The organism is bacterium, from assembly GCA_013360195.1.
Lineage (GTDB): Bacteria > Electryoneota > RPQS01 > RPQS01 > RPQS01 > JABWCQ01.
The window spans coordinates 230,686-288,356 of sequence record JABWCQ010000001.1 but is presented as its reverse complement, the minus strand read 5'-3'; the positions used below and the strand labels follow the sequence as shown (position 1 = coordinate 288,356).

35 protein-coding genes and 1 pseudogene (2 of these 36 only partly in view) are annotated in these 57,671 nt (G+C 54.8%); 1 reads left to right on the top strand and 35 read right to left on the bottom strand.

Annotated elements, in window-relative coordinates:
* Both HUU59_01210 and HUU59_01205 read right to left on the bottom strand, forming a co-directional pair.
* Positions 1–364, bottom strand: partial view of a DGQHR domain-containing protein gene (locus HUU59_01210; GenBank protein ID NUO18055.1) — the beginning only. 710 nt of this gene lie to the left of the window's left edge; the window shows 364 of its 1,074 coding nt (coding positions 1–364); the start codon lies at positions 362–364; its stop codon lies beyond the left edge, outside the window.
* Between the two features lie 94 nt (positions 365–458).
* Positions 459–1,407: pseudogene (locus tag HUU59_01205) on the bottom strand (AAA family ATPase).
* A gap of 77 nt (positions 1,408–1,484) precedes the next feature.
* Between HUU59_01205 and rlmN the strand changes: the two are divergent.
* Complete coding sequence (rlmN, locus tag HUU59_01200) at positions 1,485–2,552, top strand: 23S rRNA (adenine(2503)-C(2))-methyltransferase RlmN (GenBank protein ID NUO18054.1); 1,068 nt, start codon at positions 1,485–1,487, stop codon at positions 2,550–2,552.
* A gap of 53 nt (positions 2,553–2,605) precedes the next feature.
* Here the strand turns inward: rlmN and meaB are convergent, their stop codons facing one another.
* The 33 genes from meaB to HUU59_01035 all read right to left on the bottom strand — a co-directional run.
* Positions 2,606–3,526, bottom strand: a complete 921-nt coding sequence (gene meaB / locus HUU59_01195; GenBank protein NUO18053.1) for a methylmalonyl Co-A mutase-associated GTPase MeaB — start codon at positions 3,524–3,526, stop codon at positions 2,606–2,608.
* On the bottom strand, positions 3,523–3,828 hold the full coding sequence (locus tag HUU59_01190) for a hypothetical protein (GenBank protein ID NUO18052.1): 306 nt from the start codon (positions 3,826–3,828) through the stop codon (positions 3,523–3,525). The genes meaB and HUU59_01190 overlap by 4 nt, the downstream gene beginning before the upstream one ends.
* Positions 3,828–4,898, bottom strand: a complete 1,071-nt coding sequence (locus tag HUU59_01185) for an NTP transferase domain-containing protein (GenBank protein ID NUO18051.1) — start codon at positions 4,896–4,898, stop codon at positions 3,828–3,830. Before HUU59_01185 ends, HUU59_01190 begins: the two co-directional genes overlap by 1 nt.
* 1 nt (position 4,899) lies before the next feature.
* The gene (locus HUU59_01180) at positions 4,900–6,576 is read right to left on the bottom strand and encodes an Ig-like domain-containing protein (GenBank protein ID NUO18050.1); all 1,677 of its coding nucleotides are present in this window, start codon (positions 6,574–6,576) and stop codon (positions 4,900–4,902) included.
* Entirely contained in the window at positions 6,518–7,819 is a 1,302-nt protein-coding gene (locus tag HUU59_01175; GenBank protein ID NUO18049.1) for a UDP-glucose/GDP-mannose dehydrogenase family protein, read from the bottom strand. The genes HUU59_01180 and HUU59_01175 overlap by 59 nt, the downstream gene beginning before the upstream one ends.
* Positions 7,820–7,859: 40 nt before the next feature.
* On the bottom strand, positions 7,860–8,435 hold the full coding sequence (locus tag HUU59_01170) for an SIS domain-containing protein (protein NUO18048.1): 576 nt from the start codon (positions 8,433–8,435) through the stop codon (positions 7,860–7,862).
* Complete coding sequence (locus tag HUU59_01165; protein ID NUO18047.1) at positions 8,432–9,421, bottom strand: GHMP kinase; 990 nt, start codon at positions 9,419–9,421, stop codon at positions 8,432–8,434. Before HUU59_01165 ends, HUU59_01170 begins: the two co-directional genes overlap by 4 nt.
* A gap of 2 nt (positions 9,422–9,423) precedes the next feature.
* Complete coding sequence (locus HUU59_01160; GenBank protein ID NUO18046.1) at positions 9,424–10,122, bottom strand: nucleotidyltransferase family protein; 699 nt, start codon at positions 10,120–10,122, stop codon at positions 9,424–9,426.
* Positions 10,119–11,063: an NAD-dependent epimerase/dehydratase family protein gene (locus tag HUU59_01155; GenBank protein ID NUO18045.1), complete on the bottom strand. Its 945-nt coding sequence runs from the start codon at positions 11,061–11,063 to the stop codon at positions 10,119–10,121. The genes HUU59_01160 and HUU59_01155 overlap by 4 nt, the downstream gene beginning before the upstream one ends.
* The gene (locus HUU59_01150; protein NUO18044.1) at positions 11,063–12,187 is read right to left on the bottom strand and encodes an SDR family NAD(P)-dependent oxidoreductase; all 1,125 of its coding nucleotides are present in this window, start codon (positions 12,185–12,187) and stop codon (positions 11,063–11,065) included. Before HUU59_01150 ends, HUU59_01155 begins: the two co-directional genes overlap by 1 nt.
* A 15-nt stretch (positions 12,188–12,202) precedes the next feature.
* Positions 12,203–13,633: a sugar transferase gene (locus HUU59_01145; protein ID NUO18043.1), complete on the bottom strand. Its 1,431-nt coding sequence runs from the start codon at positions 13,631–13,633 to the stop codon at positions 12,203–12,205.
* A gap of 23 nt (positions 13,634–13,656) precedes the next feature.
* Positions 13,657–14,769, bottom strand: a complete 1,113-nt coding sequence (locus HUU59_01140) for a DegT/DnrJ/EryC1/StrS family aminotransferase (GenBank protein ID NUO18042.1) — start codon at positions 14,767–14,769, stop codon at positions 13,657–13,659.
* The gene (locus HUU59_01135) at positions 14,766–15,713 is read right to left on the bottom strand and encodes an SDR family oxidoreductase (GenBank protein ID NUO18041.1); all 948 of its coding nucleotides are present in this window, start codon (positions 15,711–15,713) and stop codon (positions 14,766–14,768) included. The genes HUU59_01140 and HUU59_01135 overlap by 4 nt, the downstream gene beginning before the upstream one ends.
* Positions 15,714–17,120, bottom strand: coding sequence for a hypothetical protein (locus HUU59_01130; GenBank protein ID NUO18040.1), 1,407 nt, complete (start codon positions 17,118–17,120; stop codon positions 15,714–15,716). It lies immediately after the preceding gene.
* Between the two features lie 3 nt (positions 17,121–17,123).
* On the bottom strand, positions 17,124–18,629 hold the full coding sequence (locus tag HUU59_01125) for a hypothetical protein (protein ID NUO18039.1): 1,506 nt from the start codon (positions 18,627–18,629) through the stop codon (positions 17,124–17,126).
* Positions 18,626–19,528, bottom strand: a complete 903-nt coding sequence (locus HUU59_01120) for a decaprenyl-phosphate phosphoribosyltransferase (protein ID NUO18038.1) — start codon at positions 19,526–19,528, stop codon at positions 18,626–18,628. The genes HUU59_01125 and HUU59_01120 overlap by 4 nt, the downstream gene beginning before the upstream one ends.
* Positions 19,529–19,532: 4 nt before the next feature.
* On the bottom strand, positions 19,533–20,840 hold the full coding sequence (locus HUU59_01115) for a nucleotide sugar dehydrogenase (GenBank protein NUO18037.1): 1,308 nt from the start codon (positions 20,838–20,840) through the stop codon (positions 19,533–19,535).
* Between the two features lie 224 nt (positions 20,841–21,064).
* A complete protein-coding gene (locus HUU59_01110) occupies positions 21,065–22,414 on the bottom strand; it encodes an FG-GAP repeat protein (GenBank protein ID NUO18036.1) in 1,350 nt (449 codons plus the stop codon).
* A gap of 125 nt (positions 22,415–22,539) precedes the next feature.
* The gene (locus HUU59_01105) at positions 22,540–22,920 is read right to left on the bottom strand and encodes a hypothetical protein (protein NUO18035.1); all 381 of its coding nucleotides are present in this window, start codon (positions 22,918–22,920) and stop codon (positions 22,540–22,542) included.
* Positions 22,921–22,948: 28 nt separating this feature from the next.
* A complete protein-coding gene (locus tag HUU59_01100) occupies positions 22,949–23,251 on the bottom strand; it encodes a hypothetical protein (protein NUO18034.1) in 303 nt (100 codons plus the stop codon).
* 198 nt (positions 23,252–23,449) lie between these two features.
* Positions 23,450–24,895, bottom strand: coding sequence for an OmpA family protein (locus tag HUU59_01095; GenBank protein ID NUO18033.1), 1,446 nt, complete (start codon positions 24,893–24,895; stop codon positions 23,450–23,452).
* A gap of 104 nt (positions 24,896–24,999) precedes the next feature.
* Positions 25,000–48,228, bottom strand: coding sequence for a proprotein convertase P-domain-containing protein (locus HUU59_01090; protein NUO18032.1), 23,229 nt, complete (start codon positions 48,226–48,228; stop codon positions 25,000–25,002).
* Positions 48,229–48,795: 567 nt separating this feature from the next.
* A complete protein-coding gene (gene speB / locus HUU59_01085) occupies positions 48,796–49,626 on the bottom strand; it encodes an agmatinase (protein ID NUO18031.1) in 831 nt (276 codons plus the stop codon).
* Positions 49,627–49,695: 69 nt separating this feature from the next.
* The gene (gene speE / locus HUU59_01080) at positions 49,696–50,535 is read right to left on the bottom strand and encodes a polyamine aminopropyltransferase (GenBank protein NUO18030.1); all 840 of its coding nucleotides are present in this window, start codon (positions 50,533–50,535) and stop codon (positions 49,696–49,698) included.
* A 153-nt stretch (positions 50,536–50,688) separates the two neighbouring features.
* Positions 50,689–51,156: an arginine decarboxylase, pyruvoyl-dependent gene (locus HUU59_01075; protein ID NUO18029.1), complete on the bottom strand. Its 468-nt coding sequence runs from the start codon at positions 51,154–51,156 to the stop codon at positions 50,689–50,691.
* A complete protein-coding gene (speD, locus tag HUU59_01070; GenBank protein NUO18028.1) occupies positions 51,157–51,567 on the bottom strand; it encodes an adenosylmethionine decarboxylase in 411 nt (136 codons plus the stop codon).
* A 52-nt stretch (positions 51,568–51,619) separates the two neighbouring features.
* Entirely contained in the window at positions 51,620–52,171 is a 552-nt protein-coding gene (locus HUU59_01065) for a helix-turn-helix domain-containing protein (GenBank protein NUO18027.1), read from the bottom strand.
* Between the two features lie 245 nt (positions 52,172–52,416).
* Positions 52,417–53,841 carry a GTPase HflX gene (gene hflX, locus HUU59_01060; protein NUO18026.1) on the bottom strand — a complete coding sequence of 475 codons (1,425 nt, stop codon included), beginning with the start codon at positions 53,839–53,841 and terminating at the stop codon, positions 52,417–52,419.
* Entirely contained in the window at positions 53,838–54,629 is a 792-nt protein-coding gene (gene mazG, locus HUU59_01055; GenBank protein ID NUO18025.1) for a nucleoside triphosphate pyrophosphohydrolase, read from the bottom strand. Before mazG ends, hflX begins: the two co-directional genes overlap by 4 nt.
* Positions 54,630–54,661: 32 nt before the next feature.
* On the bottom strand, positions 54,662–55,183 hold the full coding sequence (locus tag HUU59_01050; protein ID NUO18024.1) for a hypothetical protein: 522 nt from the start codon (positions 55,181–55,183) through the stop codon (positions 54,662–54,664).
* Positions 55,180–56,478 carry an HlyC/CorC family transporter gene (locus HUU59_01045; protein NUO18023.1) on the bottom strand — a complete coding sequence of 433 codons (1,299 nt, stop codon included), beginning with the start codon at positions 56,476–56,478 and terminating at the stop codon, positions 55,180–55,182. Before HUU59_01045 ends, HUU59_01050 begins: the two co-directional genes overlap by 4 nt.
* Entirely contained in the window at positions 56,475–56,933 is a 459-nt protein-coding gene (ybeY, locus tag HUU59_01040) for an rRNA maturation RNase YbeY (GenBank protein NUO18022.1), read from the bottom strand. The genes HUU59_01045 and ybeY overlap by 4 nt, the downstream gene beginning before the upstream one ends.
* On the bottom strand, positions 56,926–57,671 hold the 3' portion of the coding sequence (locus HUU59_01035; GenBank protein NUO18021.1) for a PhoH family protein. 127 nt of this gene lie beyond the right edge of the window; the window shows 746 of its 873 coding nt (coding positions 128–873); its start codon lies off the right edge, out of view; the stop codon is at positions 56,926–56,928. The genes ybeY and HUU59_01035 overlap by 8 nt, the downstream gene beginning before the upstream one ends.

Genomic DNA, 57,671 nt, shown 5'->3' with positions numbered 1-57,671 from the left:
CGGCAATATTAACCGGAAGCTCAAAATCAAGCACTCTAGGGTCTTCGGCTGCGGCCAATTTTAGTCCCTCAACTCTGTGTTGGCCGTCGACTACACTAAATGGGCCAACATCGTCGATATCAAATTCGATTGTGTTGTTCTCGGTGTTGAATGATATTGACTTGTCTGTAGCAAGAAAAACACTCGTGGGCAAGAATGCGTCGCGAGTGTCTTGGCCAGTAACAATATACTTCGCGAGTTTCTTCGCGCGCCCTTGATTCAGTACTCTTTGGTACCCATCATTGGCATCGTCAGGATCAAGACGCTCGACACTGTAGAAATTAGGGATTAACAAATCCCTCACTTTGAATGAAGTCGTGTACAAAGTCAAGTCGCCTTGCTTTACAAGTGCAGCTGGTCTTTTGATTGTCCTCGACATCGCCAAATCTCCTATTACTGATCGAAAGTCGTTCCTTCTCTTATTTCTCCGCTAACAGCTTATCAACCAAATGTTCGGCCTTCATGCCGTCGGCTTCGGCGGTGAAGTTGGGGACCAGGCGGTGACTCAATGTCAGGAGTCGGACGGCCGTTCAGGGCGGCGCGGGTTTTGGCGCCGAGAATTAGGTACTGTGATGCACGCGGGCCGCAACCCCAACTGACATAGTCCTTGATGAACTTCGGAGCTTCGTCAGAATTTGGGCGCGTCCGACGGACAAGCTTCACCGCATATTCGACCACATTATCTGAAACTGGAACGCGGCGCACCAGGTCCTGCAAAGTTGTAATCTGCTGAGCGTTCAGCACCTTGGATACCGTCGCGGTCGCCGCCGAGGTCGTGCTCTTCACTATCTGCTCTTCTTCCTTGAAGCTCGGATAGTCCACCCACAGATTGAACATGAAACGGTCAAGCTGTGCTTCCGGGAGCGGATAGGTGCCCTCTTGCTCAATCGGGTTTTGCGTGGCCAGCACAAAGAAGGGCTCTTCTAACTTATAAGTCTCTCCTGCCGCCGTGACTTCGTGCTCCTGCATGGCTTGCAAGAGTGCCGCTTGAGTTTTAGGCGGTGTGCGGTTGATTTCGTCAGCCAGGACGATGTTCGCGAACACGGGGCCTTTGATAAACTTGAAACTGCGGCGGCCAGTAGAGCGGTCTTCTTCAGCAATTTCGGTACCCGTGATGTCAGACGGCATCAGATCGGGAGTGAATTGAATACGGCTGAATTTCAGGTCGAGCATGCGCGCCATCGTCGAAATGAGCAATGTCTTTGCGAGGCCGGGCACACCGACCAACAGACAGTGACCGCGGGCGAGCAGGGTCATCATCAGTTGGTCAATAATCTGCTCTTGGCCGACAATCACCTTGCCGACCTCTTTCAGCATAATGTCGCGGGAGTCTTTGAGTTGTTTCAGCGCGTCAAGATCGGACGCCATAGTCGGTGAAATCCTTCGGGTTGGGCTTGCGAACGGGGTTTCCCTTTCGTAGATTGGGAGACCACGAACGAAGGTTCATGTTATTGAAAAAGAAAATACTTATAGGGTTAACGCGCGAAGACCTTGAAAGTTTCGCGCAAGAGCTTGGTGAGCCAGCATTTCGCGGGCGTCAGCTCTATTCGTGGCTCTATCAAAAACGGGCAACGAGTTTTGATGAGATGAGCGATCTTCCCGCAGGATGGCGGGTTAAGCTTGCCGAACTGACCGAGATTGGCACACTAAGTTTGGCTCGCCCAGCCAAAGACACTCGCGACGGCTCGCGAAAATTTCTTTTTGAGCTGTCTGATGGATTGCGTGTTGAGTCCGTTTATCTGCCCGACTCTCCGGGAGAAACGGTCTGTATTTCGAGTCAGGTCGGATGTGCCTTAGGCTGTCAATTCTGTGCCACGGCTAAGATGGGACTATTTCGCAATCTATCCGCCGGGGAAATTGTTCTGCAGGTTCTCGAAGTTGAAGGCCATTGCCAATCCCGGTTGACCAATGTGGTATTCATGGGAATGGGCGAACCGCTGCACAATTATGAGAACGTTGTCCAGGCAGTAAGGTTGCTCGCCGATGAGAACGGAATCGGCATAAGCGCTCGCCGTATCACGGTTTCCACGGTGGGGCTTGTGCCCGGAATTGAACGGTGGATGAAAGACGATCCACCCGCGAAGCTTGCCATCTCACTGCACGCCACGACCGATGAACGGCGCGGGGAACTGATGCCAATCAACAAGGCTTATCCGCTTGACGTGCTGTTCAAGACGCTGCGCCGCTTCGCTCATGTGACGAAGGATCCGGTGACCTTCGAGTATATCATGATTGCGGATTTCAATGATCGCGAAGAAGACGTTGAGAATCTCACACGGCTTCTCAAGAATATTCCGGCGAAGATGAATTTGATTCGACTTCATCCTACGGGCAGCGGTCTCAAACCCTCGAGCGACGATGCCATAGACCGATTTATGGGCTGGCTGACCGAAGCGGGAATCCGCTCCACTCTCCGCCAAAGCCGTGGCATCGAAGATGAGGCCGCTTGCGGTATGCTCTTCACTCAAGAGCCATTCAAGCCGACGAAGGTTAGGGCGTGGGAGCGAACTTGAACTAGATTACGAAGTGATATTTTAAGGCGGCTCTTGGGTCGCCTTTTATATTATCATGACTTCAACAGCAAAGACAGGATAGTGTAAGGAGACTCTCCCTTACTCAAGGAATCATCCATCAACCGCTGATGCTCTTCCGTCCAGAATTGAGCGACCAACCTTTTCTCTAACATGCGCTGAATGCGCCTGCGGGCGTGGGAGTGGCGGCGTTTCTCGAAATCGCCGGAGTCGCGCAGATGAGTCAAGTGTGCCTCAATCTGTCCGGCCAACTCGGAGATGCCGGTTTCGCGAGTGGCGACGGTGTTCACAACGGGCGGTTTCCACACATCCCAATGCTTCAGCATCATCGCACCTTGCAGATCGCTCGTGAAGCGGTCCGCTCCTTCACGGTCGGCTTTGTTGACGCAGAAAACGTCGGCGGCTTCCATCAATCCGGCTTTCATGCCTTGAATTGCATCACCGGATTCGGGGACCAGGACGACAACGACCGAGTCTGCGTATTGGACAACTTCAAGTTCTGACTGGCCGACTCCGACGGTTTCAAACAAGATATAGTCAAAGCCTGCGGCATCGAGAACATCGGCCATGTCTCCAGCGGCCTGGGAGAGCCCGCCCAAATCACCGCGCGTGGCAAGCGAGCGGACGAACACGCCGGGGTCGAGTCCGATGGCATTCATACGCACGCGGTCACCGAGCAGCGCGCCGCCGGAAAACGGTGACGTGGGATCGACAGCAAGCACGGCAACGAGTTTGCTCCGCGCACGAAGCAACTTAGTATAGGCCGTGACGAGCGAGCTTTTGCCCGCACCGGGCGGGCCGGTAAAACCGATGCGCACAGCCCGGCCGATTTTACCGCCGAGCGAGCGCAGCACTTCGTCCGCACCTTCGGGCGAATTTTCAACACGGGACAGGAGACGAGCGAGCGCGCTGCGCGAGCCGTCGAACATCTGCTGTGTGAGCAGTCCGGATGTCACTTCTCTGCAGCCTCGGGAGTCTTGGCAGTGAGGTCCACCATGATCATCGGTTTGCCGGTAAACTGCTCGACATAGTCCCGCACTTCGGGAAGCAGGTAGAGATTCTCGGTATCCATTTTGGCAAGGGCGCGGGCAAGAATTTCAGCGCGCTCTTCATCGCCAAATCGCTTGTTCATAATCACGAGCTTTTCGGCTTCAAAGATGCAGCTTCCGCCGCGGAAGTTACCTTTTTCATTCCGGAATTTGTAGCCCTGCTTTTCCAACGCTTCGGTGAGCAGCTGCACAAGTTTTGCGGGTTTCATCAGAGCACGTCCTCCTTGCCGACGGCTTTGAGTTTGTCCACGAGCTCCTTCACTTCCTGCGAGCGGTCAAGCGGACAGATCATCAGCGCATCTTCCGTTTCGACAACAATCAGATTGCTTACTCCGACCGCGGCAATCAGTTTTTTCCCGCCGAGAACACAGGTGTTATGTGTATTGGCCAATGCGACGTTTCCGCGCGTGGCGTTGCCGTGTTCGTCGTGCGGCATCAGTCTCCAGACTTCGTCCCAGCTTCCGACATCGTTCCAATCGAATGTGCCGCGAATCACCGCGACTTTGGGGGCCTTTTCCATCACACCGTAATCAATCGAGATACCCTTGCCGGCTTCAAAGACAGTGCGGGTGACTTCGTGCTCGTGCGGTGTGCCGATGGCTTGTTCAATCTGGTCAAAGGCCACTCCCCAGAGCGGAAGATGCTCGCGAATCTGATTCAGAATCGTATCGGCACGCCAGACAAACATACCGCTGTTCCAGACAAACTCGCCGCTTTCCAAGAATAGACGCGCCGTCGCCAAGTTGGGTTTCTCGGCGAAAGTCTTTACGGGATAGACGTTCTCGCGCAGCCTGATGCCGGTCGTGTCCATCTGGATATAGCCGTATCCGGTTTCTGGCCGTGTCGGTTCGATGCCGATGGTGGCGAGCAGTTCGGAATCATGGACAACTTCGACGGCAGAGTGCAAGCAATAGTGAAACTGCTCGATGTTGGTGATGCGGTGATCGGCGGGCAGCACAATCATCACAGCTTCGGGGTCGTGTTTATGCAGATGAGCCGCGGCGAGACCGATCGCGGGAGCGGTATTGCGGCCAACGGGTTCGATGATGAAACGGTCCTTGTTGAAGGACGGAATCATCTCGCGAATGAGTTCTGCCTGTTCGGGATTCGTGACAATCCAAACATGGTCGTTATCCACCAGACCTTCGAGGCGGGCAAGCGTGCGTTCAAGCATCGAACCTTCACCGGTCAGGTCGAGAAGTTGTTTCGGTTTATTGCGGCGGGAGAGCGGCCAGAAACGCGCGCCGACTCCACCGGCCATAATCACTGCATGAAGCATTTTATTTTTGAGTTACGTTCGTCCAGAGAAATTCTACCTCTGTCGTCCAACGCGGACGGATAGAAATTGTGTCCGGATGCCATTGGAACGGTTCTGAAAACCGGAATGGATTCATCGATCCGGTGTCAATGCGGTCGTTACTGTTGGCGTCACGAATGACGCGGAGACGGTAGTCACCTGCGGGGAATCCGTTGAACTTGAAGTGCGTATTTGTGTAGACAATCTCTGCGGGTTCGGACGATTTCAGCGGATAGAGTTCGACAATCCACGGTCCCATTTCGGTGGCACGCACAAGGCCGTCAATGGCTCCGAGTGAATCTTCCGGGAAAGTGTACCAGGCGATTTTCAGGAGCGAATCACGCAGTATGTTGCCGCTATAATCCTGAATCAGTTTCTGCGGCACAAAGAGCGAGTACTTCAGACCACGTTCAAGCGAATCCGACGGCGTAATCGTCAGGGAAATAGGATCGGTCTGCTCGACCGTGATGTCAACGTCGTTCGTATCGGCGCGCAGCGACACTGCGGCCGTATCCGAATCCGGAGAGTATACCACGGGTTCACTGAAAATGACTATGGCCTCACGGGGAATGCCGCGGGTCATTTCCCGATTGAATGGGGAAGATTCAAAGAACGCGGGGGCGGTGGTGTCCGGCCGGTTCTTGACGGCATACTGTGATGAAAGTTCGACGTCGCCGATACTCACTCTTAGCAAAGCTGAATCCCCGCCCACAGTATCGGCGAAATAAATGTGCCAGGCGTGCGAAGCGGTCGAGTCTTCGCGAAAGTGCTCTGCAGGCACATTCCGGCTTCCGTCGGAGATATTGACGCGGGGCTGGCCGTCGATATTTACGCGCAAATCAATCCGATGCATGTCCATTTGGCGGACTCGCAGGATTGCCGGCGGAGTCGTGTCCTGCAGGGACGGCGCAAAGGTGATTCGAGGTTTGGTGCCTTCCTCGACCTTGACGTCGTTCGTGGCGGTTCCAATCCACTCGGACGCGGGCTGCCACATGCCGTCGAAGTTTTTGTCATCGAGCGCAAACAAGCGATAGGTCCCGGGGGCAAGATAGCCCAATTCGAATGTACCGTCGGGAGCTGTCTGCATGCGATAGTCCGGCGCATCCGTCATGGGATCCGGCAATGAATCCTTCACTTGATACGCAGTGACCGCCATCGAGCGCACACCGGGCGGCAAAGCGACAGCACCGGCAATCTCTCCTTTGTCAATATGATCGCCGGTGCTGAAGGCAAGCGTGTAGCTGTTTTCGAACGGGTTGTTCTGCAGGTCCTTTGCAGTTGCGCCGACTGTCACGACGATAGTGCGGTTTTCCGGCAGAGGATCAAGATAATCCAGAGTCAGCCTTCGTCCAGACCAGCGATAGCGGAGGCGGCGTCCGGGCTCAGGCGACAGATAAAGCGAGGCTTCGACGGCGGCTCGATTCACCGGCTCGGAGAATTCGAGAGTCACATCCGCATCCAGAGGAACCATCACGCTGTTCTGTTCCGGAATCGTCGATACAATTTCCGGAGCAATCTTGTCTTCGGGTCCTCCGGGCGGTACCGCCATTCTCGCGCAGCTTGTGACAGCAAGCACGAGAACGAGACAGGCAAGGTGATGTTTAGTTGCGGCCAATGCCGAAATACTCGAAGCCGATTTCGCGCATGTGAGCGGGTTCAAAGAGATTTCGCCCGTCAAAAATTATCGGCCGTTTAAGGAGAGTTTTGATTCGGACGAAGTCCGGTTCACGGAACTCCTGCCACTCAGTGCAGATAAGCAGTGCGTCCGCGTCTTTCAGCAGCGAGTAGTAGTCATCGTGAAAGTGCGCCTTAGCACCCAGAATAGGCCGCGCATTCTCCATGGCCTGCGGGTCATAGACGCAGATTTTCGCGCCGCGCTCGTGCAGCAGCTCGATGGTATAAATGGAAGGAGCTTCGCGCATGTCATCGGTGCGGGGCTTGAACGAAAGTCCCCAGATTGCGAGTTTTAGTCCTGAGAGATCTTCACCGAAGCGCTTCACCACTTTGTCCACCAATCGAACTCGCTGTTTGTGGTTCACTTCGTCAACAGCGTTCAGGATCTTCAGGTCGTGGCCGTATTGATGTCCGATGCGTATCAGCGCGGACACATCCTTCGGGAAGCATGAGCCGCCATACCCGATTCCGGCGAAAAGAAAGTGCGGACCGATGCGCTTGTCACTGCCGATGCCAAACCGGACATGGTTGATGTCCGCGCCGCATTCTTCGCAGAGGTTCGCAATTTCATTCATGAAAGTAATTTTGGTGGCGAGCATTGCGTTTGCGGCATACTTGGTCATTTCAGCGGAGCGGACATCCATGGTGACGACGCGGTAACCCGTACGGTGAAACGGCGCGTAGAGCCGCTTCATCAGCTCTTCGGCTCGCGCGCTTGAAACTCCGATGACAATGCGGTCGGGCTTCATGAAATCGTTCACCGCATCGCCTTCCTTGAGGAACTCGGGGTTTGAGACCACGTCAAACTCTGCGGTCGTGTGCCTGGCAATGGCTTCGCGGACCTTGTCTCCAGAGCCAACCGGCACCGTGGACTTATTGACGATGACTTTGTAACTTTTCAAACGTTTACCGATCTGCTCTGCGACAGCGAGCACGTAGCTTAAGTCGGCGGAGCCGTCTTCTCCGGGCGGCGTGCCGACGGCAATCATAAGTACTTCAGAATCGTCCATGACCGAGTAGAGATCGGTGGTGAAGCTCAGGCGACCTTGGGCGACATTGCGATCAAGATATTCCTTCAGGCCGGGTTCATAGATGGGGACGATGCCTTTTTTAAGCATTTCAATTTTGCGCGGGTCTGTATCAACGCACGCGACGGTATTGCCGGACTCAGCCAGGCAAGTACCGGTGACAAGACCGACGTAGCCGGTCCCGATAACAGTAACTTTCATAATTTGGAATTTGGTTGAGAGGCGAGTACAGGGAGCATCGCTATTTCGCGATAAACTCCTTCATGTAAGTGCTGACAATGTGATCCAGCACGAGATGTAAATCTTCAACGGGGCCGTATTCACGCGATTCGACAATGACATTGTGGTCAGTCATAGCGGCCAATTTCCCGCCGCCGAAACCGATGAGACCGACGACGGTGGTCTTAAGTTCACGGGCGGCGACAGCGGCTTCCAGAATGTTCGGCGAGTTTCCCGACGCGGTAATGAGAACGACCACGTCTCCGGGGCGAGCGTACGCCCTGAGCGGTTCTGCAAAAATGGAGTTGTAACTAACGTCGTTGCCATACGCGGTGAGCATGGGAACGTTATCTCCGAGAGCGAACATGCGGAAACGCCTTTTGCCGGAAGTTGACGCACCTTTTGAGAAATCACACACCCAATGGGAGGCGGTGCTCCATGACCCGCCGTTTCCGCAAACAAATACGACCGCATCACGCTGAAATGCGTCTTCAAAAATCGAAATGAGTTTTTCGACGTCTTCAATCTTGACGGAATCGAGGACTGCCTTGAGCCTCTCGAAATATGAGCGAATATGTGTTGCTTTGTCGAGACTCATTTGAAGGGATATCGCTTGATATTGAAAATGATTTTGCTGCCGTCCCGTTCGGGCATGAACGGCAATTCAAACAGCTCCCCGAGCGCGCTGCGTACGGAGTCCTGATGCGACAGCGGGACATAGAGCAAGAGGAAACCGCCGCCGCCCGCTCCGGCGATTTTCCCGCCGAGTGCACCTGCCTTTATGGCGCGGTTATACATATCGTCTATTCCGTCATCGGAAATCTTGGCAGCCATCTTTTTCTTCAGCTCCCATCCGGCATGCAGTAACCGTCCGACCTGCTCGAAATCCATAAGGGAGAGTGCGGCTTCGATTTTGTCCACAAGCGGCATCATCGCCTCGAGGATTTCACGTTTAGAAGCAGTCTGCGACTTCTGCTCTTTCAGAATTTCCGCAGATTTGCGGGTTCGATTTGTGAAGAAGAGCATCAAGTGATTTCCGAAGTGCCGCAGCGCCTGGGCGGGCAGGTCAACTTCCGTTTCGGTGACGGTCTCGTCGGGATTAAAAACAAACCTGCGCAATCCGCCGTAGGCAGCGATGTACTGGTCCTGTTTTCCGATTGGTCGTCCGCAGCGCATAATTTCGATGTCGCAGGCTTCACGGGCGAGCTGCTCGGCGGTCACTTGACGGCCGAGGTAAGAATACATGGCGTTGAGCAGCCCCACGACAAGCGAGGATGATGAGCCTAAGCCGCTGCCCTCGGAAGGGATGTCGGCAAGCGTCGAGATTTCAACTCCGCTGCCGAGCCCGGTGACCTCCATTGCCGAACGGATGAGCTCGTGCTTTATTTCGCTGACATCATCAACAGTTTCATTGCGCGAGTAGTTCAGTACGATTTTGTCGTCGAATCGTTCCTTGATGATGACAAAGATGTACTTATCAATTGCGGTCGAGATGACCTGGCCGGCACCTTGTTTATAGAAGTCGGGCAAGTCACTGCCGCCGCCGGCAAAGCTAAGACGAAGCGGAGTTTGTGTAATAACCATGCTTAGGAATTGCGCTCTCTGCGCGCGCAGACAGCCGCATACGCTTCGGGAGTGCCAATGTCTTGAATAAATTCGTTAGTTACGTAGCCGTACATTTTGCCTACCAGCCGGGGCAGCACATGGAAACCAATGTCCGCGGGAACGCTTTCCGGAACCCACCGAAAGAGCTCCGGTGTTGCAACATGAATTCCTGAGTTGGCGTAATTGGTTTTGGGATGAGCAGGTTTTTCTTCAAAAGCAATCACCCGGCCTGATTCGCTCAGTTCGAGAATGCCGCAGCGAGTCGGTTCCGGTGTCGGATAGGCCACGAGCACCAGCGGCGGATTCTCCGACTGACTGTGAAACTCGCGCAGACGACTCAAGTCAATTTCGGCGTAATTATCGGCGTAGATAATGAAGAACCGCTCTTCATTACGAAGAAAGTCATACGCAGCCCGCAGCGTTCCGGCACTTCCGAGCAGGGTTTCCTCGTAACCTTCAACAAAGTTCAGTCCACAGGGTTTGGCCGCGATGAAGTTGCGGACCTGACCGGCGTGATGATGAGTGTTGATATAGACATCCGTCACACCTGCAGCAGACAGCGTTTCGCACCAGTAATCGAGCAGCGGCCGTCCGGCGACGGGCAACAGACACTTCGGGGTGTTCTTCGTCAGGTCACCGAGTCTGCTGCCAATTCCCGCGGCAAGCACTAACGCTTTCACGCGACGGCGAAACTCTTTTCCCGGGCAGTCTTACACCAGTCCCACGTCTTGCGCAGTCCGTCGGAAAGCTTCACTTCCGTTTTCCACTTCAGGATATTCGCCGCACGCGCAGCGTCGAGATAGACTGCGCGAATCTCACCTGTTCGCGGCGGAGCATAGATTGGTTCTCCGCGGAAATCGGCAATCTCAGCAAGCTCCTTGAACAACGTGTTGACCGACGTGCCGACGCCCGACCCGATATTCAGAATCTCACCATCTCCGGAATCAACGGCGAGCAGATTCGCGCGGACGCAATCGGAAACATAAACGTAGTCGCGAAGCTGTTCACCGTCACCAAAAATCGTCGGAGTTTTTCCGTCGAGAAAAAGTCCTGCGAAGATGGCTATCACTCCCGCTTCGCCGTGAGGGTTTTGCCGCGGTCCGAATACATTCGGGTAGCGCAACACGGTATATCGCAAGTCGTAGAGCAGTCGGTAGAGTTCGAGATAGTGCTCTACGGTATGCTTTGAAATACCGTACGCGCATTCGGGATTAATCGGATGCTGTTCGTTTACCGGAAGCGATTTGGGCTCACCGTAAACAGCGCCGCCGGTCGAGATATAGATAATCTTTTTGACGTTATGGCGCATCGCGGAAGTGATAATGTTTATCGATCCGACGATATTCGACTGGGCGTCAAAAACCGGATCAACCAGCGACTTGCGGACATCCATCTGCGCCGCATGATGGTCAATGACGTCGGGCCGGAAAGCACGAATCACTTTTTCGACCGACGCGTCATCGCGAATATCCACTTCAAAGAATGTCGCGTCTTTGGGGACGTTATGCCGAAACCCCGTGCTCAGATTATCAAGCACTGCAACTTCATGTCCCGCCGCAAGAAAACCTTCGGCCACATGAGACGCAATAAAACCGGCACCGCCGGTAACGAGAACTCGCATTAGGCTATTGCTCCTTTCGCGGGCCTGACCACGTTGAGACTTTGCATTTTCTGTTCGGCGAAGTCCATGATGTCGTCAATGTCCGTTTGCTCTTCAAGGTAGGCTCGATACTCGCGAACGGACTCTTCGGCGCTGCGGACTGGATTCCAGCCGAGGGATTTGAGTTTGGCAACATCCGATATTATGTGTCGAGTATCGCCGAAGCGGTAGAGGCCGGGAACACGCGGTTGCAGCTCATCCTTGCCGAAAACTTTTGCGACAATCGAGCAGAATTCCGTCACCGTATAGGCACGGCCGCCGCCGACGTTGAACATCTCGTAGTTCGCGCGATCATCCTCCAGCACCAGTAAATTGGCCTGCACGACGTCGTGAATATTGACGAAGTCGCGCACTTGCTGACCGTCTTCATAGATAAGGGGGGCGCGATTGAAGAAGTAGCTTAGTGAAAATATGCGGCAGGCACCGGAATAGTTATTGTAGAAGCTTTGACGCGGACCTTGAACGATTGAGAAACGCATGGCCACGGACGGGATGTCATAGCGTTTGCCGAACGCGAGCGTCATAAGTTCCTGCGAATACTTCGACAGTGCATACTGGTTCAGCGGTTTAGCGTCGGTTTCCGGAGTCGGCTGCCATGTCAGGATTTCGCCGTTGCGCGGGTCACGAAACTCCCATTCGCCTCCGTCAAGCTGCGAAACGGGACGCAACTCGGGATGAAAAAGTTTTCCGTCCGATGCGACATAGCGTCCTTCACCCGCCACGGCTTGTGATGAAGCCACCACAACCTTTTTGACAGGGAGCTTTTTTTCCACGATGAGTTCGTAGATTAACGCGGTCCCGACACTGTTGACGTGAAAGAACTTGGAGAAGTCAGGAAGATAGTCCTGATATGCCGCGAAGTGATAAACGGCTTCAACACCATCGAGAGCTTCGAGCATTTTGCCGCGGTCGCGGACATCGCCTTCGATAAATTTCACCTTAGCCGGAATATAGTCCGGCTTGCCCTTCATGTGAACGGGTTTCTCAAGGCTGTCAAGAATCGTGACGTCGTATCCTCTGCGAAGCAATTCATCCGTCGTATGTGACCCGATAAAGCCGGCACCGCCGGTGACAAGAACGCGCAATTTGAATCCTTACAATTAGTGAGCGCCGCGTCCGAGCAGAACGGCAGGTATGGTTTTCATGAGAATTTTGAAATCCAGCCAGAGAGTCCAATTGTCAATATAGGCGAGATCGAGTTTCACCCATTCGTCAAAATCGGTGATGCTCGAGCGGCCGGAGATTTGCCAGAGACAGGTCAGGCCGGGTTTCACAGAGAGTTTGCGGCGATGCCAACTGTCAAAGCGGGGCAATTCCGTCTCGAGGGGCGGACGCGGTCCGACGATAGACATGTCGCCTTTCAGCACACTCCAGAGCTGCGGTAGTTCATCGAGACTGAACTTGCGCAGGATGCGGCCGACGGGAGTAATGCGCGGATCATTCTTGATTTTGAAGACCGCGCCTTTCATTTCGTTTTGTGCTTCGAGTTTCGCCTTCAATTTGTCGGCGTCCACGACCATCGTGCGAAACTTGTAGCCCGTGAACTTTTCCTTGTTGAAACCAACAACCTTCCAGCGATAGAAAATCGGTCCGTTATCCGTCAGCTTGATGGCGATGGCGATACCGGCCATGAGCGGGAACAGCAGGATGAGCAGAAAGGCCGAAAAGGCAATGTCGAAGAGGCGCTTCACCAGAATCTGCCACTCCTTGTGCCGCATTGAAGTGTATATCAATACCGGCTGGTCATACTGAATATCCGTCGAGACATGCGCAACAAGACTCGAAAACCAGTTGGACAGGATGACCGCTCTTACGCCTTCCTGTTCACACAACGCGAGCATGTCAGTACATTCGGAAATCTGGCGAGTCGGGACGGCAAAGACCACTTCGTCAATCGTATATTGATGCAGAATGTCCGTCAGGTCTTCCGGCGTGCCAAGATAGTGTAATTCGCCTGGCGCATTGGCGCCATGCTTACGATCCGTGTCGACGAAGCCAATCAGGTGAATCGGCCAGCCCGGATGTTCGGAAAGAGTTTTGACGAACCGCGCGGCCTTATCCGCGGAGCCTATGACAAGAACACGCTTATTCAATCCGCCGCCGCTTAGCATATACTCGCGGATGCTGCGGAAGAAGACTCTGTTTACGGTCAGGAGCAGCGTATTCAGCAGCGTAAACAAACCGATTGTGGAGCGCGGCGGGAGTTCAATTCGCAGGATATACGTCGCGGCAAAGAGCACCACCGTTCCAATCACGGCTGTGCGAAGCGCCAGTTTGAAGTCCTGCCAGACACTCGCAGGCTGCACAGTGTCATACGACCTCTGCATGTCCAGCAAGAGCCACCAAATGAGCAGAATCAACGCCCCGACTTCGTAGTAGCTATGTATGGATTGTGCGCTGCCGAAGAAATAGAACGTACGAATCTCAGTGCGCAGCGCGAAGGCGAGCACAAATGAGACGGCGGTGAGGCCGAGGTCAGTCAGGAGATGAAAAATCCTGAGCCAGATGTTACGTTCAATACTTCTTGGCATTTCTCTTAGTCGAACGTCAGAATTTAAGCTCCGCCGCCGCCGTAGAAGCCGCGGACGGCGTCACAGACTTCGTGAACTTCCGCATCCGTCAGCTCGGCCGACATGGGAAGTGCGATAGACTCCTTGGACAACCGCTCTGAAACCGGGAAGGCTCCTTCCTTGTATCCGAGGAAATCGAAGCACTTTTGCAGATGAAGCGGCACGGGATAATAGATCATACTGCCGATCCCTTTGGTCTTCAAATGCTCCATCAACTCATCCCGTTTGGGAACACGGAGACAATACTGATGATACGTGTGCCATGCGCCGGGCGCTTCGACCGGGCAGATTGCGGGTGTGGCTTTAAGACCGTCGTTGTAAAGTGCGGCGATCGCGCGACGGCGATTATTCCATTGTTCAAGGTGCTTGAACTTGATAAGCAGCACGGCGGCCTGGAGCTCATCGAGGCGGCCGCAAATACCGATTTGGTCGTGAAAGTAGCGATCCTTGCCGCCGTGGACGCGATTGATACGAACATCGTGGGCCAGCGCGTCATCGTTAGCAAGCACCATTCCTCCATCGCCTGCTCCGCCGAGATTCTTGGTCGGATAGAAGGAGAAACAGTTCAGGTCGCCAAAGCCTCCGGCAACGACATTATTGAACTTCGCGCCGACCGCCTGGGCGGCATCCTCGATGATGAGCAGATTGTGTTTCCTGGCAACTGAACTCCAAACAGCCGGATCCACCATTTGACCGAAGAGATGCACCGGCATCAGCGCACGTGTTCGCGGTGTAATCACGGATTCGAGCATGTCACCACGGGCATTAAACGTATGCTCGTCGATATCCACGAAAACAGGCTTCGCGCCGCCCCGCACAATTGAGCTTGCTGTCGCGAAAAATGTGTAGGGAGTAGTTATGACTTCATCGCCGGGTTTCGGTTTCAAAGCCATAACGGACAACAGAAGCGCGTCTGTTCCGGAGGAGACTCCGATTCCGTGTTTCATACCGGAGAGTTTTGCCATACTCTCCTCGAGCCCTTTGACTCTGCTTCCAAGAATAAAACTTTGAGTTTCGAATATCTGCGTGACTTCGGCCATGACTTCGTCACGGATCGTCCGAAATTGCGCCTGCAGATTGAGCATACCTACGCTCATTTATTCACCTTTAAATAGTAATCCATGGTGCGGCGAAGACCTTCCTGCATGGGAACCAGCACCTTGTAGCCCATAGCGTCTTGAATTTTCGAGATGTCGGCAAGTGAATCGCGCACATCGCCGGCACGCGCGGGTTCGTGCACCGGAGTAACCGTTTTGCCCAGCGCGTCACCGATGCCATTGAGAATATCGATCAATGAGTAGCGCGCACCGCACGCCACATTGAAGAATTCACCGGCAACATTTGAAGATGGCGCATCACAGGCGAGCAGATTGGCACTCACCGCATTTTCCACGAACGTAAAGTCACGCGACTGCAGGCCGTCACCGTGCACGACAGGAGCTTCACCGCGCATAGCTTTTGTGATGAACAACGGAATGACGGCAGCATACTGCGAAGCCGGATCCTGCTTCGGGCCGAAGATATTGAAATAGCGCAGCGCAATCGTCTCCAGCCCGTATACGGCGTGAAACGCCTGACAATACTTCTCGGTGGCGAGTTTGCTCACTGCATAAGGCGACCGCGGGAGCATGGTCATACTTTCGACCTTAGGAAGCGTAGGCGTATTGCCATACACGGATGAACTCGAAGCGGCCACAAAGCGTTTGACACCCGCATCACGTGCGGCCATCAGCGCGTTCAACGTGCCTCTGATATTCACTTCGTTGGTGGTGACGGGATCGGCGATTGACCTCGGAACGCTTCCGAGCGCGCCTTGGTGAAGCACGTAATCACAGCCTGCAGTCGCATTCCGGACGGCTGCCTCGTCGCGCAGATCCCCTTCAATGAACTCAATGTCATTCAGAAACGGAGCGAGATTTTCCCGTTTGCCTGTGGAAAGATTGTCAAATACCCGAACGGAATCGCCGCGAGTCAGGAGTTTCTCAACGATATTAGATCCGATGAATCCGGCGCCGCCGGTAACGAGATAACGAGATGGCATCTATTTCGATTTCTCCGGGTCGGGCCGGACATAGGTGTAACAGGGATTAATCATGCCGCGAATGGCCGCGAACATGTACTCAAGCTGTCCCTGACCAAGACGGGCGTGACATGGAAGCGCGAGCAGCGACTCGTTCTCGTCGAATTCAGCGTGCACCCCGAAGCTGGCGAGTCGCTCGTGAATAGCACGAACCGAATACGGTTCCGCCGATGAAAACAGATAGCAGGCCGGAGCAGTTTGGTCAGGCAGGGGCGAGTGCATGCCCGTCAGCGCAAAGAGTTTGGATGCCGCGCGCAAATTGCTCATTCTTCGATCGAGTTCAGTTTCGCGGCGGCGCCAATGAATCTGCAGTCCTTCACGAACGCGATTCCGCTTGGTCACGTCAAGGCAATGGAAATTGTCCCACACAACTTTGTCAGGGAAGTACTCACCCACGAGCACGGCGCCGAACGGCAGCGGCAGCCAGCGCGCGAAATCGAAAACAGAGAACTTCCCGAAGCTGCCGCAGCGGGAAACACCATTCGGAACAAGCAGGGCATCGCGACAATCTTCTATCAACGGCTCATTCAGGAGCGACAGCGATTCCGCCTCGGGACAAACATAACCCCAGCGATGACAGACGATTCGGGCACTGCACACAACCGGACGCTCTTCGAATCTCCATTGGTCGCCATACGCCGAATTCAGCCAATCCACGTAAGAGCGCTCTCCCACCGAAGACCATACTCCGATCGTCGATCCTCGCGGCACGCCGGCAGCACGAATCGCCGATTGCAGCGCGAAGGGATAGGACGGCATGTAGGTGAACTCGGCCTCGAAGAACTCCGTAAGCGCCGTGTTGATTGCGATAACCTGTTCTTCCGGTGCATCGAGATCGTCCGCCGAAAACGGCTCAATGCGGATGCACGGTTTAGCTTCGTCGGGCGGGGGACGAAACAGGATGGGATACGGCTTCGTGCAGTACTTCTGGAAGTAGTGCTGCAAATCGTGACGAAAACTTACTCCGACATCGAGATATTCAAAGTCCGAGTTTTCGAATTCCGTCACCACGTGCCAGAAGAGGTAGGCATTCGCTTCAATCTCACGTCCTTTATCGTTGGTGCCGCCGTAGTGATAAAAGAGCGTGTTAGGAGTAACCGGTGTGACGATGATTCCGCCGACAAGCTCAGCGCCCACATAGGCAAGATAGAGTTTTTGATCCGGCTCGAGCGCGGGTGTCAACGTTTCCGGGTCGTACCAAAGTTTTGCCATGAGCGACAAATCACGGCTTTCGATGACCCGAATACCGGCATTCTGCGCCTTACGGATGCCTTGCTTGGCACGCGAGCGGAGCTCTTTCCAAGCGATGTCGCGATTCAAATGCAGCAGCGCACCGCGCGTGACAATGTCTTTACCGACGTATTGCAATGGTTATGGGCAAATACCACAACGCGTTCCGGTCTGCATCAGGACGTCGTTGCTGGAGTTTAGTAGCGGAGTGAGGAATACGACCGGACAAGTACCGTCGTCGTCACGATCATGAATATAGCGGTCTTTGATTTGTGCCAGACTAATCGTGCCCCAGGAGTTGTTGGTCGCGTCCACGTTTTGCGTATTGTGCTGATTGCAGTTCACGTTGATTACGAACCGGTCGATAGTGGACAGGCAGTTGTAATTGAACCTCGGGTTCGAGGGACCGCGTTGATCCTCGGTGACACCGATGTTCATCACGGTATTCATGCGCGTGAATTCATTGTGATGAATCTGCACCGTTGAATCCACGTGGGACCCGACGGCAAGCGCGAACCAGGAAGTCTCGAAATGATTTCCGTGAATTTCGGTTTCGCTGACGAGATCGAGCCGGATAACACCGCGGGTACCGCTTCCGCTGGTGTCCGATCCGCCGCAGTCGCGAAACCAATTGCAGAAGATCTCACAGTCATCCATGTTGTAGAGCACGAGCGCAAACGGGTCGCTAGTCTGAAAGATATTATGCTCGCAAACAAATCCCGAAGTCGAGGTTGTGCGGCAGCCGGTATCCACCCGTTCAAAGACACATCTGCGGAGAACCGGCGGTTCACCTTCGGCCAGGATACCGTACGCGAAGCGAAAGAAATAGCAGTTCTCAATCAAACCGCCGCCTGCCTCAGTGTCGATAGCGACATCGCCGTTCCGGAATGAGACATAAGCCAAATCAGGAGGTGATGCGCCGTCTTCGAACGTAAGTTGCTGCCATTCGTCCGGGTCGCGCGCGATAACATCCGCAGGCATGAAGCGAATGTAGTTCTGCGGCGTTCCCCTGCAGATGAGCGTGCCTTCGATATTGAGGGACTTATTCCCCTGCATCAACACGACCGCCCCGGGTTCAATGGTCAAACTTCTTCCGGCACTAACGGTCATGTTGTTAGGAACGATGTAGTGAACGCCGGACCTGAACGTGGTATCGGTTGGGAAGCGGAAGAGGTTGTCGGGAAAGCGAATCACTTTAGGAAGACGAAGCTCCCCGATGTCCATGTCTGAACCCGTCGTATTGAGTTCACGCGGAACAGACCAACCCTGTCCAAGTTTTTCGGCAACGATGATGTAGTTTCCGCCGACAATGCTTTCGAATTGAAAATTACCATCGCCGTCCGCCGTGTCGACGAAGGCCGGATTGAAGAGCCGATGGTCGAAGGTTGCCGCGAGGTCAAGCGGAAATCCGACGGCATCTTCATCGCCGGTAACCGACCAAACCGAGGCATCGTCGTTGACATCAAAGGAAACGGGCCTGTTGTAGATTTTGACAATGGCATTGGCCGGGCTTCCTTCTTCAGCGGTCACACGTCCAATCACACCGTTTTGCCCCTCCTCATTTTTGCATGACACAAGAAGGAGCGCGGCGGTGAATTGGGCAGCGAGCAACAGCCCGCGCCAGTCAAATTTGAAGAAGCGGATCATCTTAAATACACGATTCCCGCAGTGACACATGCCCATAGAGCAACATTGACCAAGGTGGCGCGATCCTTAACAAGGAGTTTTGTCGGGTCACCGCCCTCTCCCCTGTTGTAGATCAGGTACAGATACCGGAACAGTCCGTAGACGACGAAAGGCAGCGTCCAGAAGAGCGCCCGTGTTCCATAGTGTCTGAAAGTGTCGTCCGAAATTGTATACAGACTATATGCGACCATCGTTGCCGCACATAATGCCGCAAGCATTTGGTCTATAAACGTGAGACTGTAAGCTGCGAGGCTTGCCCGGTGAGAGGCAGCGGCTTCACCCAGCAAGGCAATCTCGTGTCTGCGTTTCGCCAGCGCAAGAAACAATGACAGCAGGAATGCGCACAGGATTAGCCAGTACGAGAGATAGACATCCGGGAGCATGGAGCGAATCACGGCGACTCCACCGACTGCACGCAGGACAAAGCCCATTGACAGCAGAAGCACATCCAGAATAACGGCGCGCTTCATGCCGAGGGAGTAGGCAAGGTTGACGGTCAGGTAGGCAGCGGCCACAGCGCCGAAATAGACATCAAGCAGAAACGCCCAGCCAATGCCAATGCCGCCGAGCAGAACCGCAAGCAGAGCAGCAGTCCCCGCTGAGACTCTGCCTGACGGCAGCGGCCGCGACTTCTTCTTCGGATGTTCGCGGTCGGCCTTCAGGTCAAGCAGGTCGTTCAGGGCATAGACAGCGGAAGACAGCAGGCAGAAAGCGAAGAACCCTTGCAGCGCCTGCACGATGACTTGCGGAGTGTCGAGCACGACACGCGCGGGTGAAAACAGCACCGCCGCGAAAATAATCATGTTTTTGGACCACTGCGCGGGTCGCAGAAGTTCAATGATTGCGGCGAGTGAATTCAAGGTCTTAAAGCCTTACGACGTTGTCCCGGTTGCCGAGTGCCGCTGTGGCATTGCGCGCGTCAAACACAAGCGGGCAATTCTCCACCAGCAACTTGTAGTCAACCGCTTTGTGGTCCGTGCAAATTACCGCGACGTCATACTTCTTGACTGAAGCCGCGTCAAAGGGCACAGACTTCATGCGATGATGAGCGGTGTCAACTTCAGCAATGAAGGGGTCGTGATAATCCACGGTCGCACCGCGCTTCATCAGCAATTCGATGATATCAAGTGACGGGGATTCCCGCGAATCGTCAATGTCCCGTTTGTAAGCCACGCCCATCACGAGAGCTTTGCAGCCTTTGACCGCCTTTCCGCGCTCGTTTAATGCATCGGCAACGCGCTGAGTGACGTAGTCCGGCATTTTGGTGTTGATGTCATCGGCGAGCTCAATAAACCGTGCGCGGTACTTCAGCGTTTTAAGTTTCCACGACAGGTAAATGGGGTCAATGGGAATGCAATGACCGCCCAGCCCTGGTCCGGGGTAGAAAGGCATGAAGCCGAATGGCTTGGTGGATGCGGCGCGAATCACTTCCCAGACGTCCACGCCGAGAATTTCGCACATAATGGCGAGCTCATTGACCAACCCGATGTTGATTGAACGGAAAGTGTTTTCGAGCAGCTTGACGAGCTCGGCTGCTTGCGTGCTGGATACGGGAACGATTGTCTCAATGACTTTGCCGTAGATGGTCTGCGCGGCATCCATACATGCGGGAGTGGCGCCGCCCATGACTTTCGGCGTGTTGAATGTGCCGAATTTTTCGTTACCCGGGTCCACACGTTCCGGCGAAAACGCAACAAAGACATCCTGACCAACTTTCAGTCCTCGCTCTTCAAACGCAGGCACAAGCAATTCGTCCGTTGTGCCGGGATAGGTCGTGCTTTCGAGCACGAGCAAAAGACCGGGGTGTGCGTACTTCAGAATTTCATCACGTGCGGCGAGAATGTAGGAGATATCGGGGTCGCCTGTTTTGCGCAATGGTGTCGGAACACAGATTGAAATCGTGTCCAGATTTCGAATGACAGAGTAATCACTCGTCGCATCAAGTTTTCCTGCCTTAACCAGCGAAGCCAGTTCTTCGTCGTTAACATCAAGAATATAGTTTTCTCCGCGATTGATACGGTCAACTTTGTCTTGTGTAATGTCTATACCGGTCACGTGATAGCCCTTGGCGGCAAACTGGACAGCCAACGGGAGACCGACATAACCCAAGCCGACAACACCGACACGGAGTGTGCCGTCCTGAGCCTTCTTTTTTAACTCGTTCAGAATCATAAAGTTCTTGTTACCTTTCCCGAAAATCGGTGACTCTAAATATACTAACGACCAGGCAAAAATGCAATGAAAAAGGGGTCTAATTAGGACCCCCGAAAGATGCTTTGCAATTGTTATACCGTTATTTACGTCAGATGACTCTAAGATTTAGTGCGAAAAAATGTTCCCAGAAATCAGACGGGCGGCCTGAAGCCGCCCATCATTTGAAGAAAATCAAACTGCCTCTATTGAACACTTAGCAAATAAACCCGACCCATGTTCTCGGCAGTCTCCTGGTCCCACCAACGGGCACCTACGGCCAAGTCCATTGCCCCGTTGCCGTCCAAATCGCCTAGCGACGCAACGCTGTTTCCGGCCGCATCGGCGATGTTCTCGCCGGAGAACTGATAGAAGTCGTTCTCCCAGCCGCCATAGAAGAAATGCACTACACCGCGGCTTTGGTTGGCATTTGAGGCCTGTGCAGCCCAATCGCCTTTGCCGTCTTTGTTCAAATCTCCCAGCGTAAATACCCGTTCGCCAAAGCGACCGGCTTCAGTTGAGCCTGTGAAGGTCGCTGCCGGCGCATCGGGCAACGCGGTGGCCCCGTGATAGAGGTAAACCTTACCCAATTGACGGCCGCCGCTCGTCCATTGCGGCGCCCCAACGACCAGTTCTGCAACACTGTCACCGTTCACATCGGGGACAATCGCAACTGACCAACCAAATTGGTCTTGAAAGCTGGTTAACTCGCCCTTGTAAAGCTTCTGGTGCTTTGTGGCACTCAATTCCTTGCCGCCCTGAAAAACGTACACAGCGCCTGAATACGTGGCTTCTGTGCCAAAGTGCGGCGCTCCAATGGCAAGATCGGCCTGTCCATCTCCGGTCAAGTCTCCGGTGGCGACAGAGGAACCGAACAAGTCATTCAGAGTGCCTTGTTTGAACTCAAGGTCGGGGGTTTTGGCCACTCCGCCTGAGTTTCCGAAATAGACGTACACGCGGCCTGAAGTGGCACCGGCCTTCGCTGAGTGCGGAGCACCCACAACCAGGTCGGCGAAATTGTCGCCGTTGATGTCGTGTGACATGCTGATGGAGCGGCCGAAAGAGTCCTTGCTTTCACCAGCCGTGACGACCTGCGGCGAGCCTCCGAAGCCCGAGCCACCCATGTAGAGATAGACTTTTCCAGCGGGCTTTGCTCCCGTGCCCTGACCGCCTTCAGCGGCAATCGCTAGATCGGGAGTGCCGTCGCCGTTGAAGTCACCGGTGGACATTGAACTGCCGAACAACTCACCGTCGTCCGAACCTTTGATGGTTAAGACAGGTGAGGTCGCAAGCAAACCATCGTAGAAGTGAACGGCGCCGCGAGCGATCGGACCGGCATTTTCGCCCGTGTATGAAATTGCATAGAGAGGACCGGCTCCTGTCCAGGCAAATGCGCCTTCGACGGCGGAACCGAAATAGGCTCTTACTTCCGGTCCGTCCATAACACGCAGGAGATACTTTGAAGCCGCGTTCTTGGACTCGAGCTGAGCCAAAGACAAGGCGTAGACCACCAGTATCATTACCGCGGAGACTAAAATGTATCCAATTCTCTTCATGACGCTCTCAAAGTTTCTGAGCGGAAGCTCTTTGAGTGAGTCGAGGAGTGGCAGGAAATCCGCGGCACTCCTCGAAAGATTCTAATATTCCGTGCTCTCAAACAAACACGGAATGATTGTCTCTGTCAAAACTCGCGGGCAAATCTATGCAGATGTCGCGATCCAATTAGAAGATCAAAACCCTTGAAATGCTCCAACGATCCATGTACGCTGATGACTTGCGAAGGCACATCCAAGCTAACAAAGCGAACTCTAATCGGCCAACGCATGGAACGCACATCTGGAAGACCGAACTTATTTCTTGGGCTGATGGTCAAACTTTCGCCAAAGTGTTCCAACAAGAGTGCCGTCAAACCTGCGGAAGCAAATGAATCGTGTTCACTTTCACTCAAACGTGCTGTACAATCACTAACAGTTTCAACGTCGGAAAAATCCCGTCCTTGATTACGCGGAATGTCTATATGGACTCTGACAAACGAGTTGTTACCGGAAAAACCGTCCGCCATGCCAGAGCGAACTCCTTAGGTGCTTGCGTCAAGCGCTCACGAATTTTCTTTTGCTTCGGACAAGATAATCAACATCAGATTTTTCCTGAACAATGAAACTCGCACCATTGCACGACCGATGGCCGGCCATGAAGGCCTCTTCCAAAGAATCGAAGTCCCCAACAAGTCCTGATTGTCCCCAAACAATGAACTCACGAATTGGTGGTTTTCTTGAGGCTAGACGAGAAGCATTCGCCTTGAAATTCTGATACAGGACAATTCTACTGTCAACTGCTTTGCTCTTGGGAGAGGGCTTGAACAGCGCAGTTCGAATTCTCTTTACTCTTGGCATCTAATACTCCTTCTCAATTTCATACGGTACCAACATACCCATTCGTTCAATATAGGAACGAAAAACTGGCATGTCAAGTTCCTGTAATTGTTGAAGAAATCTGACCCGCCTTCAACAAATTTGGGAAGTTTTATAGAGTTTGAGTGACGAGCACGGCCTTAGCCGTGCTCGTCTACTGGTCAAATACACTAACCCTCGTTACCGGATGCGAACGAGGTCGATACGGCGATTCTGATAACGGCCCTGCTCGTTGGCATTGCTGGCAACGGGCTTGGAAGAGCCGTAGCCCTTGGCAACCAAGCGGCTGGGATCAACACCACGTGAGATCAGGTAGTTGCGAACGGCGTCCGCACGTGCCTGTGAGAGCGGGTTGTTGATGGCGTCCGAACCGGTGTTGTCGGTGTGGCCTTGAACTTCAAGCAGCTGGATTTCCGGATGCTCGTTGATCAGCTTGGCCGCGCCGTCCAGAACGCGTGCAAATTCATCAGTGATTTCAGCCGAACCCGTGGCGAAGTTGATGCCCGGGAAGCTGACAACACCACCGGTTTCCATCCACACGGACTCGATGGAATCCTTCACTTCGGGGCGCAGCAATTCGAGGCTGAGCTTAAGGGACGGATTACCTTCAAAAATGTAGCGATGGATGAATTCCTTCGGACCGTCGGTCTTGGCAACCATTGCTTCTTCGCGCGGTTTACGCTTCAGACTACCCATCGCGCTCTTGAAATCGTTGCACTCCTGGAAGTAGAAGTTGACCGACAAGCGATGGTTCTCATTGAGGAAGGCCTGCGGTTCTTCCACAAAGGCATACTGCAGAGCGAAGCTTTTGAAACCGAAACCGAATCCGGCAGTGAAGCCGCGATTGGTCTGATCGGTTTCAACCATGTCGTTAACGCCGCCAGCGAGATAGAAGCTGACATTGTCGCTGACATGGAAGTCATAAGCGGCTCCAATGTCCAACGTGGCTTCTTCATCTTCGACCGCGTTCAGGTCACCGGTCAGGGTAACACCCTTCCACGGATTGACGCCGACGCCGAAGCGGGCCTCGTAGGGCACGTTATCCTCGCCGTACTCACCGGCGAGATCACGCATCATGAAACCAAAGGTCAGCTCGTCGTACGGACGGAACAACAGACCTGCATCAACGCCCCAGCCGTCATTATCGGCGAGATTTTCCTGCAGATACTTTGCACCGATTCCGAGGGCGAAACCGCCGCCGAGTCCGCGTGCATAGTTCAGCTGGAAGGCATTGTTGGCGACGTCGAAGTCACCAGTCTTGTTGCCGCCGTCGTCATACTGCCCGATTCCGGTAATTCCGGAGTTGAGCCAAGACAGGCCGAAGGTTCCGAGCTTCTCGGCGCACAACGACGCACCGATGTAGTTGTAATTGCGATCTGCTTCCAGTCCGCCCGTGTACATCAGCGACACTTCAAATTTGTGCAGCCAATGCAAAGCAGCGGGGTTCCAGTAGGCCGCAGTCGCATCGTTGGCAACGGCAGTCTGGGCGGTACCCATCGCCATCGCCCGCGCACCCACACCCATCCGCAGGAATGGTGCGGCGTAGTTTTGCGCGTTGGCGGCTGAAACACAGAACATCATAATAATGCCAAGTCCCAGCGCCGTATTGCGAATTCGGGATGTCATATCCCTTCCTCCTGTCCTATCGGCTATTCTCAAGTAAATCATCTCTGGAATAAAGAATCTTGCGGGTGGGGAAAGCGCTCCTTCCCCACCCTGCAAGTTGTCGTTTAGTTGCTCGCCTTCTTGTACGCGACCTTGACGATGTTGTTGACGGTCTTACCGGTGCCGGTGACAGTCACATTGGCGAGGTACACACCGTTGGCGACTTCTTCGCCCTGGTCGTTGGTACCAGCCCAAGTGATTGCCCGGTTGTTATCGGCGAGGCTGCCTTCGAACACCGTAGCTACGAAGCGACCCGAGAAGTCGTAGATCTTGATGGAAACGTACGCACCATTGCCGGAGCCTTCTTCGATCGGCAGGACGAAGGTTGTGTAACCATCTTCCGGCGTGAAGGGATTCGGGTAGTTGTACGTATCGCCACCGACCAGAATATCCGGGTATCCGACACGCTGACCCCATTCACCCGTTGCACGGTTGCCGGCGAGATCGCTGACTTCCGCATGGAGGGTGTAGGCGCCTGACTCAAGACCCGTGAAGGCGAGAGTCGCGTAGCCGGTGAGGCCGTTGCCAGCGATGCTGACATTGGATTCACCCGGAACCGTCGTACCGTCCGCGGCTGTCAGCCAGATGCGGACGCTGGCGGGATCAAGGCCGACCGTACCGACTTCAGCGAAGTCCACACGGAAGGTGATCGGTTCAAGAACTGCGAGCGGATTCTCGTCGTCGGACAGCGGCTGCACGTTCGTGAAGATCGGCGCGCCAGTGTCGACCGTGTACAGTTGCGAGATCGGCGCCATCGGTGAGCCGCCATTGAAGTTACCGTTCAGCGTCGCACGGATGCTATTCAGACCGGTCAGATCAAAGTTGGCACAGTAGGTGGCGGTGTCGCCATTGAAGGCCACCGGTGCATCGACCACGATCGGGGCGAAGACCAGCTGACCGTCAACCAGCATTGCACCTTCCAGCGTCATCGTGACCGTGCTGCGGTCAACCTGGTCGCAATCGACCAAGGCTTCGAAGCAGTGCGGCATTGCGGACACATGGAACGGCGGCAAGAAGTAGATGTTGGCAAGGCAGTCATCGAAGCTGACCACCGCGAACGACCAGATCTCGCTTGTGGTGTTGCACACGTAGTCACAGACAGTCAGGACCACGGTGTAGTCACCATCTTCGAGGTTGCCCGTCCAGGTAATCACGCCGCCATTGATAACAGCGCCTTCCATCAGGTCGGTGTACTGACCGTTGACATGGTTCAACAGGCGGAACTCGATACAGCTCGGATCCACACCGCTGTTGCCGTCGAGGCTCGAGAAGCCGCGCATCAACGCATCGCGCCATTCACCCATATCAATACGGGTTGTGGTCGTGACGTTCATGGTCGCGTCGCTCTTTCCGCCCTTCATGCTGCCACCAATCAGACCGGTCGTCGGGGTCAGGTTCTTATCCATCATGATGGATTGATCGTCACCCGGCATACCGGCGGCACCGGCATCTTCGTCATCGTAGAAGTGAGCGCTGATGGTCACCATGAGGTCTCCGTTGACCACACTGTTGGGCAGCGGGCTCAGGACCTGAACCACAGGCGCGGCGTCGTCAACCACCCAGGTTTGAACGATTTCGGTCGTCGTACCGTACTGGTCGGTAGCGGTCAGGACGATGCGAACATCGGTCGGGGTGCCGTGGCCACCGAAGTCGCCGAAGGTCGCGTTGCCTGTGACTTCGAACGTCTGTTCGGTGTTGCCGCTGTTGTAGGCCGGCGTAACATTCAGCGTCACATTGGCGGTCAGGTCAACTTCTTCAATACCGTTGTCGCCGTCATAAAGACCGACGAAGCGAACCGCGATACCGTTGTTGTTGACGTTGGCGCCGTCATTTTCTTGTACCGTAGCTGCGAAGTACAGCGGGCGATCCGGGTTCCAGAAGCCGTTGTACTGGCAGGTAGCTTCTTCAGCATCAGTGAAGGATGCAACCGGTCCGGTGCTGCGAACCCAGAAGGTCCACGTACTGGTCATCAGGTTGCCGACACAGTCTTCGGCGTAAGCGTTGACCGTCCAACGTCCGGCTTGCGGATCAGTCAGGACAATCTTGGCGCTGGAGATTGTGCGTTCAATGAAGTCTTCTTCATCTTCGAAGCGGAGGACTTCGCCACGCGGCGGCACCACGACGAACCAGACACGGTCGGTAATAATACCGGAGCCGTTGTCGTCAAGGATACCATCACCATCGCGGTCAACACGCGTCTCGGACTTAGCTGCGTTACCGGACTTGCTGCCGGTGCTGTTCACGGTCGCCATGCCCTTTGTCAGGGTGACGTCGCTGCCGGCACGGAAGAGGCCGTCTTCGCAGTCATCAGTGTAATGGATTTCAACCACGACGTTACCTTCGTTCTGGACACTGTCATCCGAAGCCGGGAAGTGAGCCAGATCGGTCGGCGCGCAGCCGTCGGCCGTGTAGGTGAAGCTGGACAGGTTGTAGCCGTCGTTTCCACCTGCGACATAGTAGATGTTGCGGGTTTCAACGGTGACTGCCAGACCGGTCTGGCCATCCGGGAACGAGCCATCGAGGCTGAATTCGACTTCAACTTCGTCCTGACCTTGCGGGTCAATGGTGGTCGGGCCGCTGACAATTTCGCCACTCGGCACCGTGGTCACGGTATAGGAGATACCGTTCGGGGCGATCGGGGCGGTTGCAACAGTACGAACCACGAAGCTGAATTCCTGCGGGTTCTGCTGATTGTACTCAGGATTGAACCACGGGCCGCACTCACCGCCGTTGAATTCAACAGACGGACCCGGGCAAGCCACATACCACGACCAGCTCAACATCTGCGCATCCGTCGTACCGATGTTTCCGGCGTTATCCGGAACGAACATGGTAATGGTGTGGATGCCAGGCGTGTAGAAGACATCAGCAGCTTCGCCGGAGGCGTCACCACCGAAGTTGAACACGAAGTCGTTCTGGCCGGGCTGGTTGACGAAGAAGTTCAAGCCAGCATTAGCGGTATCTCCGATGGTGTACATCGTGCCGTCAATGACCCACTGCACACCGTCCAGATTGACGCCCGCGGCTCCGTAGCAGCAGCGCGCCCAATCACTGATAGAACCCTGGATCGCGATGCGCTCTCCGCAATTGAACGTGTCAATCGCGAAGTTGATCGGATCTTCGTCATAGCGCGGCTCCCAGCCCCAATCATGGGTCCAGAAGAAGTCGCCGTCGTTATTTTCGCAATCAACTCCGTCTTCGTTCGCAACGCCGTCACCGTCGTCATCGATTGCAGCACCGATCGGCGAGACCGGGGTGATGACCGGCGGAAGGATATCCACCGTGTAGCGATAATCTTCGGTTTCTTCGTTGTAGTTACAGACGTTGTTGTACACGTGCCAGTGTGCGCACAGCGTCAGCGGACATTCCAGCGCGCCGCTGTAGTACGGGTACTCATCATCGTACCAATCGTAGAAGATGTTCTCGATCAGGCCGTCCCACTGTACGGTGACAGAGGCGCGGTAACCGATGAGGACTTGGTCTTCGTAGATGGGCTCGAAGGTCATGGCTTCCGCCGTGATTTCGTGCACGTAGTCGCTGTTTTCGACGCCGCAGTTGGCGAGGTCGAGGTACACACTGATGGTGTCAATGCCGGATTCGCGGTCGATCAGGTCAGCCCACAGGGTCACGCTGACGTCACCGATATAGGTCGGCTCGGCATGCGCGGTCGGCGGGGTGTTGTCAACGTAGAACGGCGTCACATTAGTCGGACGGTCATCCACGAAGAACTGGATGGTATGGACGCCCTGCGGCAAGCAACCGAACCACGGCGGGCAGCTGTAGTATTGCGGATTCAGCTGAACCGAATACATACCGCTTACTTCGTCATAGTGGGTCGTGAACAGTTCGTCATAGTAGCAGTCTTCGTAGCCTTCGATGTCATCCATTTCGGCAACTTCACCGTCATTGACGATGCGGATACCGTCAAGCCAGACGTCCACACGGTCCGGAGTCGGCGGATACTCGCCTTCGCCGAGGACCACCCACCACAGCGGGTTGCAATCGACGACCGGCATGCCGTTGTAGTACGTCAGGTCTTCATAGAACACATCGCAATCGCCACCATTGTTCATGCGGACGAATTCGTCGATCGGACGGATGCTCGTGAGGAACACACCGAAGCGAACGCGATCCGGACAGATGGACGTCAGGTCTGAGATATCCCAATCCGGAGTCCACTGGAAGTCAACGATACCGTTTTCAAGGTCGCGGTCGTTGTAGGTGATACCCCACTCCTGCCACATACCGTTGTACATTCCGGACTCATCCGAGGCATCCCAGTTCCAGTATGCGACGACCACTTGCCATTCTTCCGCGTTTTCCGGAAGCAAGCTGTTGTCGAAGCGCATACGGAAGGACGATGCAGGCTGAACGATGTCAAGTTCATCGAGGTCATCGGACTGGATTTCCTCGACGTTCGAGATCAACGTGTAGTAGTACTGGTAGGCCGGAACCATGCTATGCGACTGTGACATCAGGTAGGGCTGGAACCACAGGGATCCGCGCCATCCGGTGCCCCAAGCAGGAATGGTGACTTCGAGCACGCCGTCTTCACTGACCAGCGTACCGTTGGAACCGCCCTGATAGTTGGCTTCGTGGATGTCCATTGCATAGGTAACGATCTGGATGAAGGTGTTGTCACCCTGCTGCACCTTGTTGGAGGTGAAGACAGTGATGCGTCCATCTTCGTCTTCCAGTTCGCACGGTCTGGTATTGGACGGCAGTTCGCCAGCATAGAAGGTGGAACCGGCTTCCGGCTCGATGCAGACCACACCGGCTTCGATCAAGCAGTTTTCGGTGTAGTCTTCCAAGGTCGTCAATACCCACGGCTGCTGTTCACCGTTGCTCGGTACACGCACCCAGTCCGGAGCCCAGATTTGGACTTGGTCAGTGGTGGTGACGTCTGCACGGCGCCAGATTGCCGGGTTCGGATCGACGTTGCCGTTTTCATCCCAGGCAACGGCACGGAACCATGCGTTGGCCGGGTAGAGATCGAATTCAAGCGTAACCTGCCAGAGGTGCCATCCAAGCCAGTCGTTGCACTGGTCTTCGCGCGTGTTGACGGCGTCGGCCAGCGGAATCCACGATTGACCCTGGTTGGTGGACACCTGGAACTGCACCTGGGCAGTCCAGTTGGTGTCGCAGTCGTCGGTCACCGCATACAGGTAGTCGTTGCAGGCGAACTCGTTGTCATCGTCATAGCCGACGATGCAGGCACGCTGGTATTGCGAATCCTCGACGTAAATCGTGATCGCATGTTCGCTGCAGTTGCCGGCCTCGTCCCAGGCCACGACACGCAGGTAGTAGTTGTTATCCGGACCGATGTCGGTCGTAGCGAGTTGCGCCGACCACAGCGGACCTTGTGTATCACAGGAGATCAGGTCAACTTCGTCCGGGGTGTTACCACCGTAGAAGCAGACGCTGTCCACATCGCTATTGCCGCCGTTACCGAAGACATCTTCAGCCGTAGCGACCATGTTGATGATTTCACCCCACGGGATAACGGTGTTGTCCGGTGTCAGGTCGCCGTTCACGTTGGTGAACAGAACCGTCGGCGGGCAGTTATCCACGCGGACCGTATCAGCGAACAGGACGTACGCCAAGTTAGACTCAGGCACGGAATTGTCACTCAGGACTGCACGGAGGCTGATGGTACCGCACTGCTCGAAGTAGTTGTACACATCCCACGAGTAGACCCAGTTACCGGTCAGGCCGTTATCCTGATATGCATAACCGATGGCATTCCAGTAGTTATCATCGTTCGGGTCAGCTGCCCACTTCCACTCGAACCACACGGTGTCAAGACCGGCATCGGTGAGTTCGTCGTTGAAGTGCACCCAGATGTCATCCGGCTGACCGTCAATCGTGATCGGACCCGTCAGTGCGCAATAGCCGCCCAGCAGACCGTGGGAAGACGGCATTTCATCCGTCAGTGTCCACGGCAGGCTGTGGTCAATCACGATGTTGCGGCAATCCGTAGCGAGGGTGACCAATTCACCGCCGAGGTCGGCAGATCCGATTGCGCAGATCTGGCCCGGGCCTTCCGGCAGGACAGTGACATCCCAGTACGAACCCGAACCCTGACAGTTCGACCACTCTGTGTCACCGATGTTACCCTGGACAGTGCGGATTTCATGCGTGTCGCCTGCGGCGGTCACGAAGATGAAGCGGACGTGATCCAGAGTCGGTTCAGAGTTGGCGTAGATGCAGATGTCGGTGCCGTGAATGTGCGGCGTACCTTCAACATCGAAGAAGTAGTCGTTCAGCGAAACGATCGAGATGTTGGCTTCTTCATCAACCACCGGAGCGGTCCAGTCGATGATGTAGTTGCCCTGATCGTCATACTGATCGGTCTGTTCACAGTAGTCAACAGCGACAGCCGCGAAGTCGTAGGTCCAGCCGACCACCAGATCCGTCGGGACAGTCCAGTTGAAGCTGAACGGCCACGTGCGGTCACCACCGACCTGCGTCCAAGCGGACGGTTCGCCGTTGGTGTGGCGGTAGTAGAAGCGGACCTTGCGCACCGTGAAGTTGTCTTGTGCTTCAATGTGGAAGGTGACTTCTGCGCCGCGCTCGAGCTGCGTCACCGGAGTCTGAGCCGGGTCATCCGTGCGCCAGACAGAAACGATGGTCGCGACAGGAGCTTCGTTGTCAACATTGACTTGCAGCAGCGCATTCGGGGCACCTGCTTCACCAAGAGTCAGGTTACCATTCATGTTGCCGAAGTCGTCTTCTGCGAACGCGCCGACCCAGTAGGTGCCGTTCAGCAATTCGGTATTCCAGTGGCCTTCGACCGGTGCGAAGTCACCCGGTTCGCCTTCGACGCGCTCAATCACCGTCCACGGGCCGTTCGAACCGACTTCGAGGAAGGCGAAGGTCACTGCGACGACGTCTTCATCATCCACTTCGGCGTACAGTTGAATGTCACCGTGCAGGAAGATTACAGACGAATCAGGCGTGCAATCCGGGGCGGTCACGAGGTCGTGTGCCACAGGAGCTTGCGTATCGGAAATGTAGATGCGCTTGACATAGCCGTTGGCCATCAACCACGACCACTTTTCTTCGACCGTCGTACCTTCACCGTAGTTCAGGAACTGGGTCCAAGTCAGCTCGTTGCCGGCTTGATCGGTGGTGAGGACAGCGATGTCGTACCACAGACCAGGCTGCGGAGCCGGGCAGTCATTGTGCCACAGGTCAACGTCGTTCACGGAGAACGGACCGGTTGAATCATCACCGATGAAGCACCAGCTCCACATTTCGAGCGGGTGGTCTTCAGCGCGCTTGATGAACCAGTGCGCACCGTACGCGTCGCCTTCGGTTTCGTCAGCACAGGCACCGACCGTCAGCCATGTGAAGCGTTCGACGCTGTCACCAACCTGCGGTTCGGTCCAATCGTTACAGGTTTCAAGGTTGTCGATGTTGACACCATCTTCCCAGACGAAGACTTGGGCCATCGGAGCCTGCACGTCGAAGGAGACGATGTAGGTTTCCATTTCTTCCGAGTTGCCGCATTCATCTTGCGCCCAGCTGCGGACCCAGACGTCGCCGGCAAGACCGGACACATCCCAGATCACAGACCAGAAGATTTCGTGATCGACACCGTCCCACCACGGGGCAGGCTCGCCGCCGTCCCATGCGCAGGGTGCTTGATCTTCTTCGTCGACTCCGATTTCGTACCAGGTGGTGCCGTCAAAGCTGTACTCGAAGTACACGCGTTCGACGTCGCCGTTGATGGTCGGCCAATCGTCGCCGATTGTCGTAAAGGCATGCAGCCAGATGTCATGGATGTCACCCAGGGCGCCGACGCTGACGGTGTTCGTCTGCTGATCGACAATCCAGAGACCTTCGATGTCACCTTCAACTTCACACCACGGCTCTTCGCTCGTACCAACCGACCAGACCATTGAGGACGGCGGGGTCGTATCGAAGATGTAGATATTGATGGCGTGACCGTCGTCAAAGGCTTCCATGACGCGTTCGACGTCAAGGTCACCGTTGCCCCAACGATCCTGAACGATTGCGATGACGTGCAACGAATCGCCGCAGGTGATGTTGGTCAAGTCAAGTTCAACGTAATGCGGATTGCACGGGCTGGGGATGTAACCACACTGCGTCCATGCGTCGGCCTGGTTCGGGTGCCAGATATTCTTGCACCAGACGGTGACGACGTTATTGGTCTGCGTGGAATCATCCGGCGTCAAGCCATCAGTCCACTCAACCCAGAGGGTCGCGGGATTATCTTCACCGGCATTGATTTCAATCCACGTATTTTCCGGAGTGACGGGCTCACCGTTCACCTGGATGATGTCACCAACAGGTTCGCCGTGATCAACGTGCACCCAGAATTCGTCAAGCATTTCAGTCGGCTCGATCTGGCAGATAGCGTCGTGAGCGCGCGCCCAGACACGGTAGTAACCACTCGGGTACTTGGCCGTGCCGTCGTCGAGCGTATCAGCCAGCCACCAACCGATGTTCCAGGACGGATCGTTGTGTGAATTGAACGTCGGGTTCCACCAGAAGGTATCCACCGCAGTTTCGGTCACACCGGCTTCCTGCGATTCGACATACAGAACCATGTACCAGATGGACTGTTCGTAGGTCGGAATGACGCCCCACACCGTAACAGTCTGGTCACCGCCGATTTCCGTCGTTCCGTCAAGGATTTGATCGGTCAATTCAACGTAACCGCTGTCGAGCGTGCAGTCGAGGCCGGAATAATCCAGACCAAGAATGTCGGTGTGCTCCGGAACAGCCGGGAAGCAATCGATGCAAACCAGATCGGTTGCGCCGTTGCCGCAGTCAGTCGTCACGACGACGCTGTCTTCGTTACCCTGGCAATCCGTAAAGTGCACCGTAAAGGTGTAGCAGCCATAGTCAAGGACCGGATACTGGCCGCCTTCACCGGATTCATAACGGTGTTCAGCCCAGTAATCGCACAGGTCGCCTTCGAAGTCGAAGTACCATTCGTCATCATCACTGCGAGTCATTTCGCCGAAGTTGAACGAATAGAGACTGTCTTCGCGGACGGCAGTCAGCCACACTTGATCGATATTGAACTCACCGGACAGGATATCGGCATCGAAGTCCATCCAGATAATCGCCTGACCCGGGTCAATCGTCAGCCAGCAGCGGTCACCGCAGGCGGTGGCCACTTCGGCCGTCGTCTCGGCTTCACCCTCACCGGTCGGCGGCAGGGCGTCAATATAGAGCACCACTGCGTCCGAGGTGTCGTTGCCGTTGTAGTCTTCGACGATTGCACGGATCCAGAAGATTTCCTGGTCGCCGACGTCTTCGGGCTGCGGCTGGAAGTACACGCACTGCGTGGTATCGCCGTTCAGACCGTTGTTAATCGGATCCCAGATGGTTTCGATGTTGCGCCAGTTGGACGGGACACCGCCGTTGACTTCCGCATACTGGAAGGTAATGGAAGCCAAACCGGTATCGATGTTCGTCGGAGCGAAGATGGCCGTGATGCAGTACGGGTCGTCAGCAGTCTGAATGTAGTAGGACGAATCCACGGTGCAGGACGAGGCAACTTCTTCGCCGTCGCTCATAATCTGGTAGATTGCGATGCGGGCGGCGGGCTCGATATCGTTCAGGCGAACGGTAATGTAGCATACATCGTTGTCGCACAGGTCGGTATTGTTCACCGTGTCGATGGCGATCACACGGAGCTGGTACCAGCCTTCCGGATCATTTCCGGTTTCCTGGAAGTAGCTCAGGAGATCCCATGTCGCGGTGATCGTATTGCCGATGTGGCGCACCGTATCGTTGCTCAGCGTATCGGCCTGAATGTTTGTCCACGGACCGATCGGGTTCAGCGTACGATACTGGAAGACACCGAGGATTGACTGGTCGAAACCGGCGTAATCCTGGTTGGTCGCAACGATTTCAAGGTCGCGGCTGGCCGGAACCACAACGACATCGTTGCCGTTGACGCCCGGTTCAACATCGCCGACCAAGGTAATGCAGGCGCGCGGTTCGCTGACATCAACCCAGATGCTTTCGGCCGGCGTGCAGTAGGTGTTACCGCAGTGGTCGGTGACAATGGAACGGCTCCAGAACAACGTGTTCTCTTCACCGCGTCCGTCGCCCGCCTGAACGTCATAGGTTTCGTCAACAAGGCCGTCGCCGTCATTGTCGATGTTATCGGTAATCGGGTTGATCGCGCCCCAGATACCCGGCCACGCTTCAGTCCAACCCATATCATCGTTAGAGTAGATCGTGTCGACGTTGACCCAGCTGGAATCCGCAAACGGATTACTGGTCAGCGAGACTTGGTAGATAACCGCGCAGATGTCTTCCACGACGAGGTTATAGTTTCCGTCGACAGGTTGAATATCGGTGACGAAGTACACGTCATCGGCCACATCGCAACGACCGCCGTTAAGCCAGTAGTTGTCGAATTCGATGTCGTGCGTGGCCACCGGCTCATCGTTATCCACGAAGAAGACGTGGATGGAGTCGCCCGGTGCCGGGTTCTCGATCACATGATAGGCAACGCCGTCGTACCAGGTGACAACCGTACGGAACTCGTGGTGACCATCGCCAACCGTGAGGCTGTTGAAGTTGACCACGTATTCGCACAGACAGAGGGTCGAGAAAGCTGCACCGCCGTCAAAGACTTCGTCAAATTCGTCGGTGTCGCAGCGGTCGTACGCGACCGGGTCCTGGTTGTCCCAATCGATATTGCGCGGATCATCGATCCAGCGGTCAGTATTCGGGCCTTCCCAGAGGTTGTTATCATTCGCATCGATGACGAACGAGTATTCATAGCAATCTTCGTCACCATGGTTCAGATAGATGTCGGCAGTCCAGAAGCCGTTGCCGTCATCGGTCATCGGGAAGAATTCGTCCAGATCCCAAACGTACACGGCCACATCCGGGAACAAGTCACGTTCAGCATACCAGGAATAGACCGGGTTGCTGTGACGCTCGTAGTACCAGCCGGCCATACCGGGCACTTCCTTCTCATCGAGCTGGAAGCGAACGGTCGCGTTGCCCGGGTTCGTATCATAGTTGACTCCGGTTACCGGGTCAATGACAGGCACCCATGCGGTACCATCCCAGCGCTCGAACGCCACCTGCGTGATTTCACCGGTGAAGTAGTTCGGGTCGCTGACGTCGTTGGCCGACAGCGGCACGGTGTTGTGTGCGCCGCAGACATCGCCGTAGTTCGGGTAACAGAAGACAACCTGCGGTTCGTTGACGTTGACGATTCTCACGACGATGTCAATCTTCGTGAAGTCGTTGCTTTCCACATAACCGTCGCAATCGGTGTCACCTTCGGTCAGCGTGTCGTTGGAGAACGGCGCACTGACGAGGTAGTTCACGATTACTGCGAAGTTGTACACGCCCGGAGCATAGCTATTGTCGAAGTACAGACCGAGTTCGTAATCCGTTCCGTTGTCCGGCGGATACTGATCCCATGCCTGGAACTCATTGAAGTAGTCGAAGTCAACCAGCGGACTTTCGTCGCACAGGCTTTCCAGTTCACCTTCATCATCCAGTCTCCAGAGTTCGAGGTTGAACACGTCAACTTCGTCATCGTGGCAGTTACGGATCGTGTTTTCGTCAACACGGAAGAGGACCAGCGCTTCCGGATCATTTGAACCCGGGTCGGTCGTGCGGTTGTAAAGAACTTCGATCGTGTCGGTTTCGGTATCCTGCCATGCGACAGCTTCTTCGACGCGCACACGGTTATCCGGTTCATTCACGTCATTGGTGACGTAGCTGACTTCGGTAATCGGCGTGTTCGGCGGGCAGAAGGTGTAGATGAAGCAGGCATTCTCGCCGTAGGACATTTCCTCCTGGTTGCCCGTGAGGTCTTCGACGATTGCGGCGAAGTCCCAACGCGAGTAAACCAGACCATCGGCGGCGTCGGCCGAATCAAGGAAGGCGCGGACACCGGTCCAGACGACATATACACTGTCCCACGTGCTTTCGAGAACAACGGCGCTATCGGCATTACGCGGCAGGGCCGGGTTCAGCGTGTAGTCGTTCGGAACATCGAACGTGTCAGTGGTGCCGTCGGCACGCCAGAACTTGAAGTACATCAGCCATTCGTCTTCGACGTAGTCGGCGACGTTGGCGACGAGCAGCAAGGTGTCAATCGGGTTCTGATAGTTGCAAGTAGAGAACTTGTCACCGTCAAAGATCGGCTCGGTCGGCGCAGAGTACTGCGGCAGACCCCACTGGAACCACGCGTGGTTGAAGCACCACAGGTGGGTACCTTCGGGCAACGCGTCGCGGATTTCGATAGCGCTGCAGCAGACGTCAACTCCGCAGGCAAGGTCGCGGTCAATACGGCAGTCACGATTTGCATCGCCCTGCCAGTTGTTGTCGCCCCAGCCTTCGGCATGCACGTTATCCACCGCAATGGCGCGGAAGCGAACGCTGTCAAGCGGGCTATTGCCGAACTCGTAGAAAGTGACTTGAAGTTCATAATAGCCGTTGGCATCCTGGTCTGTCACGAAGCCATGAGTGTAGTACGGATAAATGTAGACATCCGCGCCCCAAGCTTCGTTCCAATCCGTGGCTTCTTCGAGGTTACGCCAGTTGCCGTAGCGATCGAGGAACTGGAATTGAACACCGGAGATTCCGCAATCCTGCGCCAGACCAATATTGTCTGAAGCATTGGCACGCAGTGCAAATGACTGTCCTTCACCGATTGTGTAAATCGGCGCGAAGTAATCACCACTCCAATTGCCAATCCAGCATTCGGTGACCTGTGGGGCCGTGTTGTCCACGAACACGCGGGTCCAGATCGGATCGGTATCAAACAGGCCGGCATCGTCATACGCGACTGCATACAGCCAGTAGTAACCGGACAACAGGTTGTCGGTGTTCCAAGCCGTTGAGTGGTAGTAGGCCCAGCCATTCACAATGCTGTCAGCGGAGCTGGCGCCACCAATGAAGGTGTGGATACCAAGACCCGGAACGGACAGCGAGTCAACAAAGAAGTAAGCAATCGAATCAACATCGGACATGATCGGAGCCGTTGACTGCACCGGCACCCACTGAGTCGTGTCGCAACGCAGGTTGGTCACGCACAGGTCTTCAGTCGGGAAGCAGATGAGGGCCATCGGCGCGGTCGTGTCGCACTCGATACGCACCGTGATAACCGGCGTGTTCAGGGCATCCACGTTGTCGCAGACGTCCATGGACAGGAAGCGCAGGTTATACTGATGGCTCGGCAAGCCGGCGATGTTCCACTGAACCGCGAAGTCTTCGGTGCCCGGTTGACGGTAGCTGACCGAATCCTGTCCCGGCGTGACCATGGTCACCCAGCCGGCGGCCGGATCGGTGTTGCCCGGCACGTAGGTGCCCGGAGCTTCGAAGAACTTATACTGGAACATACCCTTGGCGAGGTCGAACCACTGATAGGTGGCCAGACCGCCAATCGGACGCTCAGTAATGACCAGCGACCACGAATTCAATTCACCTTCATAACCGCACGTTTCGGTAATACGAAGCGTCCAGGTGCCCAGTGTGGATTCGCCGTCGAAGGCCGACAGCAGCTCTTCCGGACGGAAGGCGCCGTTATACGGTGCATAGGCATTACCGTCATTAATCGGGCGGAACGCTTCATCGTCGAAGGTCAGACCGATCATGTCGTTGTAGCCTTGCCAATTGTAGTTGGTCAATTCGACAATCGTGCCAGTCGGGCTTTCGAGTTCGATCGCCAGACAGCCTACATAAGAATGACGGAGGTCATTGACGATAATATTGACGTCAAGGATCGAGAAGTCGTCCGTTACGTTGATATAGGCTTCCATGGTGCCCGAAGAGAACAGCTGATCGGTTTCTTCGTCCGCATAGCTGAAGACCGCGAAGGTCGTGTCGCCGGGCAGCGGATCATAGATGCCGCCCTGGAAGTCGAAGGCACGGATTTCAATCAGTGAATCGGTGTCCACGTTCGGTTCGAAGCACGGCACCAAGTAGCCTTGCGGCGTGGTGTCACCGTCAACGTTGGAAATGTAAGCCAACGGTGCGATATCGTCCGTGATTTCGACTTCGATCGTGTCAACGCAGTAGTTACCGAACTTATCCCACGCATGGACGCGGACAAACCACGTGTTCAGACAGCTATCCGGATTGACCGGCGGCAGGCCGAGCGTGTCTTCGTTGTTCCATGTCAGGTTACGGATATTCCAGTAGGCAGCGAACGGCCAGGTTTGGTCTCCGTCATCCAGGCCTTCTACCCAGATGTTGCGGGTCTGCCAGTAGCTGTAAGCATCAACTTCACCGTCACGGTTGGCGTCGAACGCGTAGTCAAAGGCAACGTGCTCGATACCGTCGAGCGAGTCGTCAATGATAGCACGAAGCTCAACATAGTCCCACGACGTGAACAGGTCTTCCTGTGCATCGTGCTGTCCCGGATGCGCCACGAAGAATTGCTGAATGTCAGGACAGGTGCGGTCAAGGGTGAAGTTCCAGTTGTAGGTGCAGCTGTTGCCCATGTTGTCAAGGGCCACAACTTCGATCGTGTACACACCGTCCGGATGACCTTCGAGGGCTGTTCCGGTCGGATCCACGAGGTACAGCGGACGCTCGCCATAGGCATAGCCGTCTGACGTATCATACTGCTGCACGAAGGCCACTTCGACGCCGTTCGGATCCAACAGGCGGACGCTTGAGGCGGCGCCGTTGTTCCAATTGGTGCTGTCAACAGCCGTACTTGTGTCGTAGTCAACACCTGAGCCGGGCTGCGTGTCATCGAAGATTGCCGGATCGTTCAGGAACACGATCAATGAATCAAAGTTTGCACCGAGGAACAGGCTGTCATCCGCGGTGAAGCTGGGCGGATAAATCGTGCCGACAAACTCGCCGTTCCAGCACCATTCCATTTCCTGTGTGTCAACAGGTTCGACATCAAAGGCGCGGAAGGCGGAACCAGTCGGACAGGTCTCGTCTTCAAAGAACGTCAGCGCGAAGTCACCGCAAGCCAGCGTGTCGCGGTGGCCGTAGATGTCACTGATGTACAATTCGACGTTGTAACGGCCTTCGCTGAAGTTATCGGCAAACCAGAGGTAGTTAATCCAGACGCCGTCAACGTTCATCGAATCAACATGACCAACTTGCGGGAATGCATTGATGCGCAGGTCGGCGGTGTAGAAGTCCACACCTTCGCCCGTTTCATCAAACAGACCGTCGTTGTCATTGTCAATGCCGTCAGCCTGCAGCACCGTATCCTCGACAAAGACGAAGAAGCGAGTCTGGTTCACATCTTCATGCGAATACCAGCTCCAACCGCCCTGGTCATACGGCCAGATCTTATAGAGGTTCTCCATCGCATCGTCCGGAGACACCTTCTCGTTGTTCCACAGGTCCATATTGAACTGGTCAACGAAGTCGCTGTCCGAGCCAGCCACCGTGTTCGAATCGCACAGCAGCTGCATACCGGTAACCGGCGAAGTCCAGTTCTGAATCGTGAACGAAATCGCGCTGTCGAGGTCCACACAGTAGAAGGACGCACGGTTGCAGAGCGAGTCGCTCAGGTACAGGTGCCACCAGTAGCGGTTGGAGACGATGTTCGTGTTGAACAGCGCGCCGCCGCCGAACTCGTCATACAGCGGGATGACCCACAGAATCGAGTCGCGGTGGTTACCGTCGATGTTGTAGTAGATCGAATCCGGGTACTGCAGCGGATCGTTCATGAAGCCCGTGAAGTCGATGTAGGTCTTCTCCCACGACAACAGGGTGTCGCCAGGCGCGTTATCAACGATCACGTACACGAACAGCGTGCTGTCCCAGTCGAGGTTGTAGTTTGAATTCTGCAGAACAAGGACGGAGTCAATACCGTCAATGTCCGGGTCACCCGGGAATCCCGTCGCAATGGTGTAGTCACCCCACGGGATGCTGTTCACGTATTGCGGAGGACGATCGTCCGTGGTAACCGTCTTGGTCACCGGCACGGCCGGGTTCGACAAGCAGTCTTCGATGTAAGCGGTGACACAGCCTTCGAGGTCGTCGAGGTCGATCACGTTACAGGAGTCATCATAAATTGGCTGACCGACGAACTGGATGCAGATACTGTCGGCGTGCGCCGCAATTTCCGGATCGGCGGGAGCCGGGTCAGCGATCGTGTCCCAGCCACTGTACCAGGTCACCGTGAACGCGGTGGTGTCCCACGTCCAGAGCGAATCCAGAATACCGCCGCAGAGGAACGAGATGTACGGTCCGGGGCCGCCTTCGTCATGGGTCAAGTCGAATCCGACATGGTCGGTTTCTTCCGGATCACAGGAAGTGTCATAGGCCCAGAAATCAATCACGAGCGGATAGTTCGGGGTCACCCAAGTGGTTTCCGCGATGGACGTCGTGATGCTGTGAACGCGCATGTCGTAGATGACCGGACGCGTGGTGTCAACACGGGCGTAGCCGTATTCGACATCCATGTAGTATCCATGCGATCCGCCCAGACCCGTTTGACGGATGGACTTCACAGGCACGACAACCTGCTCACAGTTTCCAAGGCCGTCAGCTGTCAGCCACAGCCACTTGCCGACGAGTCGGTCGCGGCCATCGACATTAATAATTTCCCACTTGGTCGAATCAGGCGTCGGATCCGTACCATAGACCGGCCAGCCGCCGAAGAAGTCCGGCGTGGACCAGTTGGTGTGATCCCAGCGCGGTGAACCAAGTTGAATCAGATTCACTTGCAGCGAATCGATCATCAAGGTGTCTGCAAGCTCATCAAAGGTGGTATCCATCCAGGCCCAGACTTCGATGTGACCACTGTCCAGCGGCGTGGAGGAAATCCAGCCGACTTCGCAGTTGTTACCCCAAACCCAGACACTGTCCAGACCCGGAGTCGTTGAGTCGCAGCCCGAAAGTTCAAACACGTTGAAATGCTGACCGAAGTTGCAGGCCGGATCGGTCACATAGACCCAGATCGAGTCATAGGTTCCTTCGGCACCGGTCAACCAGGTCGAGCAGGATTCGCAAGCCGACAGGGTATCCCACGGCAGCGAGGTCGTGTCGCCCGGAATCAGGTAGTTCACATCGAACGGATTGCCGACCCACGAACCCGGATACCATCCCCACCATGCGCGGTAGTTGTCTCCTCCAAGGTGTTCAATGTAGTTGGCGTATACCGTGTCATAGGCGGCCTTCATCGCGGAATCGCACTGGAACTGCGAGAAGTCTGCCCAGACTTGTTCCGGAGCGCTGACCAGGTCATTCACATAGCCGTTGATGTCGGCATAGACATGAATGTGGTCGTCACCCGGTGAAACATAACCGCGAATCGAGTCATCACCAATCGTGTAGATGAAGTCAACAATCGGCGGCAGCGAGTCGTAGATAGCAATCGGCCACAGCACGGTGTCAACATTGCCGGCGTAATCCGAAATGGCGAAGTTGACAAAGATGGTGTCACCGTTATGATACGGAATATTCAGCTCGATCAGTTGCGAAGCGACCGCAAAATCATCTGGAACACATTCTTCGTAGCCCCAGAAATAGACCGCCGAGTCAACGACAGCATCGGTATTCGGATCGAACGACCAGAAGCTTTCAGTCCAGGATTGCGTGGTGTCAATGGTCGAAAGATCAGCCCACTGCCATTCAACCAAACCAAGACTTGAATCGTGGTTAGCGTCAACGACACCGATGTTGAATGAAACAAGCGATCCAAGACTCAAGTACGGCAGCTCCGTCGGGAACACGAAACCGTTGTAAAGGTCTTCGACTTCCTCAATGGTCGTATCGCATTCGCAGCTGGCCCAGGAACCGACGATCGCCGGCGGCACGCAGTCGCTGCAGAATTCGAGCGTATCCTGCAAGTAGAGCTCGCGGTCGTGGTGTCCAATCATATCATGCGCAGCATGGAAGACGAACCACGGCTCCTGGCTGCTCAAGCAGAAGAACAAGGAATCAGGCTGGAAGGTCCAGTAGGCCAACACCTTGACTTCTTCCGGAGCGCCGGTGTAGTAGGTAATTTCAATGGACCAATCGTTTACCCAACCTTCGTCAAGACCGAGCTGGTCGCGAACAACAAGTGTCCACGTACCATTCGGGTCTTCGCCGTTAAAGGCCGACAAAGGCACGTCTGGACGGAAGGAGCCGGTAAACGGAGCTGCACCAGCGGAAATCGGCGTAACTGCTTCATCATCGAAAACTGTGTTGACGAAGTCATTACCAGCACCGCCATTGTTGTTACTCAGGACAACTTCCGTTCCGCTCGGCGAGACAAGTGCGATTTCCAGATCACCGTCAAACGTATGTTCGAGGTCGATGATGGTTACGTTGACATCCGCAACAAGACCGGCGTCAGGATCATTGATAAACACGTAGGCCGTGTCAAGGTCATTGATCTGCACAGGCGCGCCGGCGTACGGATAGACCGTTGTAACCTGACCAACGATGACTACACTGTCAGGTTCCACGCTGTCCATAGCCGCATCTTGCAGAAGCTGCGACAGGTCGGCCCAGATCATCGAAGTATCAATGCCGATACCCACTCCATCCGGACAATCGATACCGTTATCGGTCACACAACCAATAAGAGTGAATGTGTCTTCCGGATCGTAGCAATCACCGTCGAAGTCCATCTGGTCAACCACGACACCCGTGCTGTCGCGGAGGAACCAATCCGTCCAACGCGGCTCATTGACGTCAACCTGCACACAGCTGTCGAACGTCATTGAATCGGCGTGGCCTTCCCACGTCACGAAGCGGATTTCGAAGTCAAGGTAGTCTCCGTCACACCAGATGGTCGCGAGGTCTGACGAGTCTGCACGCAGCCACCAGTAGTAGTTACGAGCCCAACCCAGAGTATCACCTAAGCCATTGTCATAGAGGAACCAGTCACCAACACTGTCCGGAACCACCCACGGATTCGGGTCGTCCGTAATGCGCTGGAAGTCACCTTCGACGACGCGGATCGAGTCTGCATGAACACCCGGAACGCAGTCCGTGATCTCGCAGGTTTCGATAATCGTCGCGCAAACGGTGATATTGGTATCTTCCGGTGCAATCCAGCCCAGCAGACTATCCGGACCAAAGACGTCCGGGCAGCCATCGGCCCACGGGTCGCACGGAATCAAGTGCAGACAGAAAGTCGTATCTTCGAAGCTGTCTTCTTCATAAGCATCGCTGAAGGCGGGCTCGTTGTAGCGACCCGGGTTGGCACCCTGGTCCCACGCACCGCGAATTACGAAGCATGCATTATATATGAAGGTATCAGCCGGCATATTGTAGATACGGCCAACCAACGTATATTCCCACTCGTCCCAATCGAGGCTTTCCGGCGTGACCGAAATCAACTCGACCGTGACATAACCAAGGCCGTTCGGAATCAAGAGACCGGCCGTGCTATCCACCAGCGAAATCTGCCAGTTTCCAGTCTCAATCCAGTCGCCAGTACCGTTCGGGCCATAGGAGGAACCGTCTTCGTTCGGATAAGCCGCCGGATCAAAGTGAACCTGCTCACTTGCGCGAACCGTCAACTGGAAGGTATCACCTTCAGCATAACGGAAGCCGCAGTCACCATCCCATCCGTCATTGTTCACGGTCGCGGTACTGTGGGTCGCAGGATCACGCGCTCCGGGGGCAATGCCCGTCCACTCGAGGAATTCCGGATTGTCGTTATCGACATCGAGGTAGGCAACCGTCGTGTCACAAATCAGGAAGATCGTGTCCGGTCCGATGATTTGGATGGACGAATCGCCGTCGATTGTCCAGGCGGACACGATGATGGTATCCTGACCGGTGATGGGCACAAGCATCTGGCTGTCGGTACCGGCATTCTGGAACCACGTTCCATTCCACTGATAGCGGAACTCAGCCAACGCGTTGATGTGCTCGTCAAGTTCGAGACGGCCATCATATATAGTGTTGTTGTCAGGATCTTCGCAGCCCGGGGTTCCATCAAGGTTTGTACATGGCGGAATGAACAGCGGCTTGCGAATAATGCGGCTGCGGTTCTCAACCGTGTTCGGGTTACGGAATTCCAGCACGAGCGTATCGTGCGCCACGTCATCGTCGAACGGCACGCCATAGTTGTCCATCTGCGTGATTGACAGCGTGTCAATCAGAATGCGGACAAAGATTGAGTCGTGTCGCTGATCGTGCGCGGGATTCGTAATAGCGTCATAGGCGCCGCTCGAGTCCACTGAACCCGGCGACATCGCATTCCACATCGGCATCGGGCCGAATTCATCGAAGCCGGCAAACAGGCTGTTGATGCTGTCCACCACACCGAGTGGGAACACTGAGTCCGGATCAAAGAACCAGAACTCAATCGGTCCGACGATGCGCGGGCAGCGGCTCTCGCCAAGCAGCGCGATGATGCACGTTCCGTCAAGCGTATCGGCCTGCGAATAATTGCTATCCGCATCGAACGCTTGAACATTAATGATACCATAGTCGCTCGGATCGATGCAGTCCGGATCATACTCGCCAATGCGATAGTCATTGTTCGAGATGTCCGCAGTATCAATCATTGCGAGGTCAACCAGCAGACAGGCGTACCAACGCTTGAACGTTGCGCCATCCGTGCTGTAGGGGGTATCAACCCAGATGGAATCCTGATCCGGGGCAACCGCCTCTATATTAAGGATGCAGGAGAAGTCGAACAGAACGCTTTGTGCGCTCGTATCGGTCTGAATCCAGACGCAGAGTGATTCACCGGCAAAGAAGTTCAGATTGCAGTCGAGGTTGTCATTGACGATGGCCACCGAGTCGATTTCCGGTCCAAGACCGTTAATCCACATACAGACCTGATCGCCGCGATAGACATTACCTGCATTATCCTGCAGTTCCAGCGTCAAGCAATACAAACCGTCAGGCAGCGGAGAACCGCCCGGACCTTGCATACCCCATTCAAACGAGATAGTGTCTGTATTGATGTCGTTGAAGAAGAACTGCAACGGCTGGCACTGGCGGGTGAAGTCGCCCGTGATGCCGTCCGTATGATCATAATAGATGACAGAGTCTGCGCCGAACGGCCACGGACCCTGAGTGTAAATGGAGTCAAGACGAATCGTGTAGCACAGGTCTTCAGCCAGACAGGTATCCAACAGACCTTGCGTGTACCAGCGGCGAGCCTTGAACTGCAGCCACGGATTATCATCGCCGTCAACCCAGAGATACGGATCAATCACGGAACCGTAATCCGGACCGATGGGCAGTGCAGGACCGTTCGTGGTGTCAATATCCAAAGCAATCGTCGTGGTCGGGAAGCACGAGTCAACCACAGCATACAGCGCGTTCAACTGCGTGTAGCCGTCGAGAATGTCTGTAATACCGTCATGGTCGGAACCCAGAATGGCGTTACAGCCACCGGCGTCCATGTAGCGGGCTTCGGTAATACCAACCAGCATACCCCACGGGCAGTAGTCGGCAAGAATATCAAGGTCCGCATCCAAGCTGTCAGGACCATCCTTGCCATACCACACAAAGCAGGCACCGGTCGTTCCGAGATAGTTGCGCCACTCCCAAACGGACGAGTCAGGCTCGGCCATCGGGTGATAGTAATCGAGCGCTGTAATAATGTTGCCACTCGGGGTGTCCGGATCGTCATCCGGAATTGTCCGCACGTCGAAACCGATCAAGTAAACGCGGGTCAAAATGTCAAAGGTGCTCGTCGTATCATAAATCGAGTCGACCTCAACACCGTCGAGGTACCAGCGGATGGAATCCGGCGACAGGTTCGTGTAGTAGGTCGCCAATGCGCTGTCATAAGGCGAGAAACGCTGGTTGCAATAGTTGTCCACGCCGTCAGCCGACCAGTAGATTTCCTGGCCCGGCAGGTCCGGCGGCTGGTTGTCAAGACAAACGTCCCAACCTTCGATCGCGACGACTGGATCCGGATCCGGAGCTTCATAGCCGGCGGCGATTTCATTTGACGTGTTACCGGCGTCGTCGATCGAGCAAACGCGAATCGAGTCACCGGCGGCAAAGGCATCAAACAGGCACAGCTGGATGGAATCCCACAGGGCGCAGGTTGGATCCGGCACGCAGATGGGAATGTCAACCCAGATGATGTCGTTGGCACCCGCAGGATCAGGGCCGGTACCGAAATTGTCCGATACCCAGACGCTGTCCTTGGACAACAGGTTAATACTGTCCTCGTTCATCGGGAACAGGAAGCCGTCAGGAACCAATTCGCTCAAATCAACGGCGAGATACAGAACGTCGAAATTCGGCGACGTTTGATCGCAATCCACGCGATTCGGTTCATAGCTGTACGTCATGGAAACCGAATCACCGTCGCAGTTGGCCGGGAACTTACCTTGGGCTGCCTGCGTGGTACTCATAAAGACGCGCAATCTGTCACCGCAACCCACCAGGGTGTCGTTGTCCATGTAGTTGCCGTTGATGACCTGACAGGAGTCGACACAGTAAATGTCGATGACCGGCGGCAGGTTATCAATCTGGCGAATACAGTAGAACGTATCAACCGGTGTAGCGTCATCAGGGAAGACATCACCGCCTGCCGCATCCCATTCGAAGCGAATCAGGAAAATCGTATCGGCGGCACAGCCGTCGAATTCGTTTTCCATCGAGCAGGGAACGATTTCAACGGTATCTTGCGTTCCGCGCCAGTCAACCGCGCCGTTGCAAGTCACGCCGGAAGCATCCCACACCAGCGTGTCACCGCCGGCCAGAGAGTCCATGGTGACAGCCAGCGCGCTGTCCAGCCAGATCGAGTCACGAATGGCGGCGATGCCGTCAAACGCAAAACCGCCGTATTCGGCGTACTGGATGAAAGCGCAGCCCGAGTTGATGGAGCACGGTGCCGCAATCGTGTAACCGGCGTCCGCGCAGTGCGTCGCCTGGCCACCCGGCGGCGGCGTGTTCGCAAAACCGAACCACGTGATACCGAATTGCAGCGGCGTACCCGCGGCCACAGCCACACCTTCCGGATGGAAGGTCAGCGTTGCCACGATCAAGCAGCTGTCGGGATCAGTGCCCGGAGCGCCGTCCAAACCCGTATTGTCCGTCAGTGTGTATGACATCTCGTAGAGCGAGTTTGTCAAACCGGACGGGCAGTTGATGATGATCGTCGGGTAAAGTGCCGGTATCAGCACACCGAGATCCGGATTCGGGTCAAGACCGACGTCTACCGAATCGCAATAGGGGCTAAAATAAGCCGCCCGCGCAGTGAGCGTAAGAACGTCACCGAGTTCGTCGATGATGTTATTCGGCGTCGTTGCGGGGTCTTCAACACATACGGCATTGACAAGCGGATCAACGTTAATCTGGGCATTGGCTTGCTGCGGGAGCACCAGTGCCGCCAGAAGGCTGATCGATGTCAACAGCCACACAAAAAGAGTCTTGGACCTCATTCTGTGGTTCTCCTGAATATGGGAAATCATCATAGTCCGAGATGGAAAGGCAGCGTCGGATACGCATGCCGAATGCCCACTCGACGGGCTGTTCACCCTGTGGGCACTGTGGATAACTTGCGTTGTCATGTACTGACTGTTCAATTCTGTAGGGTTACTTGAATCTGGCATGAACGCATCCGTATTTAATCAACCCAGCTTGAGGAAAAAAACACAAGCTTCCGTTTCACGGCTCCTTTTTGAGTCCGATCGGGGAAGTTCAGATTTTTAATGGTATGCTGGAATACAAGAACTTACTAAAAAGGGTCTGACCTAAGTTCAAAAAAGTTCTATACTGGTCAAAGTTCCCCAAATATAGTCAATCGGAATCAACTTGTCAAGGAAAATGTTTTGTCTATTTTTAACATTCTCAACCCCCGGCAAAACGAAAGTCTATAATCCTCAGGGGGTTCGCTATTGTCAGAGACCCTCAGGGGCTACAAGGAGTCTATCTCAATGTTTCTTATAGAGCTTATAGCAACTGCAAGGGCGAGCTTATGGCTCAAGCCGTGGCAAAATGCAAGCCAATTAGCAAAGCGTTGCGGTGGAGGCCAGGATCATTGAGCGAACAACTTTGGAGGAAACCACTGAGGATACATGACTTGGGTCGTAGTCTGGGGACAATTCGACGACATCCCACCCAACCCACTTCACACCTGTAAGCGCCACAATCCAGCTCTGCAGGGTGGTAAAACTGACCCCCCCGGGCTCAGGAGTGCCGGTTCCCGGAAGTATAGAGGGATCAAGCACATCCAAATCTAATGTGACATAAACAGGCCGATTTGCGATCCATGCACTCAGTTCGGCTGCTGTAAACGAATCTGGACGGTAAGTTCCAAATTTCTTAGCAACTTCGAACTCCTCCCTCGGCCCAGACCTTGGCCCAATCTGCAATATCTGTGACGGATTCACAAACTCCATGATTCTTCGCATGACCGTCGCATGCGAGAGCTTCGTCCCAAGGTAGTCATCACGCAGGTCAAGATGTGCATCAAATTGCACCAAAACTGCGTCAGGAAAGCGCTCGAAAGCCGCCTTTACCAGCGGAAGGCTGACCAGATGCTCGCCCCCGAGTCCGGCCGGAAGGACCCCCCTGTTATAGAGTTCGCCAGCGGCTTTTTCAATGATTTGGAGGCTTTCTAACTTATCGCCGGGGGGCAGAATCAGGTCACCCAAGTCTGCAAATTGCACGTCTTCCAGGTCCCTGTCCGCAACCGGACAGTACGTTTCAATGCCGTCGGATATGTTTCTAATTGCCGCAGGACCGAATCTCGTACCTGGCCTGAATGAACAGGTTCCGTCATAGGGCATTCCGAACAACGCCAAACGGGCGCCTTCAAGAGACTCGCTGGCACCCATGTAAACTTGTGTTCTGGTCGTCGGGATATTGAAGGGGGAGCGTCCTATGAATTCAGCAAGTCGGCAGCGTCAAGAGAGACCTAATTCACGGGCCAAAAATGCGGGTACAGCGAATGCAGCTTCGTGAACTGCCGGCGTATAATACTTGGCGTTTTGCGTGATCTCCTGCATCCGCTCAATGCGAGCGGACTCAAGAGGATGCACGGAATCCGAGGCAAAAAAGAAGCTCCACCAGCCATACGGGTAGGTCGGGATGACCGCCCCGTACCAGTGAGCCTGCGCAAAATTTCGCAGCAAAACGTCGCGAATGCTCTTCAACCGGGAATCAGGATCCCACGGGCTGTGCGACTGTGTGACGAGCACACCGCCCGGCCTGAGCGCGCGTTTCGTTAAAGCGAAATACTCCTGTGTGAACAGCACTTCACCGGGGCCGATCGGATCCGTTGAATCCGAGAGAATCACATCGAATTCTCCTTCGTGATTCTTCAAATATTCGAATCCGTCACCCACCTGAATGTCCACTCGAGGATCGTCAAGTTTCGACGTATGATAGGGAAAGAATTTGCGGCAAACGTCAATGACATCCCCGTCTATTTCCGCCAGCACAACCCGTTCGACACCCGGATGATTCAAGACCTCCCGGACTGTGCCGCCGTCTCCTCCACCAATAACACATACGCTCTTAGGTGCAGAATGTGTTACCATCGCCGGATGAGTCAACATTTCGTGATAAACGAACTCATCCTTTTCGGTGGTCATCATGCAGCCGTCGAGCACAAGCGTCTTCCCCCAGCGCTCGGTCTCAACAATCTCGACCAGCTGGTATTTCGACTGTTTGGAATACAGGACTCCCCCAGCCTTCCAGCCGCCGCGAATCGGGCCGTATGTTTCAGTTAACCAGAGTTCCATAAATCACTTAAGAGAACAAGAAGATAATGAACGGCTCTCAGAAACTCAACACTCATCAAGCCTGACGGGTGTTCAAATTACAGGACTTACGAAAATTCAAAAGAAATCGGCCTCCTAACATGCAGGAGGCCGATAATTTAACATCAAATTAATCTACGTCCACAGGACAACGCCGGCAAACGCAGCTCCAATTCTCTCCACTTTTCCGGAGATAACCGCCACTTTCATGTCAGCTAATTTCCACCCTCGAACCTTGAATGCGGACTCGACTTTCATAATGACTATCTTCCGGCACTCTTCTTCGGAACCATGCATGTGGTGCTCCATGATGACCCCGGGCAGCGACGGATCATCGGTAATACCGACTGCGACCCCCGCGCTGACCGTTTCACCGGGCAGGGAGCTGGACTCATCTGCATAGGCAATGGGCACCAAAGCTCCGTAGGGAAGCTTCATCGGCTCCACTTCTTTTGCCGACGGCGGCAGTATGGAACTCATCCGGACAAGGTTCGTGTTGCCCACACCCGCGGCGAGCAGCGCGTTGTCGAACGCGTTCAGTTCCGTTTCACCCTCGGCAAATCCTTTGACAAGAAAATACTTGTCGGGGGTCTTAATGATCATCTACGCTACCGCAGCGGTCACGTTCTGCGCGGCCTTGTGCGAGTCAAATCTCAGGCCGTGCGAGTTCATGATACCTCGCTTCATCTCCATCGCAGTGAATTCATCGGCTTCGAGCGCCTGCTTCAGATGCTCGAAGGCCACCGCCGGATCGACTTCATCGCCGCACGTGAACAGGTCAACGGCCGCGTAGCCGAACTCCGGCCACGTATGAATGGCCAGATGTGACTCGGCAATGATGATTGCGCCGGACACTCCGTACGGATTGAACAAATGAAAGGCCTCGGTCACGATGGTCGCGCCCGCCTTTAATGCAGCCTCACGCATGGCGCGCTTGACTGCGGCGACGTCGTTGAGGATTTCAGGATTACACTTGTGGTAATCAACCACAATTTGCTGTCCCAAAGACTTCAATTTAGGTTCTCCTACCCAAAAGAAGGTGAAAGGTGAGAAAAACCAACGCGACTTAGAATGTGGGCGGCGTTGTTACCCAAAGAAACTCGGCTGTTCGTTTGCCGTTGTTGCGAATGAAATGTTCGCGTTCACCCGAGAAATAAAAGCTCGACCCCGCCGTGGCGCTGAAACTGTCGTTCCCAAAAACCAGAGTAATGGTCCCCGACAAGACAAATCCAAATGCTTCCCCTTGATAGGGCTTTATTGGATAGGTTTGCTGGTCGGCTTCCAAAGTAACCAGCGCGGCTTCCATTTCGCGGTCCGCCCCGCCGGGAATCAGCAATTCAAACTTCTCAGCACCAGTTTCCGTCAGGGAAATTCTTTCAAGCTTGGAGAACACTACCTGATCAGGCTGCGTCTCCTTGAAAAAATCGGCAGCAGTTACATCCAGAACCTTGAGGATTCCGAGGAGACTGTCCACTGAGATGCTGGTCTGATCGCGCTCAAGCTGAGAGATGAAACCCTTTGTCAGATCGGCGCGCTCTGCCAATTCTTCTTGGGTCAGATTCCGGGCCAGTCGGAGGTTTCGTAAGCGTGCTCCGATATCCACCGGTCTGTATTCCAAGTATATTAAACTTCTTGTTCAATAAATGAAGGCGAAATATACAGAGAAAAGGGGGTCTTGTCAAGCCCCCTTCTGACGGGATTCCCCCTTAAGCCTTTGGCTTTCAAGCGCCTAATCGCGTCACGCCGCTTTTCGAAAGTTTAATAAATTGGCACTCTTAGGACAATTAACGAGAATCAATTTCGCCTTCGAAGCGTAGCTTTGGGTCAGGCAAACAACTTGCCGGGACAAAAATTTTTCGGTACTTACGCCTCTTTTTCGCCATTTTCGGCCTCCCCTGACTCTTCCGGAACCTGTCCCCGTCGCCACGGATTGGGTCGCTTCTGTTCAAGCAATCCAAGCCGCCCGGCGTCGACACGGTCGAGCTGCACTTTCATGTGGATTACATCGCCGATCGCTTCGGTGCTCTGGACTTCGCCCACCCGGTAGATCTCTTGCCATAGTTTACCGTTGGCCGCATCGAGTTGGATGTCCAGAACCACTTTCCCCTGCTCCATGACATGCCGCATTCGCTCACGAAGAGTGTCGATTCCGATACCCTTGACTGCACTGATTAGCACGGCTTCCGGCTTGTGCTCCTTCACCCATTTCGTGACCGACGGATCGTCGAGCACGTCGATTTTGTTGAAAACTTCAATGACTGGCACATCAGAAAGTCCCATCTCGTTCAGTATGTTTTCAACTGTTTCCATTTGCTCCCTGTAAGTCGGTGATGCCGCGTCAATCAAGTGCACGATACAGTCAGCTTCGGAAATCTCGGCAAGAGTTGAACGGAAACTGGCCACGAGTCCATGCGGGAGTTTGCGTATGAACCCAACTGTGTCTGAGAGGACAGCCCGAATTCCCTGCCCAAGCGGCAACGCTCTGGTCGTTGAATCCAGAGTGGCAAATAGCAGGTTCTCTTCATAGACGCCGGCGGATGTCAGAACATTCATTAGAGTGGATTTACCCACATTCGTGTAACCGGCAAGCGAGAATCTGAACACGTCCTGCCGTTTGGCACGCTGCGTTCGATGCTGCTTCTCAATCAGCACCAAATCCTCCTCCAGCTTGCGAATGCGCGACCGGATGATGCGCCGGTCGGTCTCAATCTGAGTTTCACCCGGTCCTCTCATACCGATACCACCTCGCTGCCGTTCAAGGTGAGTCCACGCACCCGTCAGTCTGGGAAGCATATACTTCAGCTGAGCCAATTCCACTTGCGTCCGAGCCTCACGCGTTTGGGCACGTTTGGCAAAAATGTCCAGAATCAGTCCAGAGCGGTCAATGAGACGAGTTTTAAGTTCGCGCTCAAGATTGCGGCACTGAGCAGGAGCTGGATCCTCGTCAATTACCACGAGATCCGCTCTTACTTCGGCGGCCAGTGCAGAAAGCTCCGTTGCTTTTCCTTTTCCTACATATAGAGCGGAGTCAATTTGCCGGAGCTTGACCAGCTCGCGGTCGGCAATCTCAGCTCCGGCGGTTTCAGCAAGCATGGCCAGTTCGTCCAAGTGCTCCTGCGCCGCCGTCAAATGCTCACCCGGTTTACAAATACCTATGAGGAGAGCTCGCTCCCTTTTCGGGACCAGCGTATTCTCAGCGTCACCTTGAGAGGCATCTTCTATCTTCAGCCGGTCAAACCCCAGTGACCGTGCCCGGTCATCGCCGATTTTGCTCCGCGGTGGACTCATGATTGCACTCTCTCATCCGCTTTCACTTTGTCCCATAGCTTGTCCATTTTCTCCAATCCTGCCTCATGGAGCGGAATCCCCTCCTCCATGAGTGCGAGTTCGATTTGGCCGAACCGATCCGTGAATTTCTGGATGGCGCCTCGAAGCGCCTCCTCGGGGTGAACGTCCAGTTTACGTCCCAGATTCACCATCGTGAACAGGAGGTCTCCGAACTCGGCCTCAATTTTTTCCCTGTTACCAACTCGCAACTCGTGCTGGAGTTCAGCTATCTCTTCGGAGAGCTTTGCCCACACCGGTTCGTCCGACGGCCAGTCAAATCCGACAGCCGCCGCTTTCTCCTGCACGCGATAAGCCCGGTTGAGTGCCGGTTGGTTCTTGGGCACACCCGAAAGCAGCTGCGGCCGGTGGTCTTCCTTTAGTTTGATCTTCTCCCATTGTTTATTGACATCATCCGCCGAATGAACAACCGCGTCGCCGAACACATGCGGATGCCGGCGAATCAGCTTTTCATTGATTTCGTGCAAGACATCGGCGATGTTGAATAACTGCTCCTCTTCGGCCATCCGCGAGTGAAAAATGATGTGCAGCAGGAGGTCGCCGAGTTCCTTCTTAAGTTCGCCGTAGGCTTTGCGGTCAATTGAATCAAGGACCTCATAGGTTTCCTCGATCAAATAGGGCCGGAGTGACTCGTGCGTCTGGTCGCAGTCCCACGGACAGCCGCCGGGCGACCGCAGCGCTGCCATAATGTGCACAAGCCGCGCGAACTCGGCGGCGGCTTGCTCAGTCAAGGCGGTATTTTCGAAAAGGGGTTTCAATGTCGTCAGAGATAATTAAGGAGCGCAAGTAATTTCCGACCCCGGTCTTCAGAGTCGCTTTCAACCAGCAGATTGTAAAATTCTTCCGTCTGCGGGTGTGCAAGTGCGACCTTCATCTCAGCTCGCACCTCCTTGGCCAACGCCGCCACGTACAACTCCGGATTCAGTGAAAGGTCCAGCAGCAGGTCATACTCAGTTGACCGGATTTGCTTGAGTATCGCGTTGTCCGGCAATCCAAGCTTTGTGCATTGCACCGGATCATAACTCATGATGCTGCAAGACTCATTAATGATGAGCCAGCTGCGGTAATTGTCGCGCACCCAAATCGTGAGTTGCGCATTTTCCAGCCGGCTGAAAATTTCGGGAAGAATTACACGCACGATATCGAAATCGTCGAAATTCGATGGCAGCAGCACACACACTTTGCGCGCATGCCGTGCCGCGCCGGGAAGTGTGATGCGTCCTCCGGCATGCTCCCCCTTGCGCCACGACAAAAATTTCCAGCCGATTCGTTCCTTTATGCTCATTCGTCCTTTGCCGCGATTGCTTCGCGCCGGATGATGCGGATACGGCCAAGTCTGTGCCGCCGCACCTCTTCCACCACAAATTCGTAGTTATGGTATTCGACGCGGGTTTGTAATTCGGGGAAGTCACCGAGTTCAGAAAGCAGAAAACCTCCGAGAGTGTCAAAGTCGTCGTCAATCGGGATGACATCCTCGCCCAACACTTCATTGACGGTTTCCACGTCAAGCTTGGCATCGACCAGTACGGTCTGCTCGTCCACTCGAGTCCACAAGGTGCGTTCGGCGTCATGCTCGTCCTGAATCTCGCCGACGATCTCTTCAATGACATCTTCGAGAGTCACAAGCCCTGCCGTTCCGCCGTATTCGTCCACCGCGATGGACATGTGCACCCGCTGTTCCTGAAACTGCTTAAGCAGCTCGTCAATCGTTTTGGCTTCCGGAACAAAGTGCGCCGCGCGAATAATTCGCTTCAGATCCACCTCATCCTTGAACGGGAAGTAAGTCAGCAGATCCTTGACATGAAGTATCCCGATGATATTGTCTATCTTCTCGTCAAACACGGGCAGTCGCGAATGCCCGCACTTCTTCAATGTCTCCAGCACCTTTGCAGTCGGTGTCCGTACTTCGATAGCCACCATATCGGTTCGCGGCACCATGATTTCCCGGACGGAGATTTCACCCAGCTCGAAAATCGAGTGAATCATGTCGCGCTCTGTCTTCTCAAGCGCGCCATGCTCTTCACCTACTTCGAGCAGGGTCTTGACCTCCTCTTCGGAAATCCAAAGCTTCTTCTTCTCGACTCCGAGCGTGCGCGAAATCCATTCGGCGAGAGGTGCCATCACCGCAGTTACCGGCCACAAAAGAACATTCAGGAACGCCAAAGGAGTAGCCAGCCGGAGCGACCATTTGTACGGATTGCGCACGGCCGTGAACTTCGGAATGATCTCACCCATGATGAGCAGCACTCCGGTCACAAACACTCCCTGTATCAAGTAAACAATCCACTCCAGCTCGGCATCATGCGAGAGTATCCGTGATGCTGCAAGTGCTGCAACGGTCGCCGACAGGACATTGACGACTGTGTTGCCCGCAAGAATGAATATAAGAAACCGCCGCGGGTCTTCCAGCAACTTGGTTAGCCGCTGCGCGTTTATGTTCTCGGCCGCCTGCTCTTTAAGATCGCTGATTTGCGACCGCGTGAGTGACAGCAGCGCCGTTTCCGCCAGTGAAAACATGGCTGCCATGAGCTGCAAGCCGAAAAATGCGACAAAGCTCCACAGGAAATACGTGTCAATCATAACGCACCTCCCGCTTTCAAGGCAATGTCCTCATACCGGCTCATCTGCTTACGCCCCGTTTCGGTACGGTCATCATACCCTGCCAGATGCAGGACACCGTGCGCGGCCAGACGCGCGACTTCCTGATAGAGCGGCACGCGATAGTCGCGCGCCTGCCTGCGAGCCTGATCGAGACAAATGTAAATCTCGCCCTCGATTCCCTTGCCCGGGTCGGTGAGATCGAAGGTAATCACGTCCGTCGTGCCGCGAATGTTCATGAATTCCCGGTGCAGCTTCGCCATCTTGCGGTCATTCACAAGCACAAAGCGAATCGCGTTGACAGGTGCGGGTATTCTGCGCATGGCCGCGCTTGCGCAAGCCAGTGCATAGTCTTTGCGCACGCGCGCACGGGGAATCTCCGAATAGAATTCGAGCTTGCCTCGAGCGCGCCTGCGCGGGGGAGGTTGGTCAGTCATTGGAGGTGGAGGACGGCTTACCGCGGTGTTCGGGCAGCTTGCCGAGAGCTTCGCCTGTTTCTTGAGCTGCGTCGCCGCTCGCGTCCGCAGTATTCTTCAATAGTCGGTCGTAGGCGCCGACGATTCTCGCCACGAGCGGATGGCGGACGACGTCGGAGTTTTTCAATTTCACAAATTCAATTCCCTTGATGCCTTCGAGGATGTACTCGATGCCGAGCAATCCCGAGTCGCTGCGCCGCGGCAGGTCTATCTGCGTCAAATCACCGGTGATAACCGCCTTCGAATTCTCGCCCATGCGAGTCAGAAACATTTTCATCTGCCCTGCCGTCGTGTTTTGCGCCTCATCCATAATGAGAAACGCATTATCGAGCGTTCTGCCGCGCATGTACGCAAGCGGAGCAATCTCGATAATCTGCCGGTCCAGCAATTTGCGCAAACGGTCCCCCGGAATCATCTTCATCAGCGCATCATAAAGCGGTCGGAAATAAGGATCCACCTTCTCGCGCACATCACCCGGCAGGAAACCCAGACTCTCACCCGCTTCCACTACCGGACGCACGAGAATAATCCGGTCGAACTTCCCCTGCTGAAACATCTGCACCGCGCAGACGACGGCGATGAATGTTTTGCCGGTTCCGGCAGGTCCGAATGCGAACGTGATGTCACTGCGTTGAATCGCTTCCCAATATTCGTTTTGTCCCGCCGTGCGCGGATTGTAACTCCGGTCGCCCGCGCGGA

What these genes read in the sequence shown, in the direction of transcription:
- HUU59_01190 (NUO18052.1), bottom strand. Translation starts at nt 3,828, where the DNA reads ATGAAACCCGCAAAACTTGTGCAGCTGCTCACCGAAGCGTTGGAAAAG.
- HUU59_01145 (NUO18043.1), bottom strand. Translation starts at nt 13,633, where the DNA reads ATGCCAAGAAGTATTGAACGTAACATCTGGCTCAGGATTTTTCATCTC.
- HUU59_01095 (NUO18033.1), bottom strand. Translation starts at nt 24,895, where the DNA reads ATGACATCCCGAATTCGCAATACGGCGCTGGGACTTGGCATTATTATG.
- HUU59_01155 (NUO18045.1), bottom strand. Translation starts at nt 11,063, where the DNA reads ATGCGAGTTCTCGTTACCGGCGGTGCCGGTTTTATTGCGTCTCATGTG.
- speB (NUO18031.1), bottom strand. Translation starts at nt 49,626, where the DNA reads ATGGGTGCCAGCGAGTCTCTTGAAGGCGCCCGTTTGGCGTTGTTCGGA.
- HUU59_01175 (NUO18049.1), bottom strand. Translation starts at nt 7,819, where the DNA reads ATGAAAGTTACTGTTATCGGGACCGGCTACGTCGGTCTTGTCACCGGT.
- HUU59_01090 (NUO18032.1), bottom strand. Translation starts at nt 48,228, where the DNA reads ATGAGGTCCAAGACTCTTTTTGTGTGGCTGTTGACATCGATCAGCCTT.
- rlmN (NUO18054.1), top strand. Translation starts at nt 1,485, where the DNA reads ATGTTATTGAAAAAGAAAATACTTATAGGGTTAACGCGCGAAGACCTT.
- HUU59_01100 (NUO18034.1), bottom strand. Translation starts at nt 23,251, where the DNA reads ATGCCAAGAGTAAAGAGAATTCGAACTGCGCTGTTCAAGCCCTCTCCC.
- HUU59_01105 (NUO18035.1), bottom strand. Translation starts at nt 22,920, where the DNA reads ATGGCGGACGGTTTTTCCGGTAACAACTCGTTTGTCAGAGTCCATATA.
- HUU59_01170 (NUO18048.1), bottom strand. Translation starts at nt 8,435, where the DNA reads ATGAGTCTCGACAAAGCAACACATATTCGCTCATATTTCGAGAGGCTC.
- speE (NUO18030.1), bottom strand. Translation starts at nt 50,535, where the DNA reads ATGGAACTCTGGTTAACTGAAACATACGGCCCGATTCGCGGCGGCTGG.
- HUU59_01050 (NUO18024.1), bottom strand. Translation starts at nt 55,183, where the DNA reads ATGAGCATAAAGGAACGAATCGGCTGGAAATTTTTGTCGTGGCGCAAG.
- HUU59_01185 (NUO18051.1), bottom strand. Translation starts at nt 4,898, where the DNA reads ATGCTTCATGCAGTGATTATGGCCGGTGGAGTCGGCGCGCGTTTCTGG.
- HUU59_01135 (NUO18041.1), bottom strand. Translation starts at nt 15,713, where the DNA reads ATGCCATCTCGTTATCTCGTTACCGGCGGCGCCGGATTCATCGGATCT.
- ybeY (NUO18022.1), bottom strand. Translation starts at nt 56,933, where the DNA reads ATGACTGACCAACCTCCCCCGCGCAGGCGCGCTCGAGGCAAGCTCGAA.
- HUU59_01110 (NUO18036.1), bottom strand. Translation starts at nt 22,414, where the DNA reads ATGAAGAGAATTGGATACATTTTAGTCTCCGCGGTAATGATACTGGTG.
- HUU59_01075 (NUO18029.1), bottom strand. Translation starts at nt 51,156, where the DNA reads ATGATCATTAAGACCCCCGACAAGTATTTTCTTGTCAAAGGATTTGCC.
- HUU59_01045 (NUO18023.1), bottom strand. Translation starts at nt 56,478, where the DNA reads ATGATTGACACGTATTTCCTGTGGAGCTTTGTCGCATTTTTCGGCTTG.
- HUU59_01140 (NUO18042.1), bottom strand. Translation starts at nt 14,769, where the DNA reads ATGAGCGTAGGTATGCTCAATCTGCAGGCGCAATTTCGGACGATCCGT.
- HUU59_01115 (NUO18037.1), bottom strand. Translation starts at nt 20,840, where the DNA reads ATGATTCTGAACGAGTTAAAAAAGAAGGCTCAGGACGGCACACTCCGT.
- HUU59_01165 (NUO18047.1), bottom strand. Translation starts at nt 9,421, where the DNA reads ATGGTTATTACACAAACTCCGCTTCGTCTTAGCTTTGCCGGCGGCGGC.
- hflX (NUO18026.1), bottom strand. Translation starts at nt 53,841, where the DNA reads ATGAGTCCACCGCGGAGCAAAATCGGCGATGACCGGGCACGGTCACTG.
- HUU59_01125 (NUO18039.1), bottom strand. Translation starts at nt 18,629, where the DNA reads ATGATCCGCTTCTTCAAATTTGACTGGCGCGGGCTGTTGCTCGCTGCC.